Source organism: Streptomyces sp. NPDC047974 (assembly GCF_040653375.1).
Classification (GTDB): Bacteria; Actinomycetota; Actinomycetes; order Streptomycetales; family Streptomycetaceae; genus Streptomyces.
The window spans coordinates 311,118-368,788 of sequence record NZ_JBEZNU010000004.1 but is presented as its reverse complement, the minus strand read 5'-3'; the positions used below and the strand labels follow the sequence as shown (position 1 = coordinate 368,788).

46 protein-coding genes and 1 tRNA gene (2 of these 47 cut by a window edge) are annotated in these 57,671 nt (G+C 74.2%); 19 read left to right on the top strand and 28 right to left on the bottom strand.

Features of this window, described 5'->3' with window-relative positions; all coding sequences use genetic code 11:
* The 5 genes from AB0E19_RS09385 to AB0E19_RS09365 all read right to left on the bottom strand — a co-directional run.
* Positions 1-1,388, bottom strand: partial view of a relaxase/mobilization nuclease domain-containing protein gene (locus AB0E19_RS09385; protein ID WP_359713144.1) — the 5' portion only. 328 nt of this gene lie to the left of the window's left edge; 1,388 of the gene's 1,716 nt are visible here — the first part of the coding sequence; the start codon lies at positions 1,386-1,388; its stop codon lies off the left edge, out of view.
* Positions 1,385-1,990: a plasmid mobilization relaxosome protein MobC gene (locus AB0E19_RS09380; RefSeq protein ID WP_362175730.1), complete on the bottom strand. Its 606-nt coding sequence runs from the start codon at positions 1,988-1,990 to the stop codon at positions 1,385-1,387. Before AB0E19_RS09380 ends, AB0E19_RS09385 begins: the two co-directional genes overlap by 4 nt.
* A 48-nt stretch (positions 1,991-2,038) precedes the next feature.
* The gene (locus tag AB0E19_RS09375) at positions 2,039-2,851 is read right to left on the bottom strand and encodes a DUF2637 domain-containing protein (protein WP_359713138.1); all 813 of its coding nucleotides are present in this window, start codon (positions 2,849-2,851) and stop codon (positions 2,039-2,041) included.
* A 109-nt stretch (positions 2,852-2,960) separates the two neighbouring features.
* Positions 2,961-3,662, bottom strand: coding sequence for an ATP-binding protein (locus tag AB0E19_RS09370; RefSeq protein ID WP_359713304.1), 702 nt, complete (start codon positions 3,660-3,662; stop codon positions 2,961-2,963).
* Entirely contained in the window at positions 3,659-4,579 is a 921-nt protein-coding gene (locus tag AB0E19_RS09365; protein WP_359713301.1) for a hypothetical protein, read from the bottom strand. The genes AB0E19_RS09370 and AB0E19_RS09365 overlap by 4 nt, the downstream gene beginning before the upstream one ends.
* A 267-nt stretch (positions 4,580-4,846) precedes the next feature.
* Here AB0E19_RS09365 and AB0E19_RS09360 point away from each other — a divergent pair, with 267 nt between their 5' ends.
* The 4 genes from AB0E19_RS09360 to AB0E19_RS09345 all read left to right on the top strand — a co-directional run bounded on the left by AB0E19_RS09360 (position 4,847) and on the right by AB0E19_RS09345 (position 9,215).
* Positions 4,847-5,131 carry a helix-turn-helix transcriptional regulator gene (locus AB0E19_RS09360; protein ID WP_359713135.1) on the top strand — a complete coding sequence of 95 codons (285 nt, stop codon included), beginning with the start codon at positions 4,847-4,849 and terminating at the stop codon, positions 5,129-5,131.
* A gap of 126 nt (positions 5,132-5,257) precedes the next feature.
* Positions 5,258-5,455, top strand: coding sequence for a helix-turn-helix domain-containing protein (locus AB0E19_RS09355; protein ID WP_359713299.1), 198 nt, complete (start codon positions 5,258-5,260; stop codon positions 5,453-5,455).
* Entirely contained in the window at positions 5,452-6,891 is a 1,440-nt protein-coding gene (locus AB0E19_RS09350; RefSeq protein WP_362175725.1) for a site-specific integrase, read from the top strand. The genes AB0E19_RS09355 and AB0E19_RS09350 overlap by 4 nt, the downstream gene beginning before the upstream one ends.
* Positions 6,892-7,067: 176 nt before the next feature.
* Positions 7,068-9,215, top strand: coding sequence for a hypothetical protein (locus AB0E19_RS09345; protein WP_362175722.1), 2,148 nt, complete (start codon positions 7,068-7,070; stop codon positions 9,213-9,215).
* A gap of 55 nt (positions 9,216-9,270) precedes the next feature.
* Here the strand turns inward: AB0E19_RS09345 and AB0E19_RS09340 are convergent, their stop codons facing one another.
* A complete protein-coding gene (locus tag AB0E19_RS09340; RefSeq protein ID WP_362175719.1) occupies positions 9,271-9,975 on the bottom strand; it encodes an SUKH-3 domain-containing protein in 705 nt (234 codons plus the stop codon).
* A gap of 219 nt (positions 9,976-10,194) precedes the next feature.
* Between AB0E19_RS09340 and AB0E19_RS09335 the strand changes: the two genes are divergently transcribed.
* Together AB0E19_RS09335 and AB0E19_RS09330 are read left to right on the top strand one after the other, a co-directional pair.
* The gene (locus AB0E19_RS09335; protein WP_150228245.1) at positions 10,195-10,554 is read left to right on the top strand and encodes a hypothetical protein; all 360 of its coding nucleotides are present in this window, start codon (positions 10,195-10,197) and stop codon (positions 10,552-10,554) included.
* 128 nt (positions 10,555-10,682) lie between these two features.
* The gene (locus AB0E19_RS09330) at positions 10,683-11,456 is read left to right on the top strand and encodes a DUF317 domain-containing protein (protein WP_150228244.1); all 774 of its coding nucleotides are present in this window, start codon (positions 10,683-10,685) and stop codon (positions 11,454-11,456) included.
* A 189-nt stretch (positions 11,457-11,645) separates the two neighbouring features.
* On the opposite strand, the gene AB0E19_RS09325 is transcribed toward AB0E19_RS09330, so the two are convergent.
* Positions 11,646-11,718 (bottom strand) — tRNA-Arg (locus AB0E19_RS09325).
* 297 nt (positions 11,719-12,015) lie between these two features.
* Between AB0E19_RS09325 and AB0E19_RS09320 the strand changes: the two genes are divergently transcribed.
* From AB0E19_RS09320 to AB0E19_RS09290, 7 genes are all read left to right on the top strand, one after another.
* Entirely contained in the window at positions 12,016-13,638 is a 1,623-nt protein-coding gene (locus AB0E19_RS09320; RefSeq protein ID WP_362175771.1) for a dynamin family protein, read from the top strand.
* A gap of 85 nt (positions 13,639-13,723) precedes the next feature.
* Positions 13,724-15,574: a GTPase gene (locus AB0E19_RS09315; RefSeq protein ID WP_362175768.1), complete on the top strand. Its 1,851-nt coding sequence runs from the start codon at positions 13,724-13,726 to the stop codon at positions 15,572-15,574.
* Between the two features lie 169 nt (positions 15,575-15,743).
* Positions 15,744-16,235 (top strand): single-stranded DNA-binding protein, encoded by a 492-nt coding sequence (locus AB0E19_RS09310; RefSeq protein WP_362175715.1) that lies wholly within the window; start codon positions 15,744-15,746, stop codon positions 16,233-16,235.
* A gap of 257 nt (positions 16,236-16,492) precedes the next feature.
* Complete coding sequence (locus AB0E19_RS09305) at positions 16,493-17,911, top strand: Cys-Gln thioester bond-forming surface protein (protein ID WP_362175712.1); 1,419 nt, start codon at positions 16,493-16,495, stop codon at positions 17,909-17,911.
* A gap of 164 nt (positions 17,912-18,075) precedes the next feature.
* A complete protein-coding gene (ettA, locus tag AB0E19_RS09300) occupies positions 18,076-19,740 on the top strand; it encodes an energy-dependent translational throttle protein EttA (RefSeq protein ID WP_362175710.1) in 1,665 nt (554 codons plus the stop codon).
* Between the two features lie 7 nt (positions 19,741-19,747).
* A complete protein-coding gene (locus AB0E19_RS09295) occupies positions 19,748-20,173 on the top strand; it encodes a thioesterase family protein (RefSeq protein WP_360603174.1) in 426 nt (141 codons plus the stop codon).
* Positions 20,170-20,832 (top strand): hypothetical protein, encoded by a 663-nt coding sequence (locus AB0E19_RS09290; RefSeq protein WP_362175706.1) that lies wholly within the window; start codon positions 20,170-20,172, stop codon positions 20,830-20,832. Before AB0E19_RS09295 ends, AB0E19_RS09290 begins: the two co-directional genes overlap by 4 nt.
* Before the next feature lie 143 nt (positions 20,833-20,975).
* Here the strand turns inward: AB0E19_RS09290 and AB0E19_RS09285 are convergent, their stop codons facing one another.
* The 19 genes from AB0E19_RS09285 to AB0E19_RS09195 form a co-directional block, all read right to left on the bottom strand.
* Positions 20,976-21,572 carry a hypothetical protein gene (locus AB0E19_RS09285; RefSeq protein WP_362175703.1) on the bottom strand — a complete coding sequence of 199 codons (597 nt, stop codon included), beginning with the start codon at positions 21,570-21,572 and terminating at the stop codon, positions 20,976-20,978.
* A 46-nt stretch (positions 21,573-21,618) separates the two neighbouring features.
* On the bottom strand, positions 21,619-22,566 hold the full coding sequence (locus tag AB0E19_RS09280) for an ABC transporter ATP-binding protein (protein WP_362175700.1): 948 nt from the start codon (positions 22,564-22,566) through the stop codon (positions 21,619-21,621).
* The gene (locus AB0E19_RS09275) at positions 22,563-25,415 is read right to left on the bottom strand and encodes an FtsX-like permease family protein (protein ID WP_362175697.1); all 2,853 of its coding nucleotides are present in this window, start codon (positions 25,413-25,415) and stop codon (positions 22,563-22,565) included. The genes AB0E19_RS09280 and AB0E19_RS09275 overlap by 4 nt, the downstream gene beginning before the upstream one ends.
* Positions 25,415-28,738: an ABC transporter permease gene (locus AB0E19_RS09270; RefSeq protein ID WP_362175694.1), complete on the bottom strand. Its 3,324-nt coding sequence runs from the start codon at positions 28,736-28,738 to the stop codon at positions 25,415-25,417. Before AB0E19_RS09270 ends, AB0E19_RS09275 begins: the two co-directional genes overlap by 1 nt.
* A gap of 200 nt (positions 28,739-28,938) precedes the next feature.
* Positions 28,939-29,319, bottom strand: coding sequence for a globin (locus tag AB0E19_RS09265; protein ID WP_362175691.1), 381 nt, complete (start codon positions 29,317-29,319; stop codon positions 28,939-28,941).
* 64 nt (positions 29,320-29,383) lie between these two features.
* A complete protein-coding gene (locus AB0E19_RS09260; protein WP_362175688.1) occupies positions 29,384-30,109 on the bottom strand; it encodes an FHA domain-containing protein in 726 nt (241 codons plus the stop codon).
* 1,247 nt (positions 30,110-31,356) lie between these two features.
* Positions 31,357-32,682 carry a VWA domain-containing protein gene (locus tag AB0E19_RS09255; protein ID WP_362175685.1) on the bottom strand — a complete coding sequence of 442 codons (1,326 nt, stop codon included), beginning with the start codon at positions 32,680-32,682 and terminating at the stop codon, positions 31,357-31,359.
* Between the two features lie 44 nt (positions 32,683-32,726).
* On the bottom strand, positions 32,727-34,085 hold the full coding sequence (locus AB0E19_RS09250; protein ID WP_362175683.1) for a PP2C family serine/threonine-protein phosphatase: 1,359 nt from the start codon (positions 34,083-34,085) through the stop codon (positions 32,727-32,729).
* Positions 34,082-36,643 carry a tetratricopeptide repeat protein gene (locus tag AB0E19_RS09245; RefSeq protein ID WP_362175681.1) on the bottom strand — a complete coding sequence of 854 codons (2,562 nt, stop codon included), beginning with the start codon at positions 36,641-36,643 and terminating at the stop codon, positions 34,082-34,084. The genes AB0E19_RS09250 and AB0E19_RS09245 overlap by 4 nt, the downstream gene beginning before the upstream one ends.
* Positions 36,640-37,929: a hypothetical protein gene (locus tag AB0E19_RS09240; protein WP_362175678.1), complete on the bottom strand. Its 1,290-nt coding sequence runs from the start codon at positions 37,927-37,929 to the stop codon at positions 36,640-36,642. The genes AB0E19_RS09245 and AB0E19_RS09240 overlap by 4 nt, the downstream gene beginning before the upstream one ends.
* A gap of 43 nt (positions 37,930-37,972) precedes the next feature.
* On the bottom strand, positions 37,973-39,004 hold the full coding sequence (locus AB0E19_RS09235; RefSeq protein ID WP_362175675.1) for a glutamate ABC transporter substrate-binding protein: 1,032 nt from the start codon (positions 39,002-39,004) through the stop codon (positions 37,973-37,975).
* Between the two features lie 11 nt (positions 39,005-39,015).
* Positions 39,016-40,311, bottom strand: coding sequence for a hypothetical protein (locus AB0E19_RS09230; protein ID WP_362175765.1), 1,296 nt, complete (start codon positions 40,309-40,311; stop codon positions 39,016-39,018).
* Between the two features lie 489 nt (positions 40,312-40,800).
* On the bottom strand, positions 40,801-41,778 hold the full coding sequence (locus tag AB0E19_RS09225; protein ID WP_362175672.1) for a BadF/BadG/BcrA/BcrD ATPase family protein: 978 nt from the start codon (positions 41,776-41,778) through the stop codon (positions 40,801-40,803).
* Entirely contained in the window at positions 41,769-43,034 is a 1,266-nt protein-coding gene (locus AB0E19_RS09220; protein WP_362175670.1) for a 6-phospho-beta-glucosidase, read from the bottom strand. Before AB0E19_RS09220 ends, AB0E19_RS09225 begins: the two co-directional genes overlap by 10 nt.
* 7 nt (positions 43,035-43,041) lie before the next feature.
* A complete protein-coding gene (locus AB0E19_RS09215; RefSeq protein ID WP_362175667.1) occupies positions 43,042-43,908 on the bottom strand; it encodes a carbohydrate ABC transporter permease in 867 nt (288 codons plus the stop codon).
* Between the two features lie 3 nt (positions 43,909-43,911).
* A complete protein-coding gene (locus AB0E19_RS09210) occupies positions 43,912-44,793 on the bottom strand; it encodes a sugar ABC transporter permease (protein ID WP_362175763.1) in 882 nt (293 codons plus the stop codon).
* A gap of 133 nt (positions 44,794-44,926) precedes the next feature.
* A complete protein-coding gene (locus tag AB0E19_RS09205) occupies positions 44,927-46,273 on the bottom strand; it encodes an ABC transporter substrate-binding protein (RefSeq protein ID WP_362175664.1) in 1,347 nt (448 codons plus the stop codon).
* Positions 46,274-46,334: 61 nt separating this feature from the next.
* Positions 46,335-47,543 carry an ROK family transcriptional regulator gene (locus AB0E19_RS09200; RefSeq protein WP_362175662.1) on the bottom strand — a complete coding sequence of 403 codons (1,209 nt, stop codon included), beginning with the start codon at positions 47,541-47,543 and terminating at the stop codon, positions 46,335-46,337.
* A 218-nt stretch (positions 47,544-47,761) separates the two neighbouring features.
* On the bottom strand, positions 47,762-48,829 hold the full coding sequence (locus tag AB0E19_RS09195; protein WP_362175660.1) for a mechanosensitive ion channel family protein: 1,068 nt from the start codon (positions 48,827-48,829) through the stop codon (positions 47,762-47,764).
* 258 nt (positions 48,830-49,087) lie between these two features.
* Between AB0E19_RS09195 and AB0E19_RS09190 the strand changes: the two genes are divergently transcribed.
* Positions 49,088-49,651 (top strand): HNH endonuclease, encoded by a 564-nt coding sequence (locus AB0E19_RS09190; protein WP_362175657.1) that lies wholly within the window; start codon positions 49,088-49,090, stop codon positions 49,649-49,651.
* Between the two features lie 51 nt (positions 49,652-49,702).
* Here the strand turns inward: AB0E19_RS09190 and AB0E19_RS09185 are convergent, their stop codons facing one another.
* Positions 49,703-52,915 (bottom strand): beta-N-acetylglucosaminidase domain-containing protein, encoded by a 3,213-nt coding sequence (locus AB0E19_RS09185; RefSeq protein ID WP_362175761.1) that lies wholly within the window; start codon positions 52,913-52,915, stop codon positions 49,703-49,705.
* Positions 52,916-53,257: 342 nt separating this feature from the next.
* On the opposite strand from AB0E19_RS09185, the gene AB0E19_RS09180 reads away from it, so the two are divergent.
* Genes AB0E19_RS09180 through AB0E19_RS09170 form a run of 3 tightly spaced genes read left to right on the top strand, consistent with a single transcriptional unit; the run spans position 53,258 to position 55,819 of the window.
* Positions 53,258-53,479, top strand: a complete 222-nt coding sequence (locus tag AB0E19_RS09180) for a hypothetical protein (RefSeq protein WP_362175758.1) — start codon at positions 53,258-53,260, stop codon at positions 53,477-53,479.
* A 1-nt stretch (position 53,480) separates the two neighbouring features.
* Positions 53,481-55,568: a 4-alpha-glucanotransferase gene (gene malQ, locus AB0E19_RS09175; RefSeq protein ID WP_362175654.1), complete on the top strand. Its 2,088-nt coding sequence runs from the start codon at positions 53,481-53,483 to the stop codon at positions 55,566-55,568.
* Between the two features lie 20 nt (positions 55,569-55,588).
* Positions 55,589-55,819, top strand: coding sequence for a hypothetical protein (locus AB0E19_RS09170; RefSeq protein WP_362175650.1), 231 nt, complete (start codon positions 55,589-55,591; stop codon positions 55,817-55,819).
* Between the two features lie 121 nt (positions 55,820-55,940).
* On the opposite strand, the gene AB0E19_RS09165 is transcribed toward AB0E19_RS09170, so the two are convergent.
* Positions 55,941-56,447 (bottom strand): MarR family transcriptional regulator, encoded by a 507-nt coding sequence (locus tag AB0E19_RS09165; RefSeq protein WP_362175647.1) that lies wholly within the window; start codon positions 56,445-56,447, stop codon positions 55,941-55,943.
* Positions 56,448-56,585: 138 nt separating this feature from the next.
* On the opposite strand from AB0E19_RS09165, the gene AB0E19_RS09160 reads away from it, so the two are divergent.
* Entirely contained in the window at positions 56,586-57,539 is a 954-nt protein-coding gene (locus tag AB0E19_RS09160) for an EamA family transporter (RefSeq protein ID WP_362175644.1), read from the top strand.
* A 5-nt stretch (positions 57,540-57,544) separates the two neighbouring features.
* Positions 57,545-57,671: the start of a DMT family transporter gene (locus AB0E19_RS09155; protein ID WP_362175641.1), read on the top strand. 803 nt of this gene lie beyond the right edge of the window; the window shows 127 of its 930 coding nt (coding positions 1-127); it begins with the start codon at positions 57,545-57,547; its stop codon lies off the right edge, out of view.

Sequence of the window (57,671 nt, the reverse complement as noted above, 5' to 3'; positions counted from 1 at the left end):
GCGGCGTGATGGCGTTGCCAGGCAGGGGTCAGACGGCTGCCCCGCTGGTGGAGGAAGGCCATGGGGAGGTCGGCAGCGGCGGGATAGGCGGCGCGGAGGTGCGCGGCGGTCCGCTGGGCGGCTTCGGCCTGCTGGAAGTGCTGCTTCCTGGCGTGCCAGTGGGCGGCGGCGGTGGTCAGGAAGAGCAGCATGTCGATGACCATTGCGGTGGTGGCGCCGTCCTCGCCCCGGCCGAGGGTCGGGCCGCTGTGCACGAGGTCGCGGGCGGCTTGGCGCAAGGCGTGATCGTGGCCGCGTGCGGCGCGGACGTGGGAGCGGGAGGCGCGTTCGAAGGCGGCTGCTGCGGCTTGGAGTTCGTGGCGGGTGTGGACGGCAGAGGTTTTGGCGAGGGCGTCCAGGACCTCCCCTGCGGCGGCGATCTGCGCGGCGATGACACCGTCGTCGCCGTGGTCGATGACGAGCAGGGCCTGCCAGGCGGCCGTGGTGGCACGTCGGCGTGCGGACGCGGGCCCGGTCACCCACGGCTGGGAGGGCTCCGAGGAGAGGGCTTCCGCGGATGTGGTCCAGCGTTCACGGATCCGGGGCAGCGAGAGGTCTGGGGCGAGCTTGGAACCGGAGTAGAAGACCGGCTCGCCCTTGCCGTTGCGGTCATCAGGGAGGGCGACGGTGTAGCCGAGGGTGTCGCCCGAGGGTGCGATGCGCCGCCGGACGAGTAGACCGGCCGAGGCGAGGCGGTCGAAGAACTCCTCCTCACTGGCTGCGCCGGCCACCGAGCGGCGGACTTCCTCGCGCAGCTTCTCGCGTGGGGTGCGCTGTCGGCCGAGGTGGGCGGCTTTGTGGCGTTCGGCGCTGGTGGGCCGCGTGGCGGCGGTACCGTCCCCCGCCGCCACGCGGTGGAGGCCGTAGTCGACTTCGATCTGGCGGCATTCGGTCTGGGCACGCTTGGCGGAGCGGTGGTGGTCGGGGCGGCGGCCGTCTTCACGGACGAGCGTGGCGATGAGGTGGATGTGGTCGTCGGCATGGCGGACGGCTGCCCAGCGGCAGCCCGCGCCGTCGCCGGGGTCGATCCCGGTGGCGGCGATGACGCGGCGGGCGACATCCGCCCATTCGGCGTCGGTGAGAGTGCGGTCGCCAGGGGCGGCGCGGACGGAGGTGTGCCATACGTGGGTGGTGGGGCGGGCATCTTCGTCGAGGAGGTGCAGGGGCTCGTCCAGGAGCTGGGCGAGGTCGGCGAGAGTGACGCTGGGGTCGCGGCCGGGGTCGGGGGCGAGGCCGTCGAAGGAGGCGACGAGGTGGGGGTCGGTGTGTTCCTCGCGGCGGCCGGGGCCGTAGAGGTAGGCGAGCAGACGGACGGTGTTGCGGCCCTGCTTGTGGATGCGGGGTATCAAGCGGCGGTGCCTTCGGAGTTCGGGTCGGTGAGGCGGGCGGTGACGTGGCGGACCTCGTCGACGGCATGGCGGACGGCGGCAATGGTGTCCTCCAGACCGCCGGGGTAGGCGCCGCTGTTGAGCGCGTGGGCGGCCTGGTTGAGGTTGTTGTTCGCGTACCCGAGCTGGCGCCGGAGCGCGAAGAGGGCTGTCAGAGCGTCCTGGCGGGTGGCGATGGCGGCTGCGGTGCGGTCGAGGTCGCGGGCGGCGGCGAGTCCGCTGTGGGCGAGGAAGCCGGCGACGCTCATGCCGACCGCTTCGGCGCCGGCGGCAACGGTCGCGTGCTCGGCATCGCTGAGGCGGACGCTGTGCGCGCGGCGCTGCGTACGAGCGCGTACGCGGGACTTGCCCCGGCGACGCCGCACCGGCTGCGGTCCGCCCTCGGCCGCAGCGCCTCCCTCCCGCGCCCCCTGGAGCGGGAGGGTGCCCGTCACCCCCGGGGCGGGCACGGGTTCGGACGCACCCCCGACGGGGGAGTGTCCGAACCTCCAACTTGCTCCGCCCGGGGCAGGGCCGGCGGTCATCTGCAGGTGGGTGGGTGCTTCGGTGTGGTCGTCGTACATCGGGGGTTCCTTGGAGTCAGTGCTGCGCAGGTGCGGGACGAGAGGGCTTCAGGGCGTGACGGCGAGGTTCTTGATGGTGGCCGCTTCCTCCATGACGGCGTCGACAGCCCTTTTGGCGCGGGCCCTGTCGACGGTGAAGCCTTGGGCGCGAGCAGCGTTTTCGACGGGGGTTCGGGAGACGTGGCCCGTCTCGCTGTGGATCTGGCGGGCGAGCCGCAGGAGGTAGGCGTCGGTGGCCTTTGTCTTGCGCTCGCCGGGCTTTGGCGTCGCCCTCGGCGACGGCGCGGTGGTGGGGACCGGCGCCTTGGCGGATGCGACGGGGGCCGCAGGTGAAGCAGCCGGCGGAATGGGTGGTTTCGGTGCGGGCTTGGCGGCCGGTGGTGCGTGGCGGTCGGTGGCAATGGCGGAGGACGTGGCGCCTGGCGGCTGTGGTCCGCCACTGGGCGCCTTGGCGGTTGGCGGTTCCGCCGCCGTCACCTTGTTGGCGGTGAGGTGGCGGTTGATGACGAGGTACAGGTGGACGGCGCCGGCGAGGGCGAGCGGGGCGATGGCGGACAGGGCGCCGACCGTGGCGTTGTTGAGGTGGAGGCGGGCCTGTTCGTTGAGGCGGATGGCGTGCAGGGCGTTGGCCCAGATGCTGGCGCCGGTCGCCAGGGTGACGAGGGTCCACACGTACAGCCGGGAGCGGAGCGGGGCGGTGCGCAGGATGAGCAGGGCGGTGACGCCGAGGGCGATGAAGCCGTCGATGATGAGAGGGAAGAGGTAGGTCAGCGGTCCACTGATGTGGGCGGCGACGGCCATCTGCCGCAGGGCGTCGTAGGAGAGGACGAAGCCGACGACGGCGATCAGGGTGATCCCCATGAGGAGGGGACGTCCTCGCTGCTCGATGGCGGGGCGTATCGGGGCAGGGGCAGGCACGGGCAGGACTCTCCGAGGGCGGTGCGGGGGAGCGGATGGGGGCCGTCGGGGGTCAGGCGACGGGCTTTGTGCGGCGGCGGTCGGGGCCGTCGAGGATGACCCGTTCGGTCATCTGGGCGAGGCGGGAGGAGACGCGGTCGCCGAGGGCCGAGCGCAAGGCTTCGGTGATGAGGTTGGTGGTGATCAGGGTGGGGCGCAGATGCTCGTACCGGTGGTTGATCAGTCGGTAGGTGAGCTCCTCGGTCCACTCGCTGGTCTTCGCCGCGCCGAGGTCGTCCAGGAGCAGCAGCGGGCAGCGCATCAGGCTCTGCAGGTCGCGCTCGCTGTCGAACCCGGGGCGTGGGCGCAGCCGGGCATACAGGTCGGCGGCGGTGACGGCTTCCCAGCGCAGGCGGACCCCCGCGGCGAGCAGGGCGCGGATGGCGCCGTACGCCTGGTGGGTCTTGCCGGTGCCGGTCGGGCCGACGATCCGCAGCGAGGGTCCCTCCGCGATGCCCGGTGCGCCGGCAGGGCCGGTGCGCCCGGCGCGGGCGATTTCGTCCACCCAGGCGGTGACCTGGGGGTGGTCGGCGAGGGCGTGGCGGTAGCGGGCGGGGATACGGCCTTCGGCCAGTACCAGTGCGGTGACCGGCTCAGGTGCCGGCTCCTGGGCCTCGGCGTCGGGGGCGATGCCGCGCCGGGCCAGGATGTCGCCGAGTCGGCTGGTGATCCGGGCGGGCTGCTGGGGAGTGCGGGTGAGGGCGGTGGCGGTCAGAGGTCGCCTCCGTAGGCAGCGGCGGTGTCGGCGGGGTTGGTCCACGGCTGGTGGGCAGCGGCGGCGGGGGTGGCGTTCATGGCCTCGTGCACGAGGCTGGGCAGGGTGCTCGGGTGCAGACCCTTGGCGCGGTGGCGGTCGAGGCCGGCGCGGATGTGGTTCGGGGAGATGCCCTCGGCGAGGAGCTTCTTCACCTCGCGGCCGAGGTGACTGAGCACGTCCTGCGGCGGGCGATGGGGGCACGCGGCGGCGTACTCGCCGATCAGGTCCTTCGCCGAGACCGAGCCGGGCGCGGGGGCGCTTGTGCCCCCCAACGGGGTAGATCCTAGATTCCTGTTCCTAGGTCCTAGATCCGGACGGTGAGGGCTCAGGGAGGGTTCGGGGAGTCCTCCGTGAGGCTGCGGTGAGTGCTCACGGAATCGGCTCTGAACTGCGGATTCGCCGTTCCCGGAGGGGTCCGTGAGCCCTTCCGGTCCTGTCACGGAAGGCTCGGTGAGTCCTCCCGGACGACTCGCGGAAGTCTCCGCGAGGGCTCCCCGCATCTGCGGTGAGGGCTCACGCGGCACCCCGAGATCATGGTGCGGGCACGGGGGAGTACGGATGCCGCTGGGCCGGTTGATCTTCTGGTGCTTGGCGAAGGTGACGATGTGCAGGTACCGCTTGCCGTCCTCGCCCTCGTAACGGCAGATCAGCCCGGCGTCGTCGAGCTGGATGAGGTCGTCCTCGACCGCCTCCGGCCCGTGCTCGCGGCGTAGCGACCACAGCTGGCCGGCGATGACCGCTGCCTGGTCGCGGAACCGGCCCTGGTCGTCGGCCTGGGTGAGCAGTCCGAAGAAGGTCCGCTCGGCGGACAGGGACACCGCCGCGAGGGACTCGGACGAGAACGCCTCGGGCTTGATGGTGCGGATACGGGCGATGGCGATCGACCGCCTTTCAGGGGGGCAGGGGAATCCGGCGTCGCCGGGGTGCATGGCCAACACAGCCACACCTGGTGCGCAGAAGTCCAGACTTTTCTAGGAATTCTGAGCAACTCCCCGGCATGTCGTGCCGACGGGTCCGGCCACTGTAGAGGCGAATTCCCGGTCGACGAAATCACCGCCGAAAATCACCGCGCGATCGGCATCGCTCACGGCAGACAGGAATGCCCTTCCGGACTGGTCGGCGCGCAAGCTACAACACCACCCATGCCGCCACGACCCCTCGCCATCGGACCCGCCGGACACGCCGCCGCCCACGCCATCGAACGCACCCGCACCGCCCGCGGCTACTCCCAGCGCCAGCTCGCAGCCCGGGTCACCGCACTGGGCCGGCCCATGACCTTCACCGCGCTCTCCCGCATCGAACGCACCGTCCGCCGCTGCGACATCGACGACCTCGTAGCCATCGCCACAGCCCTCGGAATCGCCCCGCAGACCCTTCTCGCCGGCGCCCTTACGCACTCAGGGGCGGCCGGGGTGGGCGAAATATAGCCGACGATCCCCGGTTTCCCTAACCGGGGATTCTCCGGATCATTGTGGATCCCGGAACGCCCGTAGGTCCGGTCCCCGCCAGAGCCATGTCAATTTCCCGAAAGAGACACCTTGCGTCGATCCCCGATAACCGCCACCCGCCGCTCCGAGGAAAAGCTCACCGTCGACGAGCTCTGCGAAGAGTTGCGGATTTCCCGGTCTACCTTCTACGACTGGCGCCAGAAGGGACGCGCGCCCCAGTGCGTGAAACTCCCGAACGGCAGCCTGCGCGTCCGCCGCAGCGACCTGGAGAACTGGCTCACCGACTGTGAGGCCGCCGCGTGACCAACCGGTCCTACAAGGTCCGCTTCTACAAGACGGAGGTCTACAAGGGGAAGCGCGGCACCACCCACACCGTCCGCTGGTCGGTCGACGGCCGGCGACACGGCGAGACGTTCAAGAAGAGCGCGCTCGCCGAGTCCTTCCGCGCCACCCTGCTCGTCGCCGCCAACAACGGCGAGCCCTTCGACCTGGACACCGGCCGCCCGGCCTCACACGCCGCGCCCTCCACCGAGATCACCTGGTACGAGTTCGCCCTCCAGTACGTCGACATGAAGTGGTCCCGCATCTCGGCGAACAACCGCATCAGCACCGCCAAAGCCCTGACCAAGGCCACGCTCGCCCTCCTCCGGGCCGAACCTGTCCAGTACGAGGGCGTCGACGTCCGCAAGGCGCTGCGCGAGTACGCCTTCAACAAGAACCGCCGGGACGAGGCCCCGCCCGAGTACCGGGCGATCCTGGCCTGGATCCGCCGCAACTCGCTCCCGATGAGCGCCTGGGAGGACACCAAACACGTCGACGCCGTCCTCCACGCCCTCGACACCGTCCTCGACGGCACGCCGGCCGCCGCCAGCTCAGCCAAGCGCTACCGCCGCATCCTGAACGTGGCCCTGCGCCACGCCGTCCGCCGGAACGTCCTCCGGGCCAACCCCATGCCCAAGGGGAAGGAGGACAACGCTGCCCCGAAGTCCTCCGGCGCCGTCGACAAGCGCTCCCTCCTCAACCCCCACCAGGTGGCCGCGCTGCTCATTTGGATCGCCGGCCGCCCCCGCACCGGCCACCGGCTCACCGTGTTCTTCGCGGCCCTCTACTACGCCGGCCTCCGCCCCGAGGAAGCGGTCGCCCTGCGAGTCGAGGACGCCGTTCTGCCCGCGGCCGGCTGGGGCGAGCTCCGTGTCCACACGGCCGAGCCCGAGGTCGGCAGCCACTGGACCGACGACGGCGAGGTCCACGAGACCCGTAACCTCAAGGGCCGCGCATCCGGAGACACCCGCACCGTCCCCGTCCACCCCGACCTGGTCGCGAGCCTTCGGGACCTGATCGCACGCGAGCAGCTCAAGCCTGGTGACCTGCTCTTCCCCGGAGAGAAGGGCGGCCTCCTGGCCGGCTCGGTCTACCGGCGCATCTGGGCCAAGGCCCGTGAGGCCGTCCTGCCCGAGCACGAGTACGACTCGCCCGTCGGCAAGCGCGTGTACGACCTCCGCCACACCTGCCTGACCACCTGGCTCAACAACGGCATCCCGCCCGCCCAGGTCGCCGACTGGGCCGGCAACAGCGTCCCGGTCTTGCTCTCCACCTACGCCCGCTGCATCACCGGCCAGATCGCCGAACTCCAGCAGCGCATCGAAGGGCCCCAGTCCCTGCCCGGTCCGCGGTTGCCTTCGCGCGCCGGCCCTGTTCGTGCCGCAGTCTCTTCGGCGAGAGATGCTCGCGCACGGTGACGCTTCGGCGCGATGCTTATCGTGCGTTGCCGACCGAGCTGCGCCTTGAAGGCCGTTGGGTCCGATATGCCGTCGCGTGACGCGGCCGGTTACTGCGACCAGCGGGAAAGGTGCCCGAGAAGCCTTGCAGCTGGCTGCGGGAGGCTCTGTCAGGGGCGGATGGCACCATGCCCCGCATGAATCTCGCACACCCGCTCGACGGCCTGGACGCTGTGCCCTGGGCATCTTCCTCCCACGCGTACGGCAGCGCGGAAGACGTTCCCGACCTGCTCCGGGCTCTTACAGGTACGGACGCCGCTGCGGCGTCCGAAGCGCTGTCGGAGCTGTACGGGAGCGTGCTGCATCAGGGGACGGTCTACGCGGCCAGCATGGAAGCGGTGCCGTTCCTCGCCAGGATCGCGGCGGCGGGCCACCGTACGGTTGACGTCCTCGGGCTGCTCGGTGGCATGGCCGAGAGCGAGGACGAGTACGGGGTGGCGCCGGGTGGTGTCCGGGCGGCCGTGGCCGCGCAGTTGGAGTTGCTTCTGCCGTTGCTGGCCGATGGCGAGTCGGACGTCCGGCGGACCGCCGCCTGGGCGGTTTCGCACACTCGCGACGGCAGAACCGTCCTGCCCGCCCTGGAGATCCGCTGGGCGGAGGAGACCGAGCCCGCAGTCCGGGCCGAGGTCCTGGCCGCGACCGCTCGGCTCGACCCGGAGCGTGGAGCGGCTGAGGCGGTTTACGTCCTGGACCCGTCCCAGCCTGCCGTGGTGCGGCTGGCCGCCCTCTTCGCCTGCCTCGACGCAGGCGCTCCGTGGTCTGATTCCCTGCACGCGACGATGCTGTCGCTCTTGCCGGCCGACTCCTTGCGTTCCGACTTCGACCTCGAACGCGGCGAGCCGCTGGCCGCCGTCGTCGAGGCCCTCCTGGGGCGGGCTCACGGACCGGCGCGGGAGGCGGCGTTCGCCCTGGTCGATGCGGCCCTGCGCGACAGCCGGGCCGAGGTTCGGGCCGAAGGCGTCTGGGCGGCCGACCGCGCCTGCATGCTCTCGCGCAGTGCCCCGGAGCAATTGGCGGAGAGCCTGTGTGCGGCGGCTGTCGACGACAAGGCAGTGGTGGACATGGCGTCTCTCCTGGCGCGGCTGGGCCGCGCCGCCGAACCCGCTGCGGACGTGCTCGCCCCTCTCGCGGGACGGAACCTGGACCGGGGGGACGATCACGCCGACCGTGCTCTGGCCGCATTCGTGCTCGTCGCACCCGAGCAGGCTGCCCCGTTCCTCGCCGCCGGCCTCGGGCGCCGCCCGCGTGCCCTCGACGCGGCGACCGGAATGTGGGACGAGGAGAGCGCGGCTTTCCCGTTCGACAGGGAACTCCGCGATGCCGTTCGCTCCCGCCTCTCCCAGCCTGCGGCGCTCAGCGGCAACGAACCGTGGCAGCTGACCAGTCTCTTGGCCGGGTGGGGCGCCGAGGCGGCGGCTGCGCTGCCCGAGCTGTGCGCAGCGGTTCCCCATATTCCCGGCCAGGCCACACGTGCCCTTGTCTCCGTCGCGGCAGATTGCGCTCCAGCGGATCGCGACATGGCTGTCGCCGCGCTGCGTGCGGCAGCCCAACGGGACATCCTCCCGGCGGCGAAGGCCCTGTACGACCTCACGAGCGAACCCGCGCCGCTACTGCGATGCCTCGAACAGGAACTCGGCCGGGGTGGCCGCGATCCGCGCGACGCAGCCAGGACCGCTGCCGTACTCGGTTCCCGCGGAGCGGCTCTGGCTCCACTCCTGCATGGGGCGCTCAGCGACCCGGGCAAGGACACCACGCCCGCGCTGGACACGGATACGGCCCTTGCCGAAGCTCTGTGGCGCGTCACAGGAGACCCGGAACCCGTCGTCGCCGTCCTCGCGTCGGTCTTCGACCGCGCCGCGCAGAGCCAGTGGGCCCGCTGGGCGGTGGTGAGAGCCGCCCGGGCGGCCGCGCTCCTGGGCCCTGCCGGCCGTCCGCTCACCGCCAGGCTGGAAGCGGCCCTCGACGATCCGGTGCAGGCGCCGGCCGTCGTCCTGGCCCTCGTAGCCGTGGCGGACCCTGCCGCCCTGGACCACGCCGCGCTCGCCTCCGCCGCCCTGGCCTCGGCCGAGTGGGACGCCGATCCGGCAGGGGCCTGCGACGCCCTGGAAGCCCTCGGACGCGCCGCCCTGAACGACGACCACCTGCGCCGGCTCGAAGTCCTCGCAGACGGCGACCCCCGGGTCGTCCGCTCGGGAGTCGAGAACCGCATCATCCGCCAGGACGAAGCCTTCCGGGGCCGCGCCCGGGCGCTCCTCGCCACGTTCAGGAACGCCGCGGCGTCCTGAACGAACGACCACGAGCGTCGTGCCGGCGGCGCGGGACGTTCCCCTGCGCCCCGGCCTACTCGGGCACCCCGGTCGACTTGGGTTCCGGCATGTGAACGGGCATGACGCCGAGAACGAGGTTCTCCATGGCCTCGGGCATACGGCCGAATCGGGCCGGCCAGTCGTTGACGACGTACAGTTCACCGTCCTCGTCCAGCCCGAGGAACGCGTGGCCGCCGGCGAGTTCTCCGACCGGGAAGAGGTGGTGGCCGATCTCCTCGCCCCATCCGCCGAACCGGTCGGCCTCGCCCAGCGCCAAGAGCGGGTCCAGGTCGAAAGGCTCCCTGGCGCGGGTGATGCCGGCACCGCCGTGCCCGACCGCCAACCCGCCGAACTCGCGCAGGAAGTCCTCGGCAGCGTCATGGGAGCGGAAGCCGTCCTGCTCCAGTAGCTGTTTCCACCCCGCCGTATCGACGGCCCGTCCGGGGTACCAGCCCGCTTCCCGCAGGACCCGCTCCACCTCGGACGACCAGGCGTGCGGCTCCACCGGCCTCACGGCGCCATCGGTGTGCACCAGGCCCGCCGCGAACACGACGGCCTCCGCCGGGTCGGGCGTCGCCAGCCGGACGATGTCTCCCCGCCTGTCGCGGCCCACGACCTCGTACCCGTCGGGGCGGGCGAACATCGCCGGAAGCGGCGCATGTCCCCACTCCTCCCAGCTGTTCTCCCCAGACACACTCAGCTGCTGCATCGAGACCCAGGGGTACATCGCGCCGAGCATGGTGTCACGGCCGGCTGCCTCGATCAGGCGTCCCAGGGACGGCGGCCCCTGCCGCTCGTCTACAGGCCGAGGACAGTACGTCTCCAGCAGCTTCGACCAGGCTGCCGCATGTGCGGGCGACACGGAGGTGGAATCCATGCACCGACCCTGACCGCGCCGAATGCTTCCGTCAATGGACGGCTCTGTGGCCACCGGCATTAGCCGTGTGACGATCCCGGGGTGAACGCTCCAGAAGATCTCTCCGCCGCCGAGCGCGCATTCATGCTGAACGCCTTTGAGATCGACATCCTGCCGGGCGTCCGCGGCGATCTGGACGAACCCCTCGCATCGGCGCCGCCTGGAGAGCTGGTTCCCATACTCCTTCCCCTGATCGACAAGGGGTGGATCGACGTGTGCCGCGTCATCCCCTGGACGCCCCCGAGCGGAGGCAGCGGCTTCCAGCCCGGCCCGCCCCTCGCCCGCGAGGAACTGCTGAACGCCCTGACCGACGCGGACAGCTGGGAGTACCCGGAAAGCGGTGACTGGATCGGCTGCGTGACGCTCACGCACACACCGGCGGGCCGTCTGATCTCCTGGTGAGTCCCTCTCCTCTTCAGCGGTCCGGAGAAGAGCCCAGTTCGCCCGAGGCAGACGGGGAAGAGCGCGAAAGGACTGGTCACGGCCCGGGGGCTATGTCAACGTGGACGACCGCCCGAGCCCTCGACCACGTGGAGGCGCCCCTGTACCCCCAACACTCCAGCGATTCCCGTCCTCCCGAACCTCCGTACTGGGTCACTCCTCGCCACTTGGCGGGCGATGACGAGGCCCTGGCTGACCAGGTCGGCGCGGCCCTCGCCGCCGCAGACTGGCGGATGTGGCCGACCGCCCGTGACACCCTCCTCTACACGAGCCCCACCGGGCTGTGCGGCGCCGAGTGGACGCGCGCCGCCTGTTCGTTCGAACTGGGAGACCTTCCGGTTGCCTGGCAGATCTCCGCCCGGTCGCATCCCGGCAGCACCCTGCCGGAATGGAACGCGTACTTCACCGCCGGCGTCCCCCACGAGACCCTGATCGACTTCCTTCTCGCTCTCGACGCCCACACGGAGCCGGCCTTCTGCTTCGACAGCCCAGAGGCTGTGCTGGCGGCGGTCTGCGCCCAGGGCTGGGCCCGCGACATCGACCGTCCGCGCACCGCCGCTCTTGCCCCCGGACTCACGGCCGGAATCTCCCTGGAGGAAGTGCCTTCGCTCGTTCGTGATGCCGACCCGCGGCCCGGGAGACTCGGCTGGCAGGCGTGGGCCGAACCCCGCGTCGGTGATGCCTACCTGTGGTGTGCGGCCTTCAGCGGCAGTACGCCGCATGACCTGGTCGCGGTCTTCGCCTCCTCGCTCGCCTCGCCACACCCTGTGCAGCGCTCAAGCCTGCCCGCCGGAGTCGAAGGGCAGCTCACCGTCATCCACCCGGGGTCCCAACGGCAACGAAAAGCACGCGGACCGGAGTGAGGCAGGGCAGCGGGCGGCCCCGAAACTTCGGGAAGTTTTCGGGAAATCCAGCCGCCAAGGGCCGTCTCTGACCGGATCCAGCCGTACAGATCCAGCCATCGGAGGTGCCCTGGCCGACACCTCCTCCGCTGACCGAAAACCACCCCTGACCAGCAAAAAGACCCTCCCGAAGGAGGGTCTTTCGTCATGCGCCCCCGGCAGGACTCGAACCTGCGGCCAAGTGCTTAGAAGGCACCTGCTCTATCCGCTGAGCTACGGGGGCCGGTTGGCCCTGGGCCTGGTGGCCCGGGTGGGTGGGGTGGGGCTGCCGGGACAAGGATAGGGGTCCTGGCGGCTCGGCCCGGGTGCTTCGCCTGCGTGGCACTATGTGGAGGTTCGGTGAAGCGAACCGATAATCGCAGGCAGGTGCGATTTGCGCAGCGCTTTTCGCGCCGTGCGCGGCGGGTGTTGTGCACTCGTTATGCCCGGGGTTCCGGCCGGGCTTCTCTTCTTCGGCGCGCAGGGTAGCCATACGCTTCAAAAACGCTCATAAATTGGGCATTCTTCGCATGTGGTGACCTTGGACGAACGGCCTCAGCTGATCGACGCACTCTCCGCCCTGCGCGACCGAGTCGCGGCCGTGCGTCTTCCCCTGCCTCTGCCCGACGTGCCGCGCGCCCGGCAGACGCGGGCCGAGCTCCTCGCGCAGCTCGACGACTACCTGGTGCCGCGGCTGAAGGACCCCGACGCGCCGCTGCTCGCCGTCGTGGGCGGGTCGACGGGGGCCGGGAAGTCGACGCTCGTGAACTCGCTCGTCGGGCGGCGGGTCAGCGAGGCGGGGGTGCTGCGGCCGACGACGCGGACGCCGGTGCTCGTCTGCCACCCCGAGGACCAGCACTGGTTCGCGGGGCTGCGGGTGCTGCCGCAGCTCACGCGCGTGTGGCTGCCGCAGGCCGACGAGGACCACCCCGGCGACGACGGCGACGCCGAGGACAACGCGCTGCGGGTCGAGACCGCCGCCGGACTGCCGCGCGGGCTCGCCCTCCTCGACGCGCCCGACATCGACTCCCTCGTCGTCGAGAACCGGCTGCTCGCCGCCGAGTTGATGTGCGCCGCCGACATCTGGGTGATGGTCACCACCGCGTCCCGGTACGCCGACGCCGTGCCCTGGCATCTGCTCCGTACCGCCAAGGAGTACGACGCCATGCTCGTCACCGTCCTCGACCGGGTGCCCCACCAGGTCATCGGCGAGGTCTCCCGGCAGTACGAGGCGCTGCTCGACAAGGCCGGGCTCGGGGACGTACCCCGCTTCACCATCCCCGAGCTGCCCGAGTCCACCGGCGGCGGCAGCGGGCTGCTGCCCGAGAGCGCCGTCGCCGCGCTCCGCGGCTGGCTCGCGCACCGGGCCGAGGACCCGGCCGCGCGCCAGCAGGCCGTCTCCCGTACCGCCACCGGCGTCATCGACTCGCTCGACCGGCGGCTCCCCGAGCTGGCGGGAGCCGTCGCCGCCCAGTACGCCGCCGCCGTACGGCTCCGGGGCGCGGTCGAGAGCGCCTACCGGCGGCAGGGGGCCCGGGTCAGGAAGGAGCTGGGGAAGGGGGCCGTGCTCGCCGGGGACGCGCGGGCCCGGTGGCGCGCCTACCCGCGTGACAGCACCGCGGACGAACTCCTCGACGCCCTCGCCGAGTCCCTGGCCGCCCTCCTCCACTGCGCCGTCTCCGCCGCCGAGGAATCGATTCGCGACGCCCATCGGCGGGAGCCCGCCGCGGCCGCTCTCGGGGCCGTCTCCGGCGGCGGTGGCGACCGGGCCGTCGCCGAACGGATCGGCCTGGAGGTACGGCGCTGGCGGCGGGTCCTGGAGGAGCTGGCCGAGGAGGAGGTGCGGGGCGTGGAGAAGCCCGCGGGGCGCGGCGCCGCCCGCGCCGCCGTCCCCGACGCCGAGACCGTCGCCGCCCTGCTCGCCGCCTCCCTCCTCGGCGGCCGCCGCGCCCGGCCCGCCGGCGAGCGGCTCGCCGAACTCCTCGGCGCCCAGGCCGCCCTGCGCCTGCGCGACAAGGGCGGCGACCTCGTCCTCACCCATGTCGACCGCGTGCTGCACGCCGAGCGCGACCGGCGCCTCGCGCCGCTGGACGCCCTCGGCGTCACCCCCGAGCCGCAGGCGGAGCTGATCGCCGCGCTCTCCGTACTGCAGAAGGAGAAGTGACGTGGCCCGGAAGGCGACGGAGAAGGTGACCGAGAAGGTGACGGAGAAGGTGTCGGAGAGGGGGACCGAGAGGGGGACCGAGACGGTGTCGGAGGCGGCGGGGAGGCCGGCGGAGAACGGCGGCCGCGAGCGGTGGGACGACGGGCTGATCGCCCGGCGGGCCGCCGAGCGGCTCGCCCCCGGGAACGCTGCTCCCGAGGGCGACGCCGAGGCGGAGGCCGACGCGGAGGACGCGCGGGGGTTCGGCGGGACGTACGGCGGCGGGCTGCGGACGCGGCTCGACGCCCTCCACGAACTCGTCGGGCTCTCCCGCACCCGGGTCGACGGCGGCGCGCTGGCCGAGGCCGGGCGGGTCCTGGACGAGGCGGCCGCCCGCCAGCGGCTCTCCTCCCGGCACACCGTCGTCGCCCTCGCCGGCGCCACCGGCAGCGGCAAGTCCACCCTCTTCAACGCCCTCGCCGGAGTCTCCGTCTCCGAGACGGGGCTGCGCCGGCCCACCACCTCCGCGCCGCTCGCGCTCACCTGGTCGGAGGGGGCCGCCGGACTCCTCGACCGGCTGGGCGTGCCCGGGCGGCTGCGTCGGCGCCCCCTCGCGGGCGGCGCCGCCGACGCCGAGCTCCAGTCGCTCGTCCTCATCGACCTGCCCGACCACGACTCGGCCGTCACCGCGAACCGCGACCAGGTCGACCGGGCGCTCGGCCTCGTCGACGCCGTCATCTGGGTCGTCGACCCGGAGAAGTACGCCGACGCCGCCCTCCACGAGCGGTACCTGCGGCCGCTCGCCGGGCACGCCGAGGTCACCTTCGTCGTCCTCAACCAGGTCGACCGGCTCGGCGCCGAGGCCACCGAACTCGTCCTCGACGATCTGCGCCGCCTCCTCGACGAGGACGGCATGGCCCTCGGCGAGCACGGCGAACCCGGCGCCACCGTGCTGCCCGTCTCCGCCCTCACCGGCGAGGGCGTGTCCGAACTCCGCGAACTCCTCGCCCGTTTCGTCCAGGAACGCACCGCCCCCGAGCGGCGCATCGCCGCCGACATCGACGCCGCCGCGGCCAGGCTGCGGCCCGCGTACGTCGCCGCCGACGCGCGGGCGGGCCTCGGGGAGCGCAGCCGCGAGGAGTTCGGCGGCCGGCTCGCCGTCGCCGTCGGCGCGCAGGCGGCGGGCGAGGCCGCCGAGCGGGTCTGGCGGCGCGGCGCCATCCGCGCCTGCGGCTCGCCGTGGCTGCGGCTGCACCGCTGGTACGAGCGCAAGCGCGCGCACGGCTCCACCGACCCCCGGCTCGCCGCGCCCGTCGAGGACGAACTGACCGCCCGGCAGCGCGTCGAGCAGGCGGTGCGGATCGTCGCCGACGAGGCCTCGCGGGGGTTGCCGGCGCCGTGGGCCCACGCCGTACGGGAGGCCGCGTCGCGCGGCGCCGAGGGGCTGCCCGAGGCGCTCGACGAGCTGACCGTCACCCTCGGCGATCCCGCCGCCCGGCCGCCGCGCCCCGCCTGGTGGCCGGCCGCCGTCCTCGCGCAGGCCCTGATGACCCTCCTTCAGCTCTTCGGCGCGCTGTGGCTGGTCGGCCAGATCGTGGGCGTCGTGGAGCCGGGGCTGCTGCCGCCGGTCCTGGTGATGCTGGGCGGGATCGCCGGCGGCCCGCTGATCGAATGGGCCTGCGAGAGCGCGGTGCGGGGACCGGCCCGGCGGTACGGGCAGGAGGCCGAACGCAAGCTCGCGGAGGCGGCCGCCGCCTGCGGCCGGGCCCGGGTCCTCGACCCCGTCTCCGCCGAACTCCTGCGCTACCGCGAGGTGCGCGAGCAGTACGCGAAGGTGGCCGGCCCCCGGCCCTCGCCGAGGATCGTCGGCGCCGGCGGCCGCGCGGCCGGCCGTGGTGGCGGCCGGGGCGGCGCCCTGAGGCTGGGCGCGACCCGGACGGGAGCCCGGATCCGGTAGGGGATCCGTACGCACCCTGTCCGTCCGCCTCCAGCGGTCCGTCGATCCCTCGTCCGGGTGGGTGAGTTGTCCACAGCCCGTCGGTCGTCCACAGGCGCCGGCGGGCTTTCCGCCGCCCCGCCAGCATGGTCCTCACAGCGGCCGACCGGGCGCGGGAAGAGGGACGGACATGAACGACACGACGGTGACGCTGGTGGGCAACGTGGCGACGGCGCTGGACTTCCGGGACACACCGGCCGGGCCCGTGACCCGCTTCCGGTTCGCGGTGACCGCCCGGCGGTGGGACCGCGAGCGGGCGGTCTGGGCGGACGGCGCCACCAGCTTCTACACGGTCTCGGCGTGGCGGGCGCTCGGGGCCAATCTGATGGCCTCCGTCTCGGTGGGGGAACCGCTCGTGGTGCACGGGCGGCTGAAGGTCCGTGAGGACGAGCGGGACGGGCAGCGCAAGACCTTCGTCGACGTGGACGCGCTCGCCGTCGGGCACGACCTGACGCGGGGGACCTCGGCGTTCAGGAGGACCTCGCGGGCGGAGCCCCGGGCCCCGGGAGGGAGCGACCTGACGGAGAACGAGGAGGCGCCGGGACCCGTGCCGAGGCTCGCTCCGGCGGACGGAAAGGACCCCTGGACGACCGCCGCGCACCAGCTGGTAACCGCTCCCTGACCTTGAGTTGTGGGGATTTGTCGACCAACTCGCCGAGGACATAACGATTCCGAGACGGAATGGTTGTCTCACCGTATGACCGGGGACCGGGCGCTTCCGCCTCCCTAGGATTCCCGAGTACTCATGCGGCACGTGAGCCCATCGAGTCACTGAGTCTGCTGGCGGGCGCTCCCCCCACGCGAATCGACCAAGTTCGCGGAGCGACTCGCCCGGAGGGGAATGCAATGTTTTCAGTTCGTGGGCGTACTGCTGCCCGCTTGGCCGCGGCGACCCTGGTCTCGGGCCTGGTCGCCTCCAGCGCGATAGCCCTCGCGGGACCGGCGATGGCCGACGGCGGCGCCGACGCGACGCTGGGCGGACTCAAGGAGTCCGGCAAGATCTGGATCGGTCCCGAGGACGAGGAGGGCAACAAGCCGATCAGCGGCGGCCTCTTCGAGCTGACCGTGGACGGCGGCGGCTCGCTGCAGGCGTACTGCATCGACCTGCGGACGCCGACCGACCCGGGGACGAAGTACAAGGAGACCGACTGGGACAAGTCGACCCTCCACGACAACCCGAACGCCGGCAAGATCCGCTGGATCCTGCAGCACTCCTACCCCGAGGTGAACGACCTCAACGCGCTGGCCGGCAAGGCCGGCGTCGCCGCCCTCACGGGTGACGAGGCCGCCACCGCGACCCAGGCCGCGATCTGGAAGTACTCGGACGACGTCGAGGCCACCCCGGTCGACCCGGAGGCCAAGGCGCTCACCGCCTACCTGGTCGCCGAGGCCGCCAAGGCGCCGGACCAGGAGGAGCCGAAGGTCTCCCTGGCCGCCGCCCCGGCGTCCATCGCGGGCAAGGCCGGCGACAAGATCGGCCCGGTCAAGGTCACCACCACGGCCGCCGACGGCGCCGTCAAGGTCTCCCTGCCCGCCGACGCCCCGGCGAACGTCAAGGTCGTGGACAAGGACGGCAAGGCCGTCACCTCCGCGGGCAACAACACCGAGCTCTTCCTGGACGTCCCGGCCGGCACCCCCGACGGCACGACCAAGATCGGTCTGCAGACCGAGACCGAGGTCGCGATCGGCCGTGTCTTCGGCAGCGTCGAGGGCCACGAGCAGACCCTGATCCTGGCCGGCAGCAGCAAGTCCACGGTCAACGCCGAGGTCACCGCCGCCTGGGCGAAGAAGGGTGCGGTCCCGGCCGTCACCGTCGCCGAGAACTGCGCCAAGGGCGGCCTCGACATCACCGCCTCCAACGAGGGTGACGAGGACTGGACCTTCGACGTGAAGGGCGTCTCCTACACGATCAAGGCCGGCGAGTCCAAGACCGTCACGGTCCCGGTCGCCGAGGACACCGCGTACGACTTCACCATCACGGGCCCGAACGGCTTCTCGAAGTCCTTCCAGGGCGTCCTCGACTGCAAGACCGCCCCGAGCCCGGAGCCGTCCACCGGCACCCCGTCGGCGACCCCGTCGACCGGTACCCCGTCCGAGACCCCCTCGGCGAGCCCGTCCACCCCGGCGCCCGGCGCCACGGACGCCTCCACCGGCACCACCGGCACCACCGGCGGTGACCTGGCCGAGACCGGTAGCTCCAACGCCACCCCGATGATCGCCGGCATCGCCGTCGCGCTCGTCCTCGCCGGCGGTGGCGCGGTGTTCTTCCTCCGCAAGAAGAAGGCCGCCGGTCAGTAGTCACGGCAGAGCATGACGTCACGGGGTGACCTCACCCGGTGACCCCCGACGGCCCCGGACGCACCCGCGTCCGGGGCCGTCGCGCGTACGGGTTTCCGCCTGAGGGCGGCAGTGCGGCAAGATGGGTGTATCTGCCCACTCACTCTCTTGCCGGACGGTTTCTCTTGGCTGAGTACATCTACACGATGCGCAAGACGCGCAAGGCGCACGGCGACAAGGTCATCCTCGATGACGTGACGCTGAGCTTCCTGCCGGGTGCGAAGATCGGTGTGGTCGGCCCGAACGGTGCCGGTAAGTCCACCGTTCTGAAGATCATGGCGGGCCTGGAGCAGCCGTCCAACGGCGACGCCTTCCTCTCCCCGGGCTACTCGGTCGGCATCCTCATGCAGGAGCCGAAGCTCGACGAGTCCAAGACCGTCCTGGAGAACGTCGAGGACGGCGTCGCGGAGATCAAGGGCAAGCTCGACCGGTTCAACGCCATCGCCGAGGAGATGGCCACGAACTACACGGACGCGCTCATGGAGGAGATGGGCAAGCTCCAGGAGGACCTGGACCACGCCGAGGCGTGGGACCTCGACACCCAGCTGGAGCAGGCCATGGACGCCCTGGGCTGCCCGCCCGGCGACTGGCCGGTCAACAACCTCTCCGGTGGCGAGAAGCGCCGCGTGGCGCTCTGCAAGCTCCTCCTGGAGGCCCCCGACCTGCTGCTCCTCGACGAGCCCACCAACCACCTCGACGCCGAGTCGGTGAACTGGCTGGAGCAGCACCTCGCCAAGTACAAGGGCACCGTCGTGGCCATCACCCACGACCGGTACTTCCTCGACAACGTGGCCGAGTGGATCCTGGAGCTCGACCGCGGCCGCGCCATCCCGTACGAGGGCAACTACTCGACCTACCTCCAGAAGAAGGCCGAGCGCCTCAAGGTCGAGGGCAAGAAGGACGAGAAGCGCGCCAAGCGCCTCAAGGAAGAGCTCGAGTGGGTGCGGTCCAACGCCAAGGGGCGTCAGGCCAAGTCCAAGGCGCGTCTCGCGCGCTACGAGGAGATGGCCGCCGAGGCCGACAAGATGCGGAAGCTGGACTTCGAGGAGATCCAGATCCCGCCGGGCCCGCGTCTGGGCTCCGTCGTCGTCGAGGTCAACAACCTCTCGAAGGCCTTCGGCGAGAAGGTCCTCATCGACGACCTCTCCTTCACCCTGCCCCGTAACGGCATCGTCGGCATCATCGGCCCGAACGGCGCCGGCAAGACCACGCTGTTCAAGATGATCCAGGGCCTGGAGACCCCCGACGCCGGCGAGATCAAGATCGGCGAGACGGTCAAGATCTCCTACGTCGATCAGGGCCGCGCCAACATCGACCCCAAGAAGACGCTGTGGGCCGTCGTCTCCGACGAGCTGGACTACATCAACGTCGGCCAGGTCGAGATGCCGTCCCGCGCCTACGTCTCCGCGTTCGGCTTCAAGGGCCCGGACCAGCAGAAGCCGGCCGGCGTGCTCTCCGGCGGTGAGCGCAACCGCCTCAACCTCGCGCTCACCCTCAAGCAGGGCGGCAACCTGCTGCTCCTCGACGAGCCCACCAACGACCTCGACGTCGAGACCCTCTCCTCGCTGGAGAACGCCCTCCTCGACTTCCCCGGCTGCGCCGTGGTCGTCTCCCACGACCGCTGGTTCCTCGACCGAGTGGCCACGCACATCCTGGCCTACGAGGGCGACTCCAAGTGGTTCTGGTTCGAGGGCAACTTCGAGTCGTACGAGAAGAACAAGGTCGAGCGGCTCGGCCCGGACGCCACCCGTCCGCACCGCGCCACGCACAAGAAGCTCACCCGGGGCTGAGGTCGTCGTGGCGAGACACATCTACAGCTGCCCCCTCCGCTGGTCGGACATGGACGCCTTCGGGCACGTCAACAACGTGGTCTTCCTCCGCTACCTGGAGGAGGCCCGGATCGACTTCATGTTCCGGCTGGCACCGGGGGACGGCAGCCCGTCCTTCTCCGGCGGGTCCGTCGTGGCCCGCCACGAGATCGACTACCTCCGCCCGCTGGTCCACCGGCACGAGCCGGTGACCATCGAGTCGTGGGTCACGAAGATCGGCGCGGCGTCGCTGACGATCGCGTACGAGATCAAGGACCCCGAGGTCACCTACGTACGGGCCTCGACGGTCGTCGTGCCCTTCGACCTGGAGACGCAGCGGCCGCGCCGCATCTCCGAGGAGGAGCGCAGCTTCCTCCAGGAGTACGTCGACGACGGGATGACGTCCGCCGCATGACCGTGCTCGCCCCGCTGCACTTCGCCGACCCCAGGGAGGCGGCGGCCCTCGCCGCCTTCCTGACCCGGCTGGTGCACTACGACCGCGCCGCCGCCGTCCGCCTCCAGGCCGCCGGCGGCGCGCTCGCCGTCTTCGGACGCCCGCCGTCCTTCGAGGTCCTGGCGATCCGCACGGCCCGCCTGGAGGACGCGGTCGACCTCGACGTCACCGTCTCCGCCGGCGAGCTGCTCGACGGCGTCGAGGAGACGTCCGGCAAAGCCGTCGTCCCCGCCGCCGTCACCGGCCCGCCGTGGGCCGGCGTCCTGCCGCCGCGCACCGGCTGGCGGCCCGTCGAGGGCCTGCCGGACGCGGCGGAGCTGCGCGGGGCGGTCGCGGCCGCCGTCGCCGAGTTCCGCCGCCGCGACGAGGAGCTGCCCGAGGAGCGGCGCACCCGCGCCGAGCGCGACCGCGTCGGCCGGGAGATCTGGTCCCGCGTCCTCGGCACCACCGGCCTGCCGCTGCGGGCCGTGCACGCCGCCCAGTCGCTCGGCTTCCTCCCGCCGCGGGACGTGCCGGTCGCCCTGATGGCCGCCGGGCCGTGGCTGCGGCTGCGCACCCCGTACGGCTCCGTCGCCCTGCGCACGGCCCCGGCCTCGCTGACGGTCACCCCGGCGCCGTAGGCCGCGCGGCACCCGCACCCGCACCCGCGGGTGGGCCGCGCACCGTCCGCGCCGTGGGCCGCGCGCCGTCCAGGCCCCGCGGCGCCCCGTGGGCCCCGTGGGCCCCGCGGCGCACCCCCCGTACCCCCGGCGCCCCCCGGCCGTCACCAGACCCGTTCGCCCGTGCCCTCCAGGGCGACCGCCGTCACCGACAGGGCCGCCGCGAGGACCAGCAGCACCGCCGGGATCACCAGCGACCCCCGGGCGACGTTCTCGTCGGCCGGGACCGGGTCCATCCGGCGCGCCGGGTCGTAGGCGATCGTGAGCCGCTTGCCCGCCTCGCCGAGCTTCTCCTCCCAGGCGAACCGCTGCGGGTAGCCGCCCGGGCAGTCCAGCGTGTGGTGGTACAGCCGCTTCGGCTCGGGACCGCCCTCGCCGAAGGTGGGATGGTCGGTGACCCGCACCTTCCCCACCACCACGCACTCCACCGTCGCCCCGCGCACCCGCGAGTCCCGGGCCTCGATCCACACCGCGCCCAGGCCCGCGAGCAGCAGGATCAGCGCCAGGACGCTGCCGCCCTCGCGGAAGAGCGCGTTGTGCGCCGCCACCGCGAGCCCGGCGAGGACCAGGCCGACGAGGACCGCGAGCGCGGTCGGCGTGCCCAGCGGCGAGTGCATCGACCAGCTTCCCCACAGGTGCAGCAGCACCCCGGCACCGAGCGGCACGGCCACCGCCCCGGCGTACGCGAGCACGCGTCCCATCCCGACCACCCCCGGGCTTGGACGCGGGGGGCGGAAGGCCGGTTCCTCAGCGCTCCGCGTCGTCCGGCCACACTCCGATGTGGTCCTGCTCCAGCTCCAGCGCCACCCGGTGCTCCATGCCGAGCGCCGCCGTGTAGTCCGCCGGGAGCTGGAGCCGGCCCGCGCGGTCGAGCATCGCGTACTCCCGCGCCACCAGCGACTCCTGGCCCTCCGCGTCGACCTCGGTGCGGCGCAGCACCTCGGAGGAGGTGCGGCCGTCGCGGATGGCGACCGTGCGGCGCACCTCGGTGGCGACCGCCTGGTCGTGGGTGACGATGACGATCGTGGTGCCCAGCTCCTCGTTGGCCCGGCGGAAGGAGGCGAAGACCTGCTCGCCGGTGGCCGAGTCCAGCTCGCCGGTCGGCTCGTCGGCGAGGAGGACCTTCGGGTCGTTGGCGAGGGCGACGGCGATCGCGACCCGCTGCTGCTGGCCGCCGGAGAGCTGGTGGGGCCGCCGGTCCCGGCAGTGCGCGATGTCCATCATCGCGAGCAGCTCCTCGGCCCGCTCGGCCTTCTTCTTCCTGCTGCCCGCCAACTGCATCGGCAGCGCCACGTTCTGGGCCGCCGTCAGATAGGGGAGGAGGTTGCGGGCGGTCTGCTGCCAGACGAAGCCGACGACCTCGCGGCGGTAGCGCAGCCGGTCCTTGCCGGTCATCGCGAGCAGGTCGCAGCCCGCGACCCGGGCGGCGCCCGCGGTGGGCACGTCCAGGCCCGCGAGGATGTTCATCAGGGTCGACTTGCCGGAGCCGGACGCCCCGACGAGGGCCATCAACTCGCCCTCCTTGACGAGGAGGTCGAGCCCCTGGAGCGCCTGCACCTCCACCCCGTCGGTGGTGAAGATCCGCACCAGGCGGTCGCAGGCGATCAGCGCGTCGTGGCCGTACGAGGGCCGGTCGCGGTGCGCGGTGGCCCGCTGCTCCAGCTCCTCCAGGGTCGTGTTCGCGGTCGTCGTCATCGTGCGTCTCCTGCCCTGAGTTCCTTCACCGAGCTCTTCCGCCCCGTCCACCACGCCTGTACGCCCGCCGCCACCGCGGTCAGGAGGACCACGGCCACGGCCGGCAGGACCAGCGACCACGGGTCGGCCCGCAGCCCCGTACCGCCGAGCGCGACGCCGCCGTCCGCCATGGCGAGCGCCAGCCGGTGCAGGTCGACGCCCGGCGCGAGCAGCGGCACCGTCGCCCACCCGGCGAGCGCCCCGCCGAGCGCGGCGAAGACGGCGGGCGGCAGCGCCTCCAGGCCGAGCAGCCGCCGGCCCTGCGCGCGGGTCAGGCCCATGGTCCGCAGTCGGGCGAGGAGCGTCGCCCGCTCGGGCCCGCTCCGCGTCAGCGACAGCAGCACGGCGACCACGGCGTAGGCCGCGCCCGCCCCGATGGCCGCCGCGTACAGGCCCTCGGCGCCGGACTGGAGCGGCGAGTCCACGTAGGAGCCGCGGGTCTCGCCCCGCAGGGCCACCGCCAGGTCCTTCGACTTCCCGGCGACGGCCGCCCGCAGCGCCGGACCGTCGGGGGTGCCGGTGGCGAGCACGACGGTCGTCCGCCGGTTGGTGACGTCGGCGGCGTTGACCACCAGGAAGTTCTCACCGCGAATCGCCGGGGTGGAGTCCCGTACCGCCACCACCTTCACGTGGAAGGAGCCGGCCGCCGCGATCAGCAGCATGGGCCGCTCGCCGAGGCGTGCGGCGACGTCGGGGGAGGCGAGCGCGGGCAGCACCCGGTCGGTGTCGCCGACCACCTCCGGGCCGCCCTTCCCGGTGGAGGCGAGCAGCTCGGCGGGGAAGGCGCCGTTGTCGGTCCGTCCGGCGAGGCGGGCGTACGCGGCCGGGTCGACGGCGACGAGCGCGGAGCTCATCGGCTGGTCGGTGGCGACCGGCGAGGGCAGTTCGAGGCCGTACTCGACCTGTACGGGCTGCGCCTCCCGCACGCCCTTCGTGCCGCGCACCGCCTCCATGACCTCGGACGTCACCGGCACGTTCTCCGTGGTCCCCTCGATCCGGACGTCGGCGCCGATCGCGAGCACCGCCGCCCGGTCGCGGGCCTCGGAGACCCCGGCGAGGACCGAGCCGCCGAAGGCGGCCGTCGTCAGCGCGAGGACGAGCGCGAGCAGCGGCAGCACACCGGTGGACGAGGCCCGTCCGGCGCGGGCGATGGCCAGCGGCCCGACGGCGCCGCGCATCCGGCGGGCAGGCCGGGCCAGCCAGCGCAGCGGCAGCGGCTGGAGGCGTACGAGCACGAAGGCGGCGATCACACCGACGAGCACCGGTGCCGCGCTGACCAGGTGGTCGCCGGAGTCGGAGGTGCCGCGCAGCCGCAGCGAGGCGATCGCGCCCGCCGCCAGGACGAGCACGGTCAGCTCGACGACGAGGCGGCGCCGGGACGGCTTGGCGTCCACCATGTCCTCGCGGGCGCCGTGCAGCCGGAGCCTGCGGTGCCGCAGCACGGCCCGGGCGGGCAGCACGAGGGCCGCGACCAGGGCCACCAGGGCGGTGGCGAGGACGGACGGCAGGAGCGGCGCGGAGCCGGTGAGGGCCGGGGAGCCGGGGGTGTCCGGGCCGCGGACCAGCGCGACGGCGGCCACCAGGCCGAGCAGCGCCGCCGGGGTGGTGACCGCGGCGGTCTCTCCGAGCAGCCGGAGCCCGATGCCGGGCAGCGAGGCGCCGCGGGCGCGCAGCAGGGTGAGTTCGCCGTCCCGGCGGGAGAGGAAGAGCCCGCCGGTCATGGCCACGACCACCACGGCGACCGCGCCGATGCCGAAGACGGCGACGGCGACGACGGGCGAGATGGCGGACCTGGCCGCCGCATAGGCCGTCGAGATCTCGTGGAGTCCGGTGGTGACCAGGCCGGTGTCGCCGGTGATCTCTCGGATCCTGACCGCGGCGGGGCCGCTGCGCGTCGAGTCCACGGCGGCGGCGAGCGGCCCGGCGTCCCGCGCGGTCAGGTGGTCGGCGACGACGGGGAAGCGCCAGTAGACCTCGGAGGTGACGGTGGTGGAGACGAGGGCGGACCCCGACTCCGGGGCGACGAGGAGGCCGGCCCGCCAGTAGCGCCGCGGCTCCGTCGGGTGGTCCGTCAGCGCCAGCACCGGCGTGGACAGCAGCGGTTCGACGGCCCAGTACGGTCGCGTCGGGTCACGGGGCTCCACGATGCCGGTCACGGTGACGGCGACCGGTTCGGCGGCGACGCCCGGCACGTGCACGACGGAACCGGGCTTGAGCCCGAGGGCCTCGGCCATCGCCGTCGTCGCCACCGCCTCCGGGCGCGCCGCGTCGCCCTTGGCCATCCGCCCCTGCCGCAGCACCGTGTGCGCGGCGGGGTCCGAGGGCGAGGAGAGGACGAACGCGACCGGCACGTGGTCCGGCTGGGGCAGCCACGCGTCGAGGCCCGGGACCGTCTCCATCGTCCGGACGCCGTGGACGGTCTGCTCCGGGTCGGTGCGCAGCGGCGCGGGCAGCAGGCCCCGCAGCTCCTCCTGGTCCTCGCGCAGGCCGGCGGGCGACACCGGGGAGTCCTGCGTCAGCGGGTAGGTGATCTCCACCTGGGAGCGGTGGGCGGGAGCGGTCCGGATGCCGTGCCGCAGCCCCTCCGTCTCGTACGCGTCGATCACCCGCGGCAGCGCGGCGGCGAGGAGCGCGGTGACGAAGACGAGCAGGGCGAGTCCGGCGGCGGCGCCGGGCGCGGCCCGCAGCCGGGTCCTGACCCAGGGGGCGACGGCCCGCGACGGGTCCTTCTCGGCCGGGGCCGGCCGGTGGCCGGGGGACTCGCCTGCGGGCTGCATCGGGCGGGACTCCTCGCGCGGGACGTCGGACATCAGTTGTCTCCCTGGTGGCGCAGGGTCACCGCCGGTTCGTTGCGGCGCAGGGCGATGGCCGCGACGACCGCGAGGGGCAGGGCGGCGACCCCGGCGAGGAGCAGGGCCACCTCGCCGAGGGGCAGTTCGACCAGGACCGGTGGCACGGGCCGGGTGGCCCGGCCGGTGAGGACCACGAGCGGGACGACCACCCGGGCGAGGAGGGCACCGAGGGCGACGCCCACGAGGAGGCCCACCCCGATCAGGACGCCCTGCTCGGCCGCGAGGAGCCGGGCGAGCCGGCGGCGCGGCGCGCCGAGGGCCCGCAGGACGGCGAACTCGGCGGCGCGTTCCCGTACGGAACCGGCCGAGCCGACCGCGAAACCGACCGCGGCCAGGGCCGCGGCGGCGGCCGCCACCGCCATCAGGGCGGTGTGGGGGCCCGCGCCGAGCGGGTCGCCGAGCAGGTCCTCGGCGATGGCGTCGCGGACGACGAGTTCGCCGGGCTCCTCGTCGGCGCGGTCGCGCAGCGCCGCCACGACGGCGTCCGTGCGGCCGGGTTCGGGCGTCAGCCACCACTCGGTGGGAGCCACCGGGTCCGCCACGTCGGCGGTGGACAGGGAGCGGTTGACGGCGGTCAGGTCGACGAGGACGGCGCCGCCGTCCTGGGGCACCTGCCCGGCGGCCTCCGCGTCGGTGGTCCGGCCCGAGGGCCCGGTCGTCGGCAGGTCCTCGACGACCCGGATGAGGGTCACCTCGACCGGCCGGCCGCCGAGCGAGAGCCGGACCGTGTCGCCGGGCTTCGCCTTGGACGCCTCCATGAAGGCGGCGGACGCGATCGCCGGCACCCGCCCGGGCCGCTGCGGCACGGGCGCGGTCAGCCGCACCTCGTACTCCTCCGCCAGCGCGGAGTGGATCCCGGAGAAGTCGCCCAGCAGGGTGTACGGGGCGGAGTACGGGCGCTGCCCGCCGTCCGCCGGGGGAGAGCCGGCCGAGCCGATCAGCCGCGCCTTCTCCCTGGTGCCGTGGAAGGTCTGCTCGGAGGCGGCGGACCAGCGGGACAGGGCGTCCGCCGGGTCGGCGGTGCGCAGGGCCCCGTCCTTCCCGGTGGTGCCGAGCAGGTCGACGTGGAGGGCCTGGGCGCGCTGCCGGCCCTCGGAGAAGCGGGCGGTGAGCTCGATGCCGGTGAGGACGAGACCGGCGTCGGCGCGGACGCCGTCCGAGGCCAGCGGGCCGAGGTCGAGCGTGAAGCGGTGGGCACGGCCGTCGGCGGGCAGCTGCCCCACCGGCTGCCGGGACGGGACCCCGTACGCGTCCTCCAGGGTGAGCGTGACCCGGGCGGCCGTGCTGCCGCGCGGGGCGGTGCTCCGCAGCTCGACGACGAGCGAACGGCTGCCCTCCGGCACCGCGAACCCGGGCCGGGCGTCGTTGCGGGGCGCGAGCGGGGCGAGCAGCTCGGCCGGCGTGCCGCCCGCCAGGTCCTCGCGCATCAGCAGGCCGCCGGGGAGCCGGCCGGTGGCGGCGGCGAGCACGGTCGCGTTGCGGCCGGCGACGTCCATGCCGGACCGGTGGACGGGGGCGACCTCGCGCACCCCGGGGACGCGGGCGAGCCGCGCGGACCGGGTGGGGTCGCCGGGGCCGACGCCGAGGACCCGCAGCGCCGTGCCGGCCCGGAAGTCGGCCTGGTCGTGCTGCGACCGCTCCCACGAGCGGCTCTGACCGATCGCCAGCATGCCCATCGCCACCGCGAGGACGAGCAGCAGCACCGGGCCCGCGCCGCGCAGCGGGCGGCGGCTGAACTGCCAGCCGGCCAGCGCGGCCGACAGGCCCCGGCCGCGGGCCGCGCGCCGCTCGGCCAGCTTCGCGGCGGGCGGCAGCAGACGCAGCGTCAGGACGGTGCCGGCGAGCAGCGCGAGGGCGGGCGCGGCGATGAGCACCGGGTCGATCCCGGAGCCGTCGGCGGCGGCCTCCGGGGTCCGCCGGAGCTGCCAGAGCGCGATGCCGGCGATGAGCAGCAGACCGAGGTCCGCGCCCGCCCGCACCGGCCACGGCAGTGTGCCGGCACGCGCCGTGCGCAGCGAGACGGCGTCGCCGTCGCGGGTGGCGAGCGCGGGGGCGACGACCGCCGCCGCGCAGGCGAGCGCCACCCCGGCGGAGACCAGCCAGACCGTCGCGCCGGGCGAGGAGTCGAGCCGCACCCCGAGCGAGGACAGCCCGGAGCGTTCGGCGAAGAGCCGGGTCAGCGGGCCGGTGAGCAGCGGCGCGAGGAGCGCGGCGGGCAGGGCCAGGAGCAGGGCCTCGGCGGCGGCGAGTCCGGCGATCCTGCGCCGGGAGCCGCCGCGGGCGCGCAGCAGCGCGGTCTCGCCGGAGCGTTCGGTGCTCAGCAGCCGGGCGACGAGCAGCAGCGCGTAGGCGGCGAGCAGCACCAGCTGCACGGCGACGATGAGAAGGGTGGAGCGGGAGACGGCGAGGGCGCGCTCGGTCTGCGCGAGGACGGTCGGCAGACCGGTGGAGACGCTGATCGTCGTCCCGAAGGTCGTGGTGTCGGCGAGCAGCCGGGCCGGCTCCCCGGTCGCCGCCTCGCGCAGGGGCGCGATGCCGCCGGTGTCGAGGCGGGAGAAGTCGGCCTCGGCGAGCCAGGAGGTGTCGCCGGGGGCGAGGGCGCCGGAGGAGAGGACGGCGGGGTCGGCGAGCAGCGGGCCGTAGGTGGTGAAGGAGACGGTCCGCACGCCGCGGCCGCCGGCCTCGTCGAGCAGCCAGTAAGGGTCGTCCGGGTCGGTCGCCTTGTAGACGCCGGTGATCCGGGCCCTCACCGTCTTGTCGGTGAGCCGGTCGGTGAGTTCGAGGACGGTGCCGGGGCCGGTGCTCAGCCGCTTCGCGGCCTCCTCGGGCAGCGCCGTCTCGATCACGCCGCCGGGGCGGGCGGCCGAGGGCCAGGCGCCGCGGACGAGGGTGAGCCGCGCGCGGTCGAGCGTCGCGAATTGGGTCAGGTCCGGGTCGCCCGCGCGGGCCGCGGGAGTCTGGAGCGAGCGGGGCAGCGCGTACGGCCCCGAGGTCTCCAGGCGCCGCACGGAGACGGGCAGTCCGTCGAAGGTGCGCCGGGCGCTGTCGGTGACGGCCGCGTCGGCGGCGGTCCGCCGCTCGGCCGGGATCTGCCCGGAGACGAGCAGGGTCGCGGCGGCGGCCGAGCGGTCACGCAGGCCGGCGTGGAGCGCGGCGTTCCCGATGGAGGAGGAGAAGCCGGCGAGGGTGGCGAGCACGGTCGTCGTCAGGACGACGGCGAGCAAGGCCGCGCCGAGCAGCAGCCGGTGAGCCCTGACGCGCAGAAGTACGAACCCCGTCACCCATCCCCCTGGCCGCCCTCGAACCCCCGAAGCCTTGAGCTTCGAAACGTTCCGGGAATGCTTTCATCGGCCACGGGTCGGTGGAAACCGCTTGTGCACCGACCTTGATGGGATCGTGACCGTTAATCGGTCATTCATCCCCGGAATGTGTTCATCCGGTGGCATGGAGTGGTCTGTACCGCGGGGGGAGCGGTGGGGGCTCAGCCGTCGGTGTTCACCATCGAGGCCGCCGCGTACGTCATGTACCGCCACAACTGCGCCTCGTGCTCCGGCGCCAGCTCCAGGCTGTCGACCGCGGCGCGCATGTGCCGCAGCCAGGCGTCGTGCGCGGCGCGGTCGACCGCGAAGGGGGCGTGCCGCATCCGCAGGCGCGGGTGGCCGCGCCGCTCGCTGTAGGTGCCGGGACCGCCCCAGTACTGCATCAGGAAGAGGGCGAAGCGCTCCTCGGCGGGGCCGAGGTCCTCCTCGGGGTACATCGGGCGGAGCAGCGGGTCCCCGGCGACGCCCTCGTAGAAGCGCCGGACGAGGCGGCGGAACGTATCCTCGCCGCCGACCTGCTCGTAGAAGCTCTGCTCGTTCACCGTTCCATCGTCTCAGACGGACCGGCGGAGGACCGGAGGTCTAGGACCCCCGGCCCTCCTGGGCTCAGCCGCGCCGGACGGTGATCGTCGTCCAGGCGCCGACGTGCACCCGGTCGCCGTCCTGGAGCTGGACCGGGACGTACGGCTGGATCGGCTCCTCGCCGCCGTTGACCGTGGTGCCGTTGGTGGAGTTCTGGTCCACCACCGCCCACGAGCCGTCCGGCTGCTGCACCAGCACGGCGTGCTGGTGCGAGACGCCCGGATCCTCCGGCGGCACGGCCAGGTCGATGTCCGGTGCCTCGCCGGTGGAGTGCCGGCGCCGGCCGATGGAGACCTGGTTGCCCCGCAGCGGCAGCTGCTTCGGCGGCGCGTACGCGGGCAGGTTGAGCCCCGAGGCCTCCGGGCCGCTGCGGCGCATCATCGCCATGAAGTAGTCACGGTCCGGCCCGATGTACGCCGTCCACCCCTGCGGTGCCTGCGGCTGCGGGGGCTGCGCCTGCGACGGCGGGGACAGCACCCAGTCGTCGTCGGCGGCGGCGCGCGGCGGTGCCTGGTGGTGCGTCGGCTCGGCACCGAGCGGCTCGGCCGGCCGGTTCACCTGCGAGGGCCGCGAGTCGTGGTACCCGAACGGATCCTGCGGCGCGACCGGCCCGGGCGCCGGCGGCGCGGCCGGGAAGCCCGGCGGCGGCGCCGAAGGACGCTGGGCCTGCGGCGGGGGCGCGATCGGCGTGTACGAGGTCGCGGTACCGGTCAGGAAGTTCCACCGGCACTCCTCGCAGAACGGCGCCATGTGCTCGCGCGGCGTCCGGCACTGCGGACACAGCTCCGCCTGCGCGGTCGCGTTCGGATCCCCGCCGAACCCGTGGGCACCGTGGGGCCCACCGGGACCGCCGGGACCGCCGGGGAACGACGTCCCGCCACCCGGACCGGCCGGGGCGCCGGGGCCACCGGGGAACCCGGGACCACCGTCAGGCGCACCGGGACCGCCGGGGAAACGGGGGCCGTCCGGGGCGCCGGGGCCACCGGAGAAGCCGGGAGCCCCGGGTCCACCGGGTCCACCGGGACCACCAGGGAAGCCGGGACCGCCCGAGCCGGCGGGGGCGCCGGGGTAGCCGGGACCGCCCGGAGCACCGGGGAAGGCAGGGGCGCCGGGAGCGCCGGGGGCGCCAGGACCGCCCTGCGGACCGGGGGCGCCGGGGAAGCCGGGACCGCCGGGTGCGCCAGGGCCGCCCGGGAAGCCGGGAGCACCCGGGCCGCCGGGACCGGAGCCGTCGGCCGGAGCACCGGGGAACCCGGGGCCGGCAGGGGCGCCGGGAGCACCCGGAGCACCGGGGAAGCCGGCCCCCGGGCCGCCGGGCCGACCGGCCCCGCCGGGACCGTCGGGGAAGCCGGGACCACCCGGACCCCCGGGCGCGCCGGGGAAGCCGGGACCGCCGGGAGCACCCGGACCGCCGGGACCGTCGGAGAAGCCGTTCCCACCGGGCCCGCCAGGGGCGCCCGGGAAGCCGGGACCGCCGGGCCGACCGGCCCCGCCCGGGCCGTCAGGGAAGCCGGGACCGCCAGGTGCGTCCGGAGCCCCGGGGAAGCCGGGCGCACCGGGTCCACCCGGCCTGCCGGGACCGTCGGAGAAGCCGGGAGCGCCGGGACCGCCCTGCGGACCAGGGGCGCCGGGACCGCCCGGAGCACCGGGGAAGCCGGGACCACCGGGTCGACCGGCTCCGCCCGGGCCGTCGGAGAAGCCGGGCGCACCGGGGCCACCGGGCATGCCGGGGCCGCCGGGCGCGCCGGGGCCGTTCGGCTGAGGGTTCGGGTGGGGGTAGCCGTACGCCGGTGGCGGCGGGCCGGGAGGGCCGGGAGGGCCGGGCGGGCCGGGAGGGCCCGGCGGGGGCGGTGGGGGTGCGGGGGCCGGCTGCGCACCCGCCCCGGCCATGCGGTGGCCGCAGACCTCGCACCAGTCGTCGGAGACCGACTGGTGTCCGTTCGGGCAGGTCGGCATGTCGGTGCTTCCCCCTCTCGTCGTCCGGCCCGGCGGCCGGGCTACCTCTTGACGCGAACGGTCTTGGTGGAGCGCGTCTCGAGTGTCATCTCGTCCGCCTCCGCGACCTTCGCCTTCAACCGCACAGTACCCGCCGCCGCGTCGACCACGTCCACCACCTTCGAAAGGAGTTTCGCGGTATCCGCGTTCCCGGAGGCCGCCGCGAGCTGCACCGCGCGGCCCAGTTTCGCGGTCGCTCCGTCCTGATCGCCCGATTTGCGGGCGTCCAGGCCGGCCTGGATGGCGTCCGCGAGCTCCGCCTGGCCGCTGTAGTGCGCGACCTGGGGATTGATGGCCGTGGTCATCGCCACGTCGTGCGTCCACACCGCGCGTATCAGTCCTTGGGACATCACCCGGGCGTCGCCGCCCAGCGGGTCGGGGACGATCAGGGAGGCACGGGCGGCGAGCATCTCCTGCCCGACCGCGTTCGCCGGGACCCGGACGCGCACGTGGTAGTCGCGGGACTCGTCGCCCCAGGAGCCGGTGGGGTAGTCGCCGGAGCGCGGCCCGGTGTCCGTGCGGCGGGCGGTGAGGTCCGCGACCGTCGGGGCGACCTGCTTGACGAAGACGAGCTCCGCGCCGACCGGCGTCCACAGCCGCAGCGCCACGTCGGCGACGCCCTTGCCCATGACGTTCTCCATCATGGCCGTGAAGTCGGCGGCGAGCCCGGCCGGATCGGCGACGATGTCGGCGGAGCCGAGCAGCGCCGAGGCGATCCCGGTGACCTCCTTGACCTCCCAGTCCGTGCCGACGCCCCGTGCGTCGCAGGTGAAGCGGCCCGCGCAGGCGTCGAGCGCGGCCCGCAGCGCCTCGGGCGTCTCGTGCTCGTTGCGCCCGTCGGTGAGCAGGACCGCGTGCCGGATGGCGAGGTCCTCCCCGTCGAGGAGCGTGTCGGCGAGCCGCAGCCAGGTGCCGATCGCGGTGCCGCCGTCGGCGGCGAGCCGCCCCAGCGCCTCCTTGGCCTCGGCGCGGGTCCGGGCCCCGGCGACGGCCAGCCGGCCGTGGTCGGGGTAGACGGGGACGGCGGCGTGGTTGCCGGCGACGACGGCGAAGGACGTGCCGTCGCGGAGGGTGTCGATCGCGGCGGCGGTCGCCGCCCGGGCGCCCTCCATCTTCGTCGGCGGGTAGTCCATCGAGCCCGAGCAGTCGACCATGATCACCACTCCGGCGGGTCCGCCGGCCGTGACGCCCCGCGCCCCGCTGGTGCCGCCGCCGGTCGCCGTCACGGTGACGACGGCGTCGACGTCCCGCCCGCCGACCGGCAGGTACTCGTTCTGGTAGACGTCCACCGAGAACTGCGGCACGGACGGCTTGGCGAAGTTCGCCATCTGGTTTCGGCTCCTCGGGGGCAACGACGGAAGGTGACGGGGGCTCAGGGAGAGGGTGCCCCCGACGGCGTCGGGGCGAACGGCGTCACCGCGACCGTGATGTTGTCGTGTCCGCCGCCGTCGAGGGCGTGGCCGACGAGGACCCGGGCCGCGTGCAGCGGACGGAGCGCCGCGTCGGCGGGCACGGCGCCGGCCATCGCCTCGGCGGCCTCGGCGTAGTTCCACAGCCCGTCGGTGCAGACGACGACGACCCCGGCCCGGTCGGGCTTGAACGCGGCGGTGTGCGGCTCCAGTTCGTACGCGTCGGCGCCGAGCCAGCCGGTGATGGCGTGGGCGCGCTCGTCCGCGTACGCCTGCGCCTCGTTCATCAGGCCCGCCTTGACCATCTGCGCGGCCCACGAGTCGTCCTCGGTGAGCCGGGCGGCCGGCGCGGTGCGGTCGTCGGGCACCCAGTAGGCGCGGCTGTCGCCGACCCAGCCGACGACGAGCAGCCCGTCGGTGACGACGGAGCCGACGATGGTGCAGGCGGGGGAGTTGCCGCCGGGCGGGGCGTCGGGTCCCGCCGTTTCCGCGCGGGCCAGCGCGGTGACGGCCTCGGCGGCCGCGACGATCGCCTCGTGCATGGCCTGCTGCGGGTGGGTGCCGCGGGGCAGGGCCTCGTCGAGCACGGACCCGGCCGCGCGCGCGGCGGCGGCGGACGCCTCGTCGGGGCGGTGGGCGGAGGAGACGCCGTCGCAGACGATCGCGACGGTGGCCGGCCGGCCGTCGGGCAGGCTGGTCTCGGTGATCGCGAAGGCGTCCTCGTTGCGGTGGTGGCGCAGCCCCCGGTCGCTGACGGCGGCCACCGTGCCGAGCTCCCGCTCCATGTGGTCGCGCTCGCGGGGCTGGGCGTGCCCGCAGTTCTCGCAGTAGCCGTCGCCGTCGACCCGCCCGGCCCGGCAGGCCACGCAGAGCCCCTCGGACGCGTCCCCGGCGGGCTCCGGAGCCGTGGCGGGGACCGCGTCCGGCTCCACCCGCACCGCCGCCCGCGGATCCGGCGCGGCGAGCTCGAAGTCGCCCCCGCCGCGCACGGTCTCCCCGCGCGGCGCCGCCGGCGGACCGTCCGTGCGCACCGGCACCGTCGGCAGGTCGTGCCCGCCCGAGTCGGTGCCCGGCAGCTCGCCCGGGTGCTGGGTCAGCGTCGACAGCGAGCCGGGGTCCCGCGGCGGCGCCTCGGGCCAGACGGGCGCGGCGATCGGCATGGTCGGCCGGTCCTGCCCGGCCGGCAGCTCCGCCGCGGCCGTCAGTTCGTGGCCGCAGGCCCCGCAGAAGCGGTCTCTCGGGTCCACCGGTTCCCCGCACTCGGGGTCCGGGCAGACGGCGAGGCCGTGCGACGGCGGCTGGGGCTTCTGGTCCATCCTCACACCCACGTCCTGGGGCGGTAGCGGTTGGCCCGCTCCACCAGTTCGATCCTCTCCTCGCCCCGCTGGGCGAGCCGGGCCAGCACCCGGTAGGCGCGCTCCAGGCCGAAGCGGAGCCCGTTCTCGTCCAGTGCGCTCCCGAGCAGCGGCTCCCCGCCGCCCGGCGCGGCACCGGGACTTCCGGAGAGTACCCAGTCGAGGGCGGTACCGAGCACCTCCGTCGACAACCGCTCCCGGCGCACCGGGTCGAGGCCGAAGCCGCCGAGCGCGGAGACCTGCGCGGCGGCCGCGGTGAGGTCGGCGCCGAGCGGTTCGCGCGGCGGGCGCAGCCGCAGCCGGGCGCGGACGGCCGCGACCCGGGCCGCCGTGTAGTGGATGGAGGACTCCGGTACGGATTCGAGGGCGGCGACCGCCCCGGTGCGGTCCCCGGCGGCGAGCCGCACCCGGGCGAGGCCGAAGGCGGCGCTGACGAAGCCGGGGTCGGTCGCCCACACCAGGTGGTAGTACTCGGCGGCGTTGTCGAGCTGGCCGAGGACCTCCGCGCAGACGCCGAGCGCCAGCTTGGGCGCCGGCTCGCCGGGGAAGGCGTCGTAGACCGCGTCGAAGGCGAGCGCCGCGTGTGTCAGGTCGCCGCCCACGAGCGAGGCCACGCCCCGGTGCCACACGACCCGCCAGTCGTCGGCGTCCCACTGCTCCAGGGCGCCGAGCGTCTGCCCGGCGGAGACCGTGTCCCGCAGGTCGAGCTGGGCCCGCAGGGCGCGCAGCCGGAGTTCGGGGGTGTCGGCGGGCGCGGCCCGCAGCGCGCCGAGGAGTTCGGCGGGCGCGGCGGCGAGGAGACCGGCGAGGAAACCGGCGTTGGCGTCCGCCGGGTCGACCCGCGGCACCGGCAGCGCGAGCGCGGTGGCCGCCACGTCGAGCGGGGCGAGCAGCGTGCCGAGGCCCTGTCCGGCGGGGACGCCGGCCGCCGCGGGCGCGGTGCGCCGGGCCTTGCCGGTGCGGCGGGCGCCGAGCACCGACACGTCCTCGGTCCGTTCGGCGAAGAGGACCGTGTCGGTGACCCGGACCTCCGCGCCGAAGAGCGTGGAGAGCGCCGGCCGGGGCCGTCCCGACTGGAGGGCGACGACCTCCCGCAGCACGCCGGTGAGCTGCTCGGCCATCTCCTCGGCGGAGGCGAAGCGGCGGGCCGGGTCCGGGTCGGTGGCCCGCACCAGGAACCGGTAGAAGGACTCGTACCGCTGGAAGACCTCGATGTGCTCCGGCTCCGGCAGCGAGTCCGCGAAGACGTTGGTGTAGCCCTGGAAGTCGAAGGTGAGCACGGCGAGCGTGCGGGCGACCGTGTACAGGTCGCTGGCGACGGAGGGCCCGACCTCGGCGACCTCGGGCGCCTGGTAGCCGACCGTGCCGTAGATCGCCGACTCGTCGTCGTCCATCCGCCGGACCGCGCCCATGTCGATGAGCTTCAGCTGGTCCTCGGTCTGCAGGGCGTTGTCGACCTTGAAGTCGCAGTACAGCAGGTTGCGGCTGTGCAGGTGGCCGAGGGCCTCCAGGGCCTCGATGCCGTAGGCGCAGGCCTGCTCGACGGGGAGCGGGTCGCGCCGGCCCTCGGGGGTCCGCCGGTCGTTGGCGATCTCCTTGAGCGACTTGCCGCCGACGTACTCCATGACGATGTAGCCGTCGAGGGAGCCGGTGCGCGGGTCGAGGTGCTCGACGAAGTTGTAGATCCGGACGATGTTGGCGTGCTCGATCTCGGCGAGGAAGCGGCGCTCCGAGATCGCCGCCGCCATGGCGTCCTGGTCGCCGGTGTCGAGCAGGCCCTTGAGGACCACCCAGCGGTCGGAGACCGCCCGGTCGACGGCGAGGTAGATCCAGCCGAGGCCGCCGTGCGCGAGACAGCCCGCCACCTCGTACTGCCCGTGCACCACGTCACCGGCGCGCAGCTTCGGCACGAAGGAGTACGGGTGCCCGCACGAGGTGCAGAAGCCCTCGGTGCGGCCCGGCCGGTCACCGCGCGGACGGCCCACCGGCGCCCCGCAGTCGGAACGCGAGCAGAATCGCTTCCGCTCGGGCACCTCGGGGTCCGCCATCACCGCCGCGCGCGGATCCGGACGCGGCACCTCCGGGATCGCGACGAGCCCGGCGCCCAGCCGCTTCCGTGCCGACTGCCCGGTCGACGAACCCGAGCTGCGCACCGACACCGAACGGCCGGTGCTCCGCCCCGACAGCGCCCGCGACAGCCGCCCGGACACCGAGCGGCGCGAGGACGACGAGCGGGACGAGGCCCGCGAGGACGCCCGCGAACCGCCGCGCGAGGACGCCGAGTCGGGCCCCCAGGCCGTCGCCTCGGACGGCGCGCCGAAGCCCGCGCCCGTGCCGGCGCGCGTACCCGTCCCGGGCTTGCCGGGCACGGCGACCCCGGTCGGATTGGCCTGGAGCCGGCCGCTCGGCGCCACCACCGGCGCCAGCCCGCACGTGTCGCAGTACAGCTCGCCGCCGCCGACGTCCTCGTACGCGCCCTCGCAGCCGGGCCGCTGGCAGCCCCCCTGCGCTCTGAGACCGCTCACCACTGTCGTCCTCCCGTGTCCGACGGACCGTCCGACGGACCGGACACCAGGTCCGCCACCGCCCGCTGGTAGCGCAGCACGGCCTGCTCCGCCGCCCGCAGGTCGCAGGGCGCGCTCCACAGCATGCGGCGCGCCGTGTCGTACCGCTCGGTCAGGAACGGGTCGTCCGCCCCGCCGAGCCGGGCCGCCTTCGCCCGGTACGCGTCGAGCCGGCCGCGCAGCTCCGCCCGCACCGCGAGCGGCGCCGTCACCGCCGTCAGCTGGTCGCGGGCGCGCAGCAACTCCTCCTCCGCCTCCTGCTCCAGCGCGTCGAGCAGCGGCGAAAGCCGGTGCCACCGGGCGTGCCGGCGGTACTCGGCGGCGGCCTGGAGCCGCTCCTGGAGCGCCATCGGCGGCCCGCTCACGGCCGGCACCTCCGAGGCGGCGATCTTCGCGAGGACCTCGCCGCGCGCCACCCGCGCCTCGGCGAGCGTCCGGTCCGCCCGGGACAGCACGTCCCGCAGCCGGAGCAGCCGCTCCTCGGAGTCCTGCCGCACCGCGAGGACCGCCTCGATCTCCCGCCGCACGTCCTCCAGGGCGAGCGCCGCCCGGTCGTACCGCGCGGTGTCCGGCCGGCCGCCGCCGGGCGCCGAACTCCCCACCGCGGGGCGCCAGAACGCCAGCGGATCGGTCACCACCAGGGAGCGCAGCTCGGTCAGCTCGGCGGTGATCGACTCCAGCTCGTCCCCGGCCGGATGCTCTCCGGGACGCACCCCCACCGAGTGCGCGAGGGACCGCGTCCGGCCCAGCTCGGCGGCGAGCAGGTCTATCCGCGCGGGCAGCGCCGACCACACCGCGTCCGCCGTGACCACCACGTCGAGGGAGGCCGCGTACAGCTCGTTCATCCGCCGCACCAGCGCGTCGAGGGTGAACCGCTCGGCGAGCAGCGCCTCTTCGCCGGCGCCGCCCGGCACGTGCACCGAGTCGCCGCGCAGCCGCTCGGTCAGCTCGGCCAGCTCCTCCCGGCTCGGCCACTTGTGCCGCGAGCGGACCTCGCGGGCCCCGCGCAGCGCCGCCGTGTACGCGTCGAAGCAGCTCCAGAGCACGGTGATGGTCCGCTCGGTCGACGCCCAGCGCTCCCGGGTGGTGCCGGTCAGACCGGCGCCTTCGAGGAGCCGCCGGCCGGCGTGGTCCTGGAGCGCGAGGAGCGAGTCCTCGACCGCCTTGTGCTCCGCGCCGAGGCGCGCCAGCGCACGGTCCACCTCGTCCCGGTCCATCACCGGCCCAGGGGGTCCCGTGACGCCCATCGCTCTCCTCATCTCCTTCGCTTCGTGCGGGCCTTGCGGCGGCCTACCGGTACAGCGGCTCGGGCGGCTCGGCCTTCCCGAGCCCGGCCTCCAGCCAGACCGCGTACGCCTGCTGCCAGCGGCCCTTGCGGTAGTCCTCCAGGACCTTGTTGACCCGGCGCACCAGGTCGTCGTTGCCGAGCTTGGCCGCCACCCCGTAGTACTCCTCGGTGAACGGCTTCCCCTTCAGCTCCACCGCCGGGTCCTGCGCGGCCTGTCCGGCCGCCAGGGCGTTGTCGGTGACGATCGCGTCGACCTCGCCCATCTGGAGCCGGGCCAGGCAGTCCAGCTGGTTGGGCACGGTCAGGAGGTTCCGGTCGGCGGGCGTGCCGTCGCCCTCGTCCCGGATGACCGCGCCGAAGGACCGCTCCTCCAGCGCCTCGTGGGCGGTGGAGCCCTCCGCGGTGCAGACCCGGCGGCCCTTCAGCGAGGCGTCGTGGCCGGTGATCGGGGAGGTCTTCGGGGCGAGGACCTGCTGGCCGGCCCGGAAGTAGGCGGTGGAGAAGGCCACCTGCTTGATCCGCTTGCAGTTGATCGTCATCGTGCGGACCACCAGGTCCACCGTCCCGGCGTCGAGGGCCGCGATCCGCTGGTTCGTGGGCACCGCGCGGAAGACGACCGCGTCCTCGCTGCCCAGCAGGTCCTTGGCTATCGCCCGGGCCAGGGCGATGTCGAAGCCCTCCAGGGTGCCGGTCGCCGGGTCGCGGAAGCCCCAGCGGTAGCTGGACTGGTCGACGCCCACGATCAGCTTGCCCCGCCGCTTGATCACGGCGACCGAGGGTCCGTCCTCGGCCGAGGGCCGCAGCGAGGCCTCCGGGTGCTCGCAGGTGTCGGTCCTGACCTGGAGGGCGGTGCCCACGCCGGGGCCGGGCCCGAAGGGGCCGGCGGTCGCGGTCGCGTCGTCCCCGCCCCGGGCCAGCGGCAGCAGGGTGAGGGAGGCGGTCAGCGCGCAGGCCACGCCCATCGCCGCCACCCCGCCCCAGCCGCGCAGCCGCCGGGCCGCCCGCCGGGCCATCGGCTCGTCGTCGGGTGTCATTCCGCCTCCTCTCACCGGTACTCCGACAGTCTTCGGTTGATGCCGAGCACCGCGCCGAGGGCGCCGAGGGCGCCCAGCGCGGCCGCGCCGAGCGGCAGTCCGGTCAGCGCGTCCACCGCGCCGCCCGCGGAGCGGGTGAACTGCTCCTGCTCGTGGGTGAGGGCCCGCTCCAGGGCCGCGTCGACCTGGTCGAAGGACCAGCCGGCCGACTCCTTCGCCTCGCCGGTCCCCTTCGGGCCGATGATCCGGTCCAGGGCGGCCTGGTAGTCGCCCGCCTCGCCGAGCTCCCGCGCGGCGGCGTGCCGCTTCCGCCACTCGTCGGCCCGGGCCGCGGCCTCGGCCAGCGGTGCCCGGCCGGCCTCGTCCTCGGCGAGCCGCGTCGCGCGGGCCAGCGCGTCGGTGAGCGCCGCCATGCCCTTCGCGTACTCCGCCTCGTACTTGTCGTCCTTGCCGTCCTCGGTGAGCACCGCGCCCCGCGCGACCTGCGTCAGGTTCTCGTTGGCGCGGGCCTTGAGGGAGCTGATCCGCGCCTCGTTGAGCAGCTGGAGCGACTGCTGGCCCTCGGCCCGCGCCGCGCCCAGGCCGGCCCGGGCCACGGCGTGCGCCCCGGCGAGCCAGAGCAGCACCACCACGGAGGCGGCGGTGGCGGCGAGCAGGCCCCGGCTGAACACGCGGTTGGTCCGGCGGTACTCCCGCCGCTGCGCCCACACCAGGGCGCCGAGGGCGAGGACTCCGGCGCCGAGCGCCAGGTAGGGCCAGGTGCGGGCCTCGTCGTCGTCCCGGTGCAGGCGGGCGGTCTCCGCCGCGTAGAGCCGCTCGGCGGCGGGCAGCAGCCGGGTGGTCATCTCCTGGTTGGCGTACCGCAGATAGGCGCCGCCCAGCGGGAGGCCCTGCCGGTTGGCGGCCCGGGCCCGCTCCATCAGTCCGGCGTAGCGCGGCAGGAGTTCGTTGAGCGCGGTGATCTCGCGGGCCGACTCGTCCGAGCCGTCGGTGTTCGCCGCGGCCTTCACCAGGAGCCGGGAGGCGGTGGCGAGGTCGCGGTCGTAGCGGGCGCGGGACTCGGCGGGTTCGAGGGTGCCGGCGAGGAAGCCGGCCGCGGCCGTCGAGTCGGCGTCGGCCAGCGAGCGGTAGATCGCGGCGGCGTCGGCGCTCAGCGGCTGGCTGCGGCCGACGACGGCCTCGGCGGAGTCGGCCCGGTCGGCCGCTTCGAGGCCGGCGACCGTGCCGAGGGCGAGGACGAGCAGCGCCAGGACGGCGCCGAGGATCCGCAGCCGTCCCGGCTCGGTGGTCGCGGCCTCGCGCAGCACCTCGCGCCCGGTGGCCCAGGCGCCTCGCGCGGGCGGCGGCGGTGCGGCCCCGACGGCGGCGGCGCGCGAGACCTGCCCCGGCACGACCGGCCGCGCGGGCGCGGCCGCCGGGCCGTGCGGCGCCGCGGCGGGCGCGCTCGGTGGCTGTGTCACGTGACCTCCCCCTCGGTCTCGACGTCGATCGACCCCGGCGAGCAGTATGGCCGCCGGCGGCCCGCCCGCACACCGGGAATGACACGATCTTGTGCCTATCGTGCCCCACGCGCACGGGACTTCCGCAGGCGAGCCCCTGCTCGCCGTCGCCCCGGACCCTGCCCGGACTCCCCTCGGGCGCTCCTCGGGCTCTCCTCGAACCCCTCTCGAAAACCACTCGAATCGAGCTCGCACGCGACTCGAACCCGACTCGAACGTCCTTCACTCCGAAAACGCCCGATCCCCCGGATCGGTTCCACCCGGGGGATCGCTCGAACTGGTGAACGTGACGAGGGGTCAGTGGGGGTACTGCTCCCGCAGCCGCTCCGCCGCCCCCGGCTCCGCGCCGCCCCACTCGTCCAGCGCGAGCAGCCCCGCACCGAGCACCGGCGGCGCGGTCACGAACCGCACCACCGCCTTCGGGGCCCGCACGGCCAGGAGTTCGCGGATCCGCTCCTCCAGCTGCGGGTGCCGGGCGGCGAGCACACTGCCGCCGAGGAGCACCGGCGCCTCCTCGTCGAGGAGTCCGAGCCGCCGCAGCGCCACCGCCGACAGGGCCACGACCTCCTCGGCCATCCGGTGCACCAGGTCCAGCGCCACCGGGTCGCCCTCCGCCGCCACCCGGAACAGCACCGGCGCCAGCTCGTGCCGCCGCGCCTGCGGGATCCGCTCCAGGTGCAGCGCCTCGATCAGCGCGTACATCGACTCCAGGCCGAAGTGCGCGGGCAGCGCCCGGGCCAGCTCGGTCGGCTCGCCCCGTCCGTCCTCGGCGCGGGCCGCGAACCACAGGGCCTCCTCGGAGAGGCCCCCGCCCCCGCCCCAGTCTCCGGAGATCTTCCCGATCGCCGGGAAGCGGGCGGTCCGGCCGTCCGGGGTCATGCCCACGCAGTTGACGCCCGCACCGCAGACCACGGCCACACCGCGCGGCTCGTCGATCCCGGCCCGCAGGATCGCGAAGGTGTCGTTGTGGACCCGTACCGAAGCGCTCCACCCCCGCCCGAGCAGCTCCCGCTCCAGGGCGGCCTCCTCGACCGGCAGGTCGGCGTTGGCGAGGCAGGCGGTGACGTGCGCGAAGGACGGCGGGACGCCGGCGTCGGCCGCCGCCCGCCCCACGATCTCCGCGAGCCCGTCGACCGCCTCCGCCACCCCCACCAGCGGGGGCTGGAACCCCCCGCCGCGCGCGGAGCCCAGCACCGTGCCGTCCGGCGCGAGCACCGCCGCGTCGGTCTTGCTGTTGCCCGCGTCGACCGCGAGCAGCGTCCCGTTCACGCCCACGCCAGGTGCTCCCGGTTGTGCGCGATCAGCCGGTCGGTGAGCTGCTCGGCGTACGCGTACTGCCCGACCAGCGGGTGCGCGAGGAGCGCCTTGAAGACCCGCTCCCGGCCGCCCCGCAGGGCCGCGTCGAGCGCCAGGTCCTCGTAGGCCGTCACGTTCGCGATCAGTCCGGCGTACAGCGGGTCCACCGGCGCGACCGGCAGCGGCACCGCCCCGCCCGTGCCCACCGCCGCCTGCGTCTCGATGACGGCGTCGTCCGGCAGGAACGGCAGCGTGCCGTTGTTGTACGTGTTCACCACCTGGTACGGCGAGCCCCCGCCGGCGAGCAGGGAGGCCGCCAGGTCCACGGCCGCCTCCGAGTAGAAGGCGCCGCCGCGCTTGGCGAGCAGCGCGGGCTTCTCGTCGAGCGCCGGGTCGCCGTACATCCCCAGGAGTTCCTTCTCCATCGCGGCGACCTCGGCGGCCCGCGAGGGCTTGGTGCGCAGCTCCCCGACGACCTCGTCGTGCGCGTAGTAGTAGCGCAGGTAGTACGAGGGGACGACGCCGAGCCGGTCCACGACCGGGCGCGGCAGGTGCAGGTCGGCGGCGATGGCGTCGCCGTGCTCGGCGAGCAGCCGCGGCAGCACGTCCTCGCCGTCGGGGCCGCCGAGCCGGACGCCGGTCTCCCAGGTGAGGTGGTTGAGGCCGACGTGGTCGAGGTGGACCTCGGACGGGGCCACGTCGAGGAGCTTCGCGAACTTCCGCTGGAAGCCGATGGCCACGTTGCACAGGCCGACGGCCTTGTGCCCGGCCCGCAGCAGGGCGCGGGTGACGATCCCGACGGGGTTGGTGAAGTCGATGATCCAGGCGTCCGGGTTGGCGCGCCGGACCCGCTCCGCGATGTCGAGGACCACGGGCACGGTGCGCAGCGCCTTGGCGAGGCCGCCGGCGCCGGTGGTCTCCTGGCCGACGCAGCCGCACTCCAGGGGCCAGGTCTCGTCCTGGTTCCTGGCCGCCTGGCCGCCGACGCGGAGCTGCAGGAGGACGGCGTCGGCGCCCTCGACGGCGGCGTCGAGGTCGGTCGTGGTGGTGATCCTGCCCTCGTGCGCCTGCTTGGCGAAGATCCGGCGGGCGAGTCCGCCGACGAGGTCGAGCCGGTCGGCGGCCGGGTCGACGAGGACGAGTTCGGTGAGGGGCAGGGTGTCGCGCAACCGCGCGAATCCGTCGATCAGTTCGGGGGTGTAGGTGGATCCGCCCCCCACGACAGCGAGCTTCATTCCGGTATCAGCCCTTCACTCCGGTCAGGGTGACTCCCTCGACGAACGCCTTCTGGGCGAAGAAGAACACGAGGATCACGGGGGCCATGACCAGTACGGTCGCGGCCATGGTCAGGTTCCAGTCGGTGTGGTGCGCGCCCTTGAAGGACTCCAGGCCGTAACTGAGCGTCCAGGCGGCCGGGTTCTCGGAGGCGTAGATCTGCGGCCCGAAGTAGTCGTTCCAGCAGTAGAAGAACTGGAAGAGGGCGACGGCGGCGATGGCCGGCTTCGCCATCGGCAGCACGACCCGCAGCAGGATCCGCACTTCGCCGCAGCCGTCGATCCGGGCCGCCTCGACGTACTCGTCGGGGATGGTGAGGAGGAACTGGCGCAGCAGGAAGATCGCGAAGGCGTCGCCGAAGGCCATCGGGACGATCAGCGGCCACAGCGTCCCGGACAGGTCCATCTGCTGGGCCCAGAACAGGTACATGGGGATGATCACGACCTGCGGCGGCAGCATCATCATCGAGATCACGAGCAGCAGCGACAGGTGCCGGCCGCGGAAGCGGAACTTGGCGAGCGCGTACGCGACGGGCACGGACGACACCACGACGAGGACGGTGCCGAGGCCCGCGTACAGCAGCGAGTTCCGCCACCAGGTGAGGAAGCCGTCGGTCTCGAAGACCTTGAGGTAGTTCTCGAAGTGCCAGGAGTCCGGGGTGAGATCGCGGGTGAGTGCCTGTTGGTCGCTCATCAGCGAGGTGAGGAGGACGAAGACGAACGGCAGGACGAAGAAGAGGGCCGCCGCGATGCCGAGGGAGTGCACGGCGATCCAGTGCAGCAGGGCCTTGCGCCGGGCCGTCCGCTCGGCGGGTGCGGTCAGGGACACGGTCATGGTTCAGTCACCCGAGCCGATCAGGCCGCCGCGCCGGCGCAGGAGCAGCGCGGTGAAGGCCATGGAGAAGGCGAAGAGCACGAGCGCCACCACGCAGGCCGTGCCGTAGTTGAACTGGCTGAAGCCGAGGCTGTAGACGAGCTGGGGCAGGGTCAGCGTGGAGTCGTCCGGATAGCCGGGGACGAAGGTGACGCCGGAGCCGCCCATCACGCCCGAGGCGACCTTCGAGGCCACGATCGGCTGCGTGTAGTACTGCATCGCGCCGATGATCCCGGTGACGACCGCGAAGAGGATGATCGGCGAGATGTTCGGCAGCGTGATGTGCCGGAACCGCTGCCGGGCGTTGGCGCCGTCCAGTTCGGCGGCCTCGTACTGCTCCTTGGGCACGTCGAGCAGGGCGGCCATGAAGATGACCATGAGGTCGCCGATGCCCCAGACGGCGAGCAGGGTCAGGGCCGGCTTGGCCCAGGCCGGGTCGGTGAACCAGGCGGGGGCGGGCAGCCCGATGCCCTCCAGGAGGGCGTTGACGGGCCCGGTGCCGGGGTTGAGCAGGAAGACGAAGGCGAGCGTCGCCGCCACCGGCGGGGCCAGGAACGGCAGGTAGAAGAGGGTGCGGAAGATCCCCGCGCCCGTCTTGATCTTCGTGATGAGCATCCCGATGCCGAGTCCGAAGACGACCCGGCAGCCCACCATGACGACGCCGAGCCAGAGGGTGTTCCGCAGGGCGGGCCAGAACTGCGGGAAGGACGTGAGGACGTACTCCCAGTTGGCGAGGCCCCGCCACTCGGGCGGGTTGAGCCCGTCGTACTTCATCAGGGAGAAGTAGACGGTCGAGACGAGCGGATAGGCGAAGAAGAAGCCGAAGCCGATCAGCCAGGGCGACATGAAGACCAGCGTCCGCAGGGCGTTGCGCCTGCGCCTGGACCGAAGGGTGTTCTTTCCCCCGCGGGCGGAGGCGGCCGGGGCGGCCGCCTCCGTCGCGGGCAGGGTGTCCGTGCTCATGGGCGGGTTCCGGCCGTCACTTCGCCGCGGCGATGTCGCGGTCGATCTGGGCGGCGGTGTCGGCGAGCCCCTTCTTCAGGTCGGTGACCTGGCCCTTCTCGTACTGCTGGGCGAACTTCTGGAGGGTGTCCTGGTAGGCGGAGCCGTTCACCGCGCCGTCCGAGGTGGTCGACTTCGGGTGCCGGGCGATGTCCAGGAAGGTCTTGAAGCGGGCGTCGAACTTCAGGTCGGGGGACTTCAGGGCGTCCAGGGTGGAGGGGACGTTGCCGATGGCGTTGGCGAAGCCCACCACCGCCTCGGTGTCCGTGGTCATGTACTTGACCAGCTCCCAGGCGGCGTTCTGCTTCTTCGACTGCGGCGCGATGCCCATGATCGTGCCGGAGAGGTAGCCCTTGCCGTACTCGGCGGCCTCGTCGTCGGCGACCGGCAGCGGCGCGACGCCGACCTCGAACGGGACCTTCGCCTCCTTGATGAAGTTCAGCCGCCACTCGCCGTCCAGCTGCATGGCGACCTGGCCGGTCTGGAAGGGGTGCTTGGCGCCCCACTCGTCACCGAAGGTGGTGCGGTACTTGTCCAGCTTCGGGAAGCCGCCCAGCGCGTCCACCAGCGACTTCTGGTACGTCATCATCTCGGCGAACGCCGGGTCGGACGCCGCCGTCGACTTGCCGGCCTCGTCGAAGTAACCGCCGTGGCCCCACTGCGACATGTAGTGCGAGACGACCGTCTCGTAGCCGAGGTAGTTCGGCATGAAGCCGAGCTGCTCGTACGAGTCGCCCTTGGCCTTCGTCAGCTTCTTGGCGACCTCGGTGAACTCGGACCACGTCTTCGGCGGGGCCTCGGGGTCGAGCCCGGCCTTCCTGAAGGCGTCCTTGTTGTAGTAGAGCCCGTACGCGTCCGAGAGCAGCGGCAGCGTGCAGCGCTTGCCCTCGAACTGGGTGTAGTCCTGGAGGACCTTCGGGAAGATCGCGTCGAGGTCCAGCTTGTCCTTCTCGACGAAGGGCTTGAGGTCGGCGAGCGCGCCCGTGTGGCAGAACTTGCCGACGTTGGCCGTGGTGAAGGAGGCGACCACGTCCGGGCCGTTGGAGCCGCCCGCGCGCAGCGCCTGGCCGAGCTTGTCGTCGTTGATGTTGCCGACGACCTTCACCTTGATGTTCGGGTGGGCCTTGGTGAAGCGGGCGACGTTCTCCTCGATCGCCTTGACCTCGGAGGGCGCCGACCAGCCGTGCCAGAAGGTGATGGTGGTCTCGGCCTTGGGGTCGTCGCTCGCCGCGGTGCCGGCGGAGCCGGTACAGGCGGAGGCGAAGAGGGCGATGGAGGCGGTGGCGGCGAGCGCGGCTGCGGCTCTGCGCGGGCGTACGGGCATGGCGAGGTCTCCCTGGGCGGGCTGAGGGGAAAGGGGGGGTGAAGGGGCAGGCGGGGGCCGGTCAGCGCGAGGTGTCGAAGACCTCGTCGCGGGTGGTGGCGAGCGCGCTCTCCAGCGCGCCGCGGAGCACGGGTTCGCGGGGGACGGCGGTGAGGACGAGGCGCGGCCGGGAGGCCGCGAGGTCGGCGAGCTCGGCCTGGACGCGGGCCCGCAGCGGCTCGCCGCCGGCGACGAGGACGTCCCCGGAGAGCACGATCAGTTCGGGGTCGAGGACGGCGGTGAGCGAGGCGAGACCGGTGGCGAGCCGCTCGGCGTAGCGGTCGAGCAGCTCCGCGTACGGCCCCTCGTCGGGGCTCCCGGCGGCCCGGGCGAGCAGCTCGCACGCCACCGGCACATAGGGGCGGTCGGGGGTGTCGAGGCCGGCCGCGCGGGCGATCCGGGGCACCGACTGGACGCCGGCGAGCTCCTGGAAGCCGCCGGAGTTGGCCTTGGCGACCTGGCGGACCAGCGGGGTGCCGGGGACCGGCAGGAAGCCGACCTCGCCGGCGCCGCCGGTGAAGCCCCGGTGCAGCCGGCCGCCGAGGACGAGGGCGGCGCCGAGGCCCTCCTCGTTCCACAGCAGGACGAAGTCCTCGTGGCCGCGGGCTGCGCCGACGGCCCGCTCGGCGATGGCCACCAGATTGACGTCGTTCTCGTACTCGAAGGGCATGGGCAGGACCGCGGCCAGCTCCTCCAGGAGCGTGGGGGAGTGCCAGCCGGGCAGGTGGGAGGCGTACCGGAGCCGTCCGGTGGCCGGGTCGAAGGCGCCGGGGGTGCCGATGACCAGGCGCCGGACGTCGGCCCGGGTGAGCCCGGCGGCCTCGACGGCCCCGTCGAGGGCCTCGGTGACCTGCCGGACCACGCCGTCGCCGGTGCGTCCTCCGGTGCGGAGCTCGTACTCGCCGGCGACGGCGCCGGTGATGTCGGCGACGGCGGCGCGGATCCGGTGCTGGTTGACGTCGAGCCCGGCGGCGTACCCGGCGCTCGGGTCGAGGGCGTACAGCTGGGCGCTGGGGCCGGGGCGGCCCTCGGTGGTGCCGGTGACCCGGACCAGGCCCGCCGCTTCGAGGCGGGCGAGGAGCTGGGAGGCGGTCGGCTTGGAGAGGCCGGTCAGCTTGCCGATCCGGGTCCGCGAGAGGGTGCCGTGCTCCAGGAGGAGGTCGAGCGCGGCGCGGTCGTTCATGGCGCGCAGGACGCGCGGGGTGCCAGGGGTTCCCTGGATGCCTGCCATGCCGTTCTCCTCGTCACGCCGTTCGTCACACCGTATGCCGTGCACTGTTAGGAAAGTTTCCTATCCGGTGGGAGGAAGGTAGGACGGGCGTCGCCGGGCGTCAATACCCGCGGACGCACGACACCCCCGACGGCAACCGAAGCGTTACCGGCGGGGGTGTCGTGGGACGTCCGGGTCGGGACCCGTCCGTCGGGCCCCTTGAGGGGCCCGGGTCCCGGTCAGGACTTGTTGAGGTCCGTCCTCGGCAGCGGCGTGGCCGCCGCCGACTGCGGCGAGGTCGTGTTCGAGAACGCCGAGGGCGCCGCCATGCCCGCCGTCGGATCGGCCGGCGTCTCCTCCGACGCCTGCGCGGGCAGTCCGCCGACGATCCGGATCCCGGCCTCGTCCAGGCCCCGCTTGATCCGCCAGCGGAGCTCGCGCTCCACGCCCAGCTTCTTCCCCGGCATGGTCTTCGCCGAGACCCGCACGGTCATCTGGTCGAGGAGCACCTCGGTCAGGCCGAGCACCTCCACCGGGCCCCACAGCCGCTCGTTCCAGGGCTCGTCCTTGGCCATCGCCTCGCCCGCCGCCGTGATCACGGACTGCACCTTGTCCAGGTCCTCCGTCGGCCGGACGGTCACGTCCACCGCCGCCGTCGCCCAGCCCTGGCTGAGGTTCCCTATGCGCTTGATCTCGCCGTTGCGCACGTACCAGATCTCGCCGTCGACGCCGCGCAGCTTCGTCACCCGCAGCCCCACCTCGACGACCTCGCCGGAGGCGACGCCCGCGTCGACCGAGTCGCCGACGCCGTACTGGTCCTCCAGGATCATGAAGACGCCGGAGAGGAAGTCCGTCACCAGGTTCCGCGCGCCGAAGCCGATCGCCACACCGGCCACACCGGCCGAGGCGAGCAGCGGCGCCAGGTCGATGTCGAAGGCGCCCAGGACCATCAGCCCCGCGGTGCCCAGGATCAGGAACGAGGCCACCGACCGCAGCACGGAGCCGATCGCCTCCGACCGCTGCCTTCTGCGCTCCGCGTTGACGAGCAGTCCGCCGAGCGCCGTCCCCTCCACCGCCTGGGCGGAGCGGTTCATCCGCTCGATCAGCTTCGTCAGGGCGCGCCGGACGGCCCACCGGAGCAGCAGGGCGACGACCACGATCAGCAGGATCCGCAGACCGGTGTTGAGCCAGGTGGACCAGTTCTCCTCCACCCAGCCGGCCGCGTTGGAGGCCTTCTCCGCCGCCTCGTCCAGAGTCACCGGAAGGGGCTCGGGTTCGGTGGCGGCGGCCAGGACGGACCAGGACAAGGGACAACCTCCAGGCATCGCGTACGCAGGCCATCCACCCTAACGGGGCATCGGACGTGTACCCGTTGCCCTGTTCGAGGGAGAGACCGACCTCACCCGGGCACATCTCCGGGAGACATGCCGATGTGGTCGAGAACACGTCCGGTCCGCCCCCGGGGATCGCACGAACGTGGTGGCGCTCCGACCAGGCATGAGGAGAGACTGAGAGCAGTTCGTCCCGGCGCGAGCCACGCGCCGCCGGCGTCATAGGAGGCATCCGTGCCGCATGTCCTGGTCCTCAACGCGTCGTACGAGCCCCTGGGCGTCGTACCGCTCCGCCGCGCACTCGTCCTCGTACTGGAGAACAAGGCCCTCTGCATCGAGGAGTCCGGCGCCTTCCTGCACAGCGAGCATCAGATCGTCCCCGCGCCCAGCGTGGTACGGCTGAAGCGGTTCGTGCGGGTCCCCTACCGGGGGCCCGTTCCCCTGACCCGCAGGGCCCTCTTCGCACGCGACGGCGGGCGCTGCATGTACTGCGGGGGAGTGGCGACCAGCGTCGACCACGTCATCCCGCGCAGCAGGGGAGGGACGCACGCCTGGGAGAACGTGGTGGCGGCCTGCCGCCGCTGCAACCACCTCAAGGCCGACAAGCACCTGCGGGAGATCGGCTGGCGGCTGCGCCACCAGCCCGCGCCGCCCACCGGCCTGGCCTGGCGGATCATCGGGACCGGTCACCGGGACCCACGGTGGCTGCCCTACCTCACGCCGTACGGCGCCGAGGACGCGATGGCCCGGATCGACTCCGTCGCCGACATCCCCGCGGGGGCGTTGACGACCGGCTGAGATCCGGGCCTTGTCCGTCCCCGGGACAGGGCGCGGAGGCGAGGGCGCCGCTCAGGGGGCGGCGCCCTCCTCCGGCGCGTCCTGCTCCGGCTGCTCCGGCGGCGGCGTGGTCTCCGGCGTCTCCGGTGTCTCCGGCGCCCCGGGCGTCTCCGGGGCCTCGGGGGCCTCCGGGGCCTTCGGCTCGGGCGTCACCGCGTACGTCTCCACCGACCAGAGCGAGTAGCCGTACGGCGTCGCCCGCTTCTCGCCCTGCACGCGCAGGAAGCGGGTGTCCGCCGCGTCCATCCGCACCGACTCCCGGCCGCCGCGCCCGTCCGCGACGGTCGCCGCGGTCCGCCAGTTCCGGCCGTCGGCCGAGACCTGCACGCGGTAGCGGGAGGCGTGCGCGTCCTGCCAGTGCAGCACCAGCTGCCCTATCCGGGCCGGTTCGGCCAGCTCCAGCTGGAACCAGGCGCCGTCCTCCGCCGGAGAGGACCAGCGGGTCGCCGGATCGCCGTCCACGGCCAGCGCCGCCGGGAAGTCCGGCGTCTCGTCGGCGGAGGAGGAGGCCGTCGCCGACCGGGCCAGGTCGGGGCCGCCCGTACGCGGGAAGGCCCGCACCGTCAGCACCCGCTCCTCGCCCGCGAACGCCACCGGCACCCGGTACTCCCCGGACGGCGTGCCCGGTGCCACCGACACCTCCATCGGCACCGTCGTCGTGCCGCCGCGCTCCACCGAGGCCTCCTTCGGCAGCCGTACGGTGATGCCCTTCGGCGCCCGCGCGGTCAGCGGGCCCCGCACCTCGGCCGCCCGCCGCCCCGTCAGCTCCAGGTCCACCCGGCCCGCCGGGCCGCCCGCCTCCAGGTCCGTCTCGGTGCGGGCCAGCTCCAGGCCCGCCTTCGGGCCGTCCGCGAACCACGGCACGAGGGACCGCACGTCGGGCGCCGGGCCCCCGCCGTCCCAGACGATCCGCAGCGCCTCCGCGCGCAGCCCCTTCAGCTCGGTCTGTGTCCAGCCGGAGGAGTCGAGCGGCCCAAGCGACCGCCACCCCTCGCCCGTCACCAGCGCCTCCACGCGCGCCCGCGGGGCCTTCTCCGCACCCGGCCGCGCGGCGCGGTCGGCGCCCTCCGCCGGCTTCCCGGTCAGCACCGTCACCGACTCCACCGGACGGGCCCGGTCCAGCTTCACCGTGTACGAGCCGGTGGCCCGGTCCACCGCGCGCTCCGGGTCCCGGTCGACGCCCGTCCAGGCCGCCGCCTCCTTCGCCGCCCGGTCCAGGAACGGGTCCAGGACCCCGGCGCCGACGGTGACCTCGCTCGCCTCGATCCTGGGCCGCAGCGGCTCCAGGCGCAGCTGCGCCTGCCAGGCCGCCGGGCCGTCCCCGCGCGCCTGCGCGAGGAGCATGTCGACGGCCGCCTCGCCCGCCGCCCCGTACCGGGACAGCTGCTCCAGCCACGGCCCGGACTCGGCCCTCAGCGCGCCGTCCGCCGTGCCGGCGAGCCGCCCGGGCGCCTCCCGCATCACCGTGAAGGCGGCCCGCAGCTCGCTCCCCGCCTTCTCCCGGGCCGCCGCCGAGCCCCCGGCCCGGGCCGCCCAGAAGGCGCTCATCAGCGGCTTCAGACCGGCCGACTCGGCGTCCGGGGCGAGGATCGACGAGGCCGCGTTCCCCGCCAGGGCGCCGAGCGCCGCGCGGGCGGCCGGCGCGGGGCCCGCCAGGTCGGCGACGGCCGCCCGCCAGGACTCCCCGGGCCGGTACCCGCGCGGGTTCCAGGCGAAGTCGGCGGTGGTGAACAGGGGGATCCGGGAGGCGGCGGGCTGCTCCATGGCGTGCGCCAGATAGGCGGCGGAACCGGACGCCACGACCGGCTCCCGGCCCCTGGTGGGCCCCAGGAAGAGCCGGTCCTGCGCGTAGTCGTTCACCGGGTAGTTGTCCATGGTGACCAGCGGGCGCTGCCCCAGGGCCGCCCGCACCCCGGCCAGTTCGGCGCCGGTGATCGTGCGCGGCACCACCCCGACGCCCGTCCACGCCACCCGCACGCGCGGGTCCAGGGCGCCGGCGAGCGCCGAGCGGTACTCGCTGGTGCCCTCCTGGTAGTACTCCGTGGGGAGCACCGTCAGCGGCTCCGCGGCGGAGTCGTCGCCGAAGCGCTCGGCGAGGTGCCGGGCCACCGTGTTCGCCACGCGCGCGTGCGCCCGGGCCGCGCCCGCCGCGTCCCGGCCGAACTCGTCGGCGTCCTCGTCGCAGGTCCACTCGCCGAACCCGGCGTCCGGGAACTGCAGCTGGAAGGAGCGGAAGCCGAGCTCGCGCATCGCGTCCAGCTTCCGCGTCAGCGCCGCCACGTCCTCGTCGGACGACAGGCACATCGACTGCGCGGGCGCCACCGCCCAGCCCAGCGTCACGTGGTTGGCCCGGGCCCGCTCGGCGAGCGCCCGGAAGCCGGCCCGCTGCGCCTCCGGGTAGGGCTCGCGCCACAGCGCCGCGCGGTACGGGTCGTCACCCGGCGCGTACAGATAGCGGTTCTGCTTGGTGCGGCCCAGGAAGTCGAGCATCCCGAGGCGCTGCGCGGTCGTCCACGGAGTGCCGTAGAAGCCCTCCGCGAGCCCCCGCTCGGCGGTGCCGGGCCAGTCCCGGACGACGACGCCCGGCACCTCGCCGCCGACGCCGTCCGGCCCCTCGCCGAGGAGCTGGCGGAGCGTCTGCACGGCGTGGAAGAGGCCGTCCTCGCCCGTCCCGTCCAGGACCACCGTCTCCCGCCCGCCGAAGCGGCCGGTGGCCAGCCGGTAGCCGCCGTACGGCAGATCGGCCCGCTCGGCCACCCCGAAGGAGGCCAGCGCCTCCTGCGCCGCCTCCCCGGACGGCCCCGAGACCCGGACGACCGGGCCCGCGCCCGGCAGCCCCTCGTGGACGGTCCGCACCCCGGCGGCGGCGAGCAGCCCCCGCAGCGCCGCGAGGGCGTACGGATCGGCGTCCTCGTCCGCGACCAGCGTCACCCGGTCCCCGAGGCGCACGGCGGGCCCGGCGGCCGTCAGCGACTGCGGCCGGGGCCAGACGGCGGGCGGCGCCGGCGCCGTGTACGCGGTGCCGATGCGGGGCGCGGGCACGCCCGGGCGGGCGACGGGCCCGGCGGGCGCGCGCACGAGGTCCTGGGGCGCGGCGGCCAGGTCGGGCACCGCCACCGGGAGGGGGACGGCGGCCGCCGAGCCGGGCACGGCACCGCCGAGCAGGCCGCCGATCACGGCGGCGGCGACCGCGGTCGCCGTGCGCGGTCCGCGTCCGGAACGCACGGGGGTCAAGGGGGCTCCCTTCGCCGGGGCCCCGGGCCCGCCGGTCCGTCAGGAGCGGGCCCCACCCGGCAGGTTGATAACGAGGGGGTTACGAGCCCACCACCCGTCGCACGGAGGTGTCAATGCGAGGGGGCGAAGTGTCGGCTTTGCCCGGTGAACCACCGGCGAGCTGTCGCCCTTTTGCCACGTCCCCCCGGTAAAAGGGGCAAAGGCAGGCACGGTGGGTAGGGCTCACTCGTCCCACCCCGCGGACGCCGGCCACCCGCCGCGCCCGGCCGCCCCTGTCGAGACCAGACCCGGGAGACCCCCGTGACCACGACCGACCGCCAGCAGTCCGAGCGGATACGGATCCCACGCCAGTCCGCCCCCGGCGAACCCGCCCCGGCCGCCGGGCCGCTGACCAGCGAGCCCCCGAGCGCCGCCCCCGCGCCGCTGACCAGCGAGCCCCCGCTCGCCGGCGCCGCGCCCCTCACCAGCGAGCCGCCCCTCACCGGCGCGGCACCCCTCACCAGCGAGCCCGCCGCCCCCTCCGGCCGGTGCGGCACGGAGCCCCCCGGAGTGTGAAGTGACCCTGGCCCGCCTCGCCGCCCGTCACGGCGTCGCCACCGCGTTCAGCCCGTCCGAGGGCGTCACCACGCCCGTGCCCGAGGCCACCGTGGTCGCGGTGCTCGGCGCCCTCGGGGTCGACGCGTCCACCCCGGAGGCGGTCGCCGCCGCCCTCGGCGCGGCGGAGCGGGCCGACCGGGAGCGGCTGCTCCCGCCCACCCTCGTCCGGCACACCGGCGACGGGCCGGTGCGCCCCCCGGACGGACTGCCCGACGGGACCCTGCTGCGGGTCACCACGGAGTCGGGCGCCGTCCACGCCGGCGGCGACTGGGAGCGGCTGCCGCTCGGCGTGCACACCGTGGACGCCGAGGCCCCCGACGGGCGCACCGCCCGCGCCACCCTGATCGTCGCCCCCGCGCGCGTCCCGGCCCCCGCCACGCGCGCGTACGGCCTGCTCGTCCAGCTCTACTCGCTGCTCTCCGAACGCTCCTGGGGCATGGGCGACCTCGGCGACTTGCGCGAACTCGTCTCCTGGGCGGGCCGCGCGCACGGCGCCGGCTTCGTCCAGGTGAACCCGCTGCACGCGGGCGTGCCCGGCGAGCCCTCGGACCCCTCGCCGTACCGCCCCTCCTCGCGCCGCTTCCCCGACCCCGTCCACCTGCGGATCGAGCGGATCCCCGAGTACGCCCACCTGGGCCCCGGCCACCGCGAGGAGCTGGACCGGATCCTCGCCGCCGCCGCCGAACTCCGCGAGAGCGTCCTCGGCAAGGGCACCGCCATCGACCGGGACGCCGTCTGGGCGCTCAAGCTCCGCGCCCTGGAACTCCTCGGAGGCGTCGAGCCCGGCCCCGGCCGCCGCGCCGACTTCCACGACTTCCTCGCCGAGCGCGGCCGCGCCCTGGAGGACCACGCCACCTACCAGGCCCTCGCCGAACTCCACGGCCCCCACTGGCGCTCCTGGCCCGAGCCGCTGCGCACCCCCGAGGGCGCGGCGGCGGCGGTCCTCGCCGACGCGGTCCTCGCCGCCCGGGTCGACTTCCACTGCCGGCTCGCCTGGCTGACGGACCGGCAGCTCGGCGAGGCCGCCGACGCGGCCCGGGAGGCCGGGATGGCGGTCGGGATCGTCCACGACCTCGCCGTCGGCGTCCACCCGGAGGGCTCCGACGTCTGGGCCCGGCAGGGCGACTTCGCCGCCGGGATGTCGGTCGGCGCCCCGCCCGACGCCTTCAACGCCCGCGGCCAGGACTGGGGCCTTCCGCCGTGGCGCCCCGACGCCCTCGCCGCCGCCGGCTACGCCCCGTACCGCGGCCTGCTGCGCGAACTCCTGCGGCACGCGGGCGCCTTGCGCATCGACCACGTCATGGGCCTGTTCCGGCTGTGGTGGGTGCCGGAGGGCCGGGAGCCCGTCGAGGGCACCTACGTGCGGTACGACGCCGAGGCGATGCTCGCCGTCCTCGTCCTGGAGGCGCACCGGGCCGGCGCCCTCGTCGTCGGCGAGGACCTGGGCACCGTCGAGCCCGGCGTCCGCGAAGCCCTCGCCGCGCGCGGGGTGTTCGGCACCTCCGTGCTCTGGTTCGAGCGGGACTGGGCGGGCGGCGGCGCCCCGCTGCCGCCCGAGGCGTGGCGGGCCGACTGCGTGGCCACCGCCACCACCCACGACCTGCCGTCCACCGCCGCCCGGCTCTCCGGCGACCACGTGCTGCTGCGCCACCGGCTCGGGCTGCTCCCCGGCGACCTGGCCCGCGAGCGCGCGGCGGACGCGGCGGAGACCGCCGAGTGGCGCGCGGTCCTCCAGCGGCTCGGGCTGCTCCCGGAGGGGCCGGGCGGCGAGGAGGCCGAGATCCGGGCCGTCCACCGCTTCCTGGCCCGCACCCCGGCCCGGATGGTGGGGGTGTGGCTGCCGGACCTGGTGGGGGACCGCAGGCCGCAGAACCTGCCGGGCACCTGGGACGAGTACCCCAACTGGCGGCTGCCGGTCGCGGGCCCCGACGGACAGCCGCTCACCCTGGAGCGGATCGCCGCCTCGCCCCGCGCGCACGCCCTCCTGAGGACCGCCGCCGAGGGGGTCGGAGCCCGTACGGCACCCCCGGGCGCGCGGGCCGTTTAGGTGTTCGCTACTTTTGCACCGTGGACAAGAAGAACGCCCTGCGCGCCGGCGCCGTCGCGGCCGGTACGACGCTGATGATGCTGCTCATGTCGTCCCCCGCGCTCGCGCTGACCCGCGACGACGGTGACGACCCGGCCCCCAAGCTGGAGGTCATCGAGACCCTCGGCCTGTTCGTGGTGGCCCCGCTGGTGCTGTTCGCGGTCATCGCCGGCCTGGTGATGGTCCTCGACAAGTCCCGCAAGAAGGCGTAACCGCCGCAGGCGGAAACGCAGAAGGCGCGATCGCGGAGGGCGCGACCGCCTCCGCCCGTCCTTCGAGGGCGCCGCACGGCCACCGTGGCCGTGCGGCGCCCTCGCGTTTTCTCCGCCGCTCTCAGGCGGTCGTCGCCAGGAGCTTCCGCAGCAGGCCGGCCAGCTGCCGCGCCTCCTCCTCGGTCAGTGCGCCCTCCAGCGCCTCCCGCTGGCGCGCCAGGCCCGCGCCGACCGCCTGGTCCACCAGCTCCCGGCCGCGCTCGGTGAGCGTGACGCGCAGTCCGCGCCGGTCGTTCGGGTCGGGGCTGCGGGTGAGCAGTCCGGCCTTCTCCAGCTTGTCCAGGCGGCCGGTCATCCCGCCGGTGGTGATCATCAGGGTGGCGGTCAGCTCGCGCGGCGAGAGCGTGTACGGCTCCCCGGAGCGGCGCAGGGTCGCCAGCACGTCGAACTCCCCGAGCGCCATGCCGTAGGGCGCGTACGCCTTGTCCACCTTGCCGCGCATGGCGGCGGCCAGCCGGTAGATCCGCCCGAAGACCGCCATGGGGAGCGTGTCGAGATCGGGGCGGACCACGGCCCACTGGGCGGCGATGGCGTCGACGGGGTCGTGTGCGGGCGGCTGCGTGTTCATGACCTCAGTGTTCCGTTCCTTCCGGGTCGATGGCAAGAAAGCCACTTGCAAGTAAGTAGCTTAGTGCTAAGTTAATTACCGCCAAGCCAGTGGCGCTCCGGACCGCCGGGGCGCAGCCGCTTCAGGGGGAGTCCTGCCATGTCCCGCAAAGCCGCCGTCGTCGCGCTCACCGCCCTCGCCCCGATCTCCTGGGGCTCGACCTACTTCGTGACCACCGAGTTCCTGCCGGCCGACCGGCCGCTCTTCACCGGGCTCATGCGGGCCCTCCCGGCCGGGCTGCTGCTCCTCGCGCTGACCCGCAAGCTCCCGAGCGGCGCCTGGTGGTGGAAGTCGGCGGCCCTCGGCGCCCTGAACATCGGGGCCTTCTTCCCGCTCCTCTTCCTCGCCGCCTACCGGCTGCCCGGCGGCGTCGCCGCCGTCGTCGGCTCGGTCGGCCCGCTGTTCGTCGTCGGCCTCGCGGCCCTCCTCCTCGGCGAGAAGCCCACCGTGCGGACCCTGCTCACCGCGGTCGCCGCCGCCTTCGGCGTCAGCCTCGTGGTCCTCAAGGCGGGCGCCGCGTTCGACCTGATCGGCGTCGGGGCCGGGCTGCTCTCCTCCCTCTCGATGTCCGCGGGCGTCGTCCTCACCAAGCGCTGGGGTCGCCCCGAGGGCGTCGGCGCGCTCGCCCTCACCGGCTGGCAGCTCACCGCCGGCGGTCTGGTCATCCTCCCCATCGCCTTCCTGGTCGAGGGCGCCCCGCCCGCCCTCACCGGCACGAACCTCGCGGGCTACGCCTACCTCGCCTTCGGCAACACCGCGATCTCGTACTTCCTCTGGTTCCGCGGCATCGAGCGCCTGAGCGCCTCCTCGGTCACCCTGCTCGGCCCGCTCTCCCCGATCACCGCCGCCGTCATCGGCTGGGCCGCCCTCGGCCAGGCCCTCGGCCCGGTGCAGGTGCTCGGCATGGCGATCGCCTTCGGCGCCACCCTGGCGGGCCAGCTGGCCCCCGCGAAGCCCAAGCCCGTCGCCACCGAGCCCGTATCGTTCAGTTCTCCTGAAAAGAACGGTCAGGAAGTTTCGATGGACCTGGAGGTTTCGGGGGTGCGACGGTAGGCCGCATGACCCTCACGACCGCACGCCACCCGACCGCACCCGAAGAAGCCACCCGGAGACCGGCGCCCGCCAAGGGCGCCGGTCTCGGCGTGCTCCTCGCCCTGATCGCCACCGTCGTCTGGTCCGGCAGCT

Excerpts from the sequence above, each read along its gene's own strand:
- AB0E19_RS09380 (WP_362175730.1), bottom strand. The coding sequence starts at position 1,990 with ATGTACGACGACCACACCGAAGCACCCACCCACCTGCAGATGACCGCC.
- AB0E19_RS09375 (WP_359713138.1), bottom strand. The coding sequence starts at position 2,851 with ATGGGGATCACCCTGATCGCCGTCGTCGGCTTCGTCCTCTCCTACGAC.
- AB0E19_RS09360 (WP_359713135.1), top strand. The coding sequence starts at position 4,847 with ATGCCGCCACGACCCCTCGCCATCGGACCCGCCGGACACGCCGCCGCC.
- AB0E19_RS09345 (WP_362175722.1), top strand. The coding sequence starts at position 7,068 with ATGAATCTCGCACACCCGCTCGACGGCCTGGACGCTGTGCCCTGGGCA.
- AB0E19_RS09340 (WP_362175719.1), bottom strand. The coding sequence starts at position 9,975 with ATGCTCGGCGCGATGTACCCCTGGGTCTCGATGCAGCAGCTGAGTGTG.
- AB0E19_RS09310 (WP_362175715.1), top strand. The coding sequence starts at position 15,744 with ATGAACGACACGACGGTGACGCTGGTGGGCAACGTGGCGACGGCGCTG.
- AB0E19_RS09290 (WP_362175706.1), top strand. The coding sequence starts at position 20,170 with ATGACCGTGCTCGCCCCGCTGCACTTCGCCGACCCCAGGGAGGCGGCG.
- AB0E19_RS09285 (WP_362175703.1), bottom strand. The coding sequence starts at position 21,572 with ATGGGACGCGTGCTCGCGTACGCCGGGGCGGTGGCCGTGCCGCTCGGT.
- AB0E19_RS09280 (WP_362175700.1), bottom strand. The coding sequence starts at position 22,566 with ATGACGACGACCGCGAACACGACCCTGGAGGAGCTGGAGCAGCGGGCC.
- AB0E19_RS09275 (WP_362175697.1), bottom strand. The coding sequence starts at position 25,415 with ATGTCCGACGTCCCGCGCGAGGAGTCCCGCCCGATGCAGCCCGCAGGC.
- AB0E19_RS09260 (WP_362175688.1), bottom strand. The coding sequence starts at position 30,109 with ATGGCGCCGTTCTGCGAGGAGTGCCGGTGGAACTTCCTGACCGGTACC.
- AB0E19_RS09255 (WP_362175685.1), bottom strand. The coding sequence starts at position 32,682 with ATGGCGAACTTCGCCAAGCCGTCCGTGCCGCAGTTCTCGGTGGACGTC.
- AB0E19_RS09240 (WP_362175678.1), bottom strand. The coding sequence starts at position 37,929 with ATGGGCGTCACGGGACCCCCTGGGCCGGTGATGGACCGGGACGAGGTG.
- AB0E19_RS09235 (WP_362175675.1), bottom strand. The coding sequence starts at position 39,004 with ATGACACCCGACGACGAGCCGATGGCCCGGCGGGCGGCCCGGCGGCTG.
- AB0E19_RS09220 (WP_362175670.1), bottom strand. The coding sequence starts at position 43,034 with ATGAAGCTCGCTGTCGTGGGGGGCGGATCCACCTACACCCCCGAACTG.
- AB0E19_RS09215 (WP_362175667.1), bottom strand. The coding sequence starts at position 43,908 with ATGACCGTGTCCCTGACCGCACCCGCCGAGCGGACGGCCCGGCGCAAG.
- AB0E19_RS09210 (WP_362175763.1), bottom strand. The coding sequence starts at position 44,793 with ATGTCGCCCTGGCTGATCGGCTTCGGCTTCTTCTTCGCCTATCCGCTC.
- AB0E19_RS09205 (WP_362175664.1), bottom strand. The coding sequence starts at position 46,273 with ATGCCCGTACGCCCGCGCAGAGCCGCAGCCGCGCTCGCCGCCACCGCC.
- AB0E19_RS09200 (WP_362175662.1), bottom strand. The coding sequence starts at position 47,543 with ATGGCAGGCATCCAGGGAACCCCTGGCACCCCGCGCGTCCTGCGCGCC.
- AB0E19_RS09165 (WP_362175647.1), bottom strand. The coding sequence starts at position 56,447 with ATGAACACGCAGCCGCCCGCACACGACCCCGTCGACGCCATCGCCGCC.
- AB0E19_RS09160 (WP_362175644.1), top strand. The coding sequence starts at position 56,586 with ATGTCCCGCAAAGCCGCCGTCGTCGCGCTCACCGCCCTCGCCCCGATC.